Genomic DNA, 56,489 nt, shown 5'->3' with positions numbered 1-56,489 from the left:
ATCCACCAGCCGTTCGAGGATTACGACGGCCTGCGTCCGCATCAGCTGGCCGCCTGGATCAAAAAAGGCGAATCCGCCCAGTAAGCGGTATCGAAAGGGAGCTTCGGCTCCCTTTTTCAATCCAAGAATAACAACATGACCCAAGACTTCTTTCAGACCTTCATCCTGCTGGTGCTGGTGACCGACCCTTTCGGTAACGTGCCGCTGTTTGCCAGCGTGCTCAACCCGGTGCCGGTGGCGCGCCGGCCGCGCATCGTGATCCGCGAGTGCGCGATCGCCTTCGGCCTGCTGCTGATCTTCATGTTCTTCGGCCGTCACTTCCTGGCCGCACTGCACCTGTCCGAGGTGGCGCTGCGCATCGGCGGCGCCCTGATCCTGCTGCTGATCTCGATCCGCATGATCTTCCCCCATCCCGATGGCGTACTGGGCCGTACTGACGGCGCCGAACCGTTCATCGTGCCGCTGGCCATTCCGGCGCTGGCCGGGCCGTCGGCGCTGGCGACGGTGCTGCTGTTCTCGAGCGACAGCACGGGCGAGGTGCTGACCCACGTGGCAGCGCTGGCGGCCGTGGCAGTCGTGTGGCTGGCCGTGTTCCTGTCGGCCGAACGCCTGCAGAAGGTGCTCGGTCCGCAAGTGATGACGGCCTTCGAACGGCTGATGGGGCTGATCCTGACGGCGATGTCGGTCGAGATGCTGCTGAGCGGAATCCGCGAATTCGTCAGGACGCTGTAGAGCAGGGACGGCGTCCCGGTTGAAAAAAAGACTGTACAGTGCGCAGAGAACGGCGCTACAGTGACTGAATCGACAATGTAAAACGATTTACATCGAATTGTCATTGTGTTGCGCCACCCGCCGCCGCCTCTGCCGCCGGCGCGGCGCCAGCCTCACCACTGTCAGCATAGCCGGCGTTCGCTGCAACGCCATGCCTGGTGATTTTTCGACCTACAAAACCAGGAGCATCCATGAAGAGCCTTGCCCGGCCCACCCCTGCCTGTCGCCCGTCCGCGCACGCAGCGTCCTTATTTGCGTCATCATCGGTACCGGTATCGGCACCGGTATCGGCACCAGTCTCGGCCGTACTGGCCGCCGCAGTCTCGGCCATCTTTGCAACCGGCCTGCTGCTGGCGCCCGCCGCGCACGCCCAGCTCAGCACCGCCACCATCCAGGGCCAGGTGGCCAGCGGCGCCGCTCCGTCGGCCGGCGCTGCCGTCTCGGCCACCAATGAACTCAACGGTTACAAGTACCAGACCACCACCCGCGCCGATGGCAGCTATGTGCTGACCGGCGTCGCGCCCGGCACCTACCGCCTGCGCGTCGGCGAACAGCAGGCCGAGCTGGTAACAGTCGCGGTCGGCCAGATCAGCCAGGTCAACCTGCAGGTGCAAGGCGGGGTGCAGCAGGTGGTCATCACCGGCTCGGCGTCGCGCCGCGATGTGACCGGCTCGGAAGTGGGCACGTCGGTGTCGCGCCAGCAGATCGAGAAGCTGCCGCAGGTGACGCGCAATTTCCTGTCGTTTGCCGACCTGGCGCCCGGCGTGCGTTTCGACGTGGACACGGCCGGCAACGTCAAGATGCAAAGCGGTGCCCAGGGCCGCGACAACGTCAACGTGTTCATCGACGGCGTCAGCCAGAAGAACAACATCCTGCGCGGCGGCGTGTCCGGGCTCGATTCGAGCCGGGGCAATCCGTTCCCGTAGTCGGCGGTGGCCGAGTACAAGGCGCCACCTATACCTACAGCCGCGGCGAGACCACGAACAAGGAGTGGACCGACGATGTCTTCAACTGGACGTACGGCCGCTACGCCCAGGCCTGGAATCCGTCGACCAATGTCGAGAAGCACCGGCTGGTGGTGGCCGGGGTGGCGGACGGCGTGCTGCCGTTCGGCCTGATGTTGTCGGGGAAGGTGACCGTCGGTTCCGGCCTGCCGTACCGGATCACCGACTGCTCGCAGGGCTTCGACAGCTGCGTCTCCGCCAAAGGCCAGAGCGGCAACTTCCGCCAGGTGGACGTGGGCCTGGCCAAGGAAGTCAAGTTCGCCTTCGGCGCCCTGTCGCTGCGCGCGGACGTGCTCAACCTGTTCAACAGCATCAACTACGGCGGCTACGACGGCTGGGCCGGCGGGCCGGGCAACCCGAGCAACCGCTTCGGCGGCGACAACGCCAACCTCGGCGTGCCCAATGCGATGGGCGGCCCGATGCGCACCATGAAATTCAGCGCGCGCTACGCGTTCTGATCCTGCTGCGGCTGGCGGTTCGGCGGCATCCGGCATGCCACCGGCGCGCGCGTGAAGGCGCCCGCGCTCCCTGGCTTATGCGGCGCCGCGCCAGGCCCCATGCGGGGTAAGCTGTGGGTGCTGGCTGTCAGCCTGTCAGCTCGTCAGCCTGTGAGTCTTTAGACCGGAGAATCCGATGCGTTGCCTGCTCGCCGTGCCCCTGTTGCTGTTTTGTGCGGTGGTCCGCGCCGTGGTGCCGGCTGCGGATTTCGTCACGCGCGAGGTGACGCTCGATGTCGGCGGCGGCACGCTGCGTGGTACCGAACTGGCGCCCGCCGCAGTGGCGGCGGCAGGGAAGGAATTGGCAAGGGTGCCGGTGGTGGTGCTGCATCCGGGCTCCGGTCCCACCGACCGCAACGGCAACAGCGTCGCGCTGCCGGGCGCCAATGACAGCCTGAAGATGCTGGCCGAAGGACTCGCTGCGCGCGGCATCGCGTCGGTGCGGTACGACAAGCGGCTGATCGCGGCCAGCGTCTCGCCGCAGTGGACCGAGGCCGACGTGCGCTTCGACGACTACATCAACGATGCGGTGGCCTGGATCCGCCAGCTCAAAACCGATCCGCGCTTTTCAAAGGTGGTGATGGTCGGCCACAGCGAAGGCGCGCAGATTGCGGCGGGCGCCTGCCGGCGCGGCGCCACCGACGGCTGCGTGGAGATTGCCGGCATCGGGCGCAGTGTCGACCAGGTGCTCGACGAGCAGCTCAAGCCCCATCTGAGTCCCGAGCTGTTCGCGCAGCACCGTCGCATCGTGACGTCGCTCAAGGAAGGCAAGCTGGCCGACGCGGTGCCGCCCGAGCTGATGATGTTGTACCGGCCTTCGGTGCAGCCGTACCTGATTTCGTCGCTGCGCCATGATCCGCTGGCGGCGATCGCCGCCCTGACGATGCCGGTGCTGATCGTGCAGGGCACGTCCGACCTGCAGGTGAAAGTGGCCGACGCCCAAGCGCTGGCCAGGGCGCAGCCGTCCGCCAGGCTGGTGATCGTCGACGGCATGAACCATCTGCTGAAAATGGTCGGCGACGACCAGGCGCTGCAGGTCGCGTCGTACCGCAGCAATGCGCTGCCGGTGGCGCCGCAGCTGCTCGACGCGGTCGCCGGCTTCGTGCAGGGACTGTAGACCCGCAGCTCAGCGGTCTCTGCGCTCCACGCGGCCATCGACGTGGCGCGCAAAGCGGGTGGGGTCGTCGCCGTGGACCGGCATCGGATCGGGCCATGGCCAGCCGCCGAAACCGGTGCGCTGGTAGTCGGCGTGGGCCTGCCGGATTTCCTGCTCGCTGTTCATCACGAACGGGCCGGCCTGCACCACGCGCTCGCCGATCGGACGGCCTTGCAGCACTAAAAACTGCGCCGGCCTGGCGCCGTTTTTCAGCAGCAGCGGCACGTCGGTGCGCAGGTCGTTGGCGCTGCGGGCAGCCAGCGCCTCGCCACCGACGGTGGCGCCGTCGCCGTCGAAGTAGTACAGCGCGCGCTTGGTCCGGGCGCCCTGGGTGGGCGGCAGCGTCCATGCGGCGCCCGGTTCCATCGTGATGACCCAGATCGCCACGTCGCTTTCGTCAGCGGCCGCCCACGAATCGGGCGGCGGCGCCAGCGGCGTGACGCCGGCCAGCTTGCCGGCCACGCACATGATCTCGGTGCGCGCGCCGGCGGCATCGGCCACCACCTGGCGCGGCACGTCTTCGGACCACAGCATGGTGAAGTGCGGCTCGACCAGCTTGCTGCGGGCGGGCAGGTTGAGCCAGATCTGGAACAGCTCGAGCGGATTGTCGGCGTCGGTCTTGAGCAGCGGGAACATCTCGGAATGGACCACGCCGCGACCGGCCGTCAGCCACTGCACGTCGCCGGCGCCGAAGCGCGCAGCCGCGCCCAGCGAGTCGGCATGATCGATCAGGCCCCGGCGCACGATGGTGACGGTCTCGAAGCCGCGGTGCGGGTGGCCGGGAAAGCCCGGCACCTGCTCGCCGTGGTACATATTCCAGCCATCGACGCTGGCGAAATCCTGGCCGATCTGGCGCCCCGACAGCGCCGCTGCCGGACCGAACTTGCCGTTACCCTTGGGGTAGCCGTCGACATGGTGGACGCAGAACAGGAAGGGGTCCATGGTGGCCCAGGGCATGCCCAGTGGGGCGCTACCTAAAATTACTTGCATGGTGTTGACCTTTATGACGGCAGCGTATCGGCACCGGGCGCGCCGAACAGCTGCTTTTTGAGCCCGTGGAGCTGGTCGCGCACTTGCGCGGCTTTTTCGAATTCGAGATTCTTGGCGTGATCGACCATGGCTTTTTCGAGGCGCTTGATCTCCTTGGCGATCTGCTTTTCGCTCATCGACTCGTACTTGGCCGAGTCCTGCGCCACCGCCAGTTCTTCCTTGGCCTCGGACGTGCTGTACACGCCGTCGATCATGTCCTTGATCTTCTTGTTGACGCCGCGCGGCACGATGCCGTTGGCGGTGTTGAAGGCGATCTGCTTGGCGCGCCGGCGCTCGGTTTCGCCGATGGCGCGTTCCATCGACTCGGTCATGCGGTCCGCGTACAGCAGCGCCACGCCGTTCAGGTTACGCGCGGCGCGGCCGATGGTCTGGATCAGCGAGCGCTCGGAGCGCAGGAAGCCTTCCTTGTCGGCGTCGAGAATCGCCACCAGCGACACCTCGGGCAAGTCCAGGCCCTCGCGCAGCAGGTTGATCCCGACCAGCACGTCGAAGGTGCCCAGGCGCAGGTCGCGCAGCAGCTCGACCCGCTCCACCGTTTCGATATCGCTGTGCAGGTAACGGACCTTGACGCCATGGTCGCTCAGGTATTCGGTCAGCTGCTCGGACATGCGCTTGGTCAGCGTGGTCACCAGCACCCGCTCGTTCTTGGCCACGCGGTCGGTGATTTCGGACATCAGGTCGTCCACCTGCGAGCTGGCCGGACGCACGATGATCTGCGGGTCCACCAGCCCGGTGGGGCGCACCACCTGCTCGACCACCTGGTCGGCGTGGGCCGTTTCGTACTCGGCCGGGGTGGCCGAGACGAACACGGTCTGGCGCATCTTCTGCTCGAATTCCTCGAATTTCAGCGGCCGGTTGTCGAGCGCCGACGGCAGGCGGAAGCCGTAATCGACCAGGTTGGTCTTGCGCGAACGGTCGCCGTTGTACATGGCGCTCAGCTGGCCGATCAGCACGTGCGACTCGTCCATGAACATCAGCGCATCCTTGGGCAGGTAATCGACCAGGGTCGGCGGCGGTTCGCCGGGCATGGCGCCGCTCAGGTGGCGCGAGTAGTTCTCGATGCCCTTGGTAAAACCGATTTCCTGCATCATCTCGAGGTCGAAGCGGGTGCGCTGCTCCAGGCGCTGTTCCTCGATCAGCTTGCTTTCGTTGCGGAAGAATTCGAGGCGGTCGCGCAGTTCGAGCTTGATCGATTCGATCGCGCGCAGCACGGTCGAACGCGGCGTGACGTAGTGCGAGCCCGGATAGACGGTGAAGCGCGGGATCTTCTGCTTGACGCGGCCCGTGAGCGGATCGAACAGCTGGATCGATTCGAGCTGGTCGTCGAACAGGTCGAGGCGCACGGCCAGGTCGGCATTCTCGGCCGGGAAGATGTCGAGCGTATCGCCGCGCACGCGGAAGGTGCCGCGCCCGAAATCGACCTCGTTGCGCGTGTACTGCATCTGGATCAGGCGCGCGATGATGTCGCGCTGCGAGACGCGGTCCTTGGCGCGCAGCGTCAGAATCATCTGGTGGTATTCGTTCGGATTACCGATACCGTAGATGGCCGAGACGGTGGCGACGATCACCACGTCGCGCCGCTCCATCAGCGACTTGGTGCACGACAGGCGCATCTGCTCGATATGCTCGTTGATCGACGAGTCCTTTTCGATGAACAGGTCGCGCTGCGGCACGTAGGCTTCCGGCTGGTAGTAATCGTAGTACGAGACGAAGTATTCGACCGCGTTTTCGGGGAAGAACTCCTTGAACTCCGAGTACAGCTGCGCGGCCAGCGTCTTGTTGGGCGCGAACACGATGGCGGGACGGCCCTGGCGCGCGATCACGTTGGCCATGGTGTAGGTCTTGCCGGAACCGGTCACGCCGAGCAGGGTCTGGAAGAACAGGCCGTCGTTGATGCCCTCGCACAGCTCGTCGATCGCGGTGGGCTGGTCGCCGGCCGGCGGGAACGGCTGGTGCAGCTTGTAGGGCGAGTCGGGGAAGGTGACCACGGTTGCGGTGGAAGTCTCTACTACGGGTAATTCAGCCATCTTGTACCGACCTTTGCTAAAATGACGGCCTGCCAGCGGCCTAATATTCGGATACTAGTAAGGGGCGCTGTCAAAATTTTCCACTGCGAACCGCTCTCAATCGAATCCAATCTTATCATGACGAATACTAGCTTGTTCAGTGCCATCGACATGGCGCCACGCGACCCGATCCTGGGCATCACCGAAGCGTTCAACGCCGACCAGAACCCAGCCAAGATCAATCTCGGCGTCGGCGTTTACTATGACGACAATGGCAAGGTGCCGCTGTTGGCTTGCGTACAAAAAGCGGAGGAAATCCTGATCGCCGCACCGGCGCCGCGCACCTACCTGCCCATCGAAGGCCTGGCTGCCTACGACAAGGCGGTGCAAGAGCTGGTATTTGGCGCCGACAGCGCGGTAATTCAAGAGAAGCGTGCGATCACCGTGCAAGCCATCGGCGGCACCGGCGCCCTGAAGATCGGTGCCGACTTCCTCAAGCGCTTCGCCCCGGACGCGCAGGTCTATATCAGCGATCCGAGCTGGGAAAACCACCGCGCGCTGTTCGAGAGCGCCGGCTTCACCGTCAACAACTACCGCTACTACGACCCGGCCACGCACGGCGTCGATTTCGCCGGCATGCTGGCCGACCTCCAGGCCATGCCGGCCGGTTCCATCGTGCTGCTGCACGCGTGCTGCCACAACCCGACCGGCGCCGACCTGACGTCCGCCCAGTGGGATGACGTGATCGCAGCCGTCACCAAGCGCGGCCTGGTGCCGTTTCTCGACATGGCCTACCAGGGCTTCGGCGCCGGCATCGCCGAAGACGGCGCCGTGGTGCGCCGCTTTGCCGACGCCGGCGGTCCGCTGCTGGTGTCGAACTCGTTCTCGAAATCGTTCTCGCTGTACGGCGAGCGGGTGGGCGCACTGAGCGTGGTGGCCGCCAGCGGCGACGAAGCGGCGCGCCTGATGTCGCAACTCAAGCGCGTGGTGCGCACCAACTATTCGAACCCGCCGGTCCATGGCGGCAAGGTGGTGGCCACCGTGCTGACCACGCCGGAACTGCGCCAGTTGTGGGAAGACGAACTGGCCGGCATGCGCGTGCGCATCAAGCAGATGCGCGAAGCGTTCGTCGCCAAGCTCAAGGCCAAGGCGCCGGCGCACGACTTCGACTTCGTGCGCGACCAGGTCGGCATGTTCTCGTACTCGGGCCTGACCAAGGGCCAGGTCGGCAAGCTGCGCGAACAATCGATTTACGCCGTGGACACGGGCCGCATTTGCGTGGCTGCGCTCAATTCGCGCAACATCGATACCGTTATTGACGCCATCGCCAAAGTACTCTAAACTCTTGCTTCTTCGGATCGCGCCAGCGTGATTCGAAAGGGCAACAGGACATACCACCAAGAATTGCGCTAAAAGAAATCTTTCTTGAAAGCGCGAACTAAACAGTATAAAATGTTGCCTCTTTTCCCTGATAGCTCAGTCGGTAGAGCGACGGACTGTTAATCCGCAGGTCCCTGGTTCGAGTCCAGGTCGGGGAGCCAGAATTTCGATGCCTGCACAGTCGCAGCAGGCACCGGCAGTACCGAGCGACGCAATTCCCTGATAGCTCAGTCGGTAGAGCGACGGACTGTTAATCCGCAGGTCCCTGGTTCGAGTCCAGGTCGGGGAGCCAGAATACAAGAAGGCCACGTTGAAAAACGTGGCCTTTTTTCGTTTACCTGACGCTCAGACTCTGACAGTGGAGCTCGAGTGCAGTCGGATCGGTGTCCGTTAATTTGCCTAAAGACGGTACCGGGAGTTAGATGACGTTTGAAAATCAAACCCGGTGCCGAGCGATGGACCGAGGTTCACAGACTTTGCATTTCGGCACAAATGTTTCGTGAAAACGCAGGTATCGGTGGACGTAAATCTTGCATCTGGTTATTCTGCGTACATGCTGATTGCGCGGAGCGCAGACGTGACAAGCTTTAACATTGAAAAGGTCAACAGAGGTTCACCATGAGTTTTGATAAAGAAACGGTTGTGTACGGCACCGAGGATGTGCTGAAAAGCTTGTGCGATTCCGTGTCGCGCGTGATCAACGTGGCCACGCAGAGCAAAGTGAATTACTCGGGCATGGTGCAGCGTATTACCAAGATCGGCCTGAAGCCCGACATCGGCTGTTTCGTGCTGTTCGACGGCGGTTTCACCGGCCTGGTCGTGCTCAATTTCAGCGCCGCCACCGCCATGGAAATCTACGAACGCTACATGCTGACCATGGGTATGCCGAAGTCGGAACTGGCCACCGCGCACACCTCGGACGAAGTATCGAACATCATGGGCGAGCTGATGAACCAGATCGTCGGCGACTTCACCGGCAAGGTGCGCCGCGAGCTGCAAACCAACATCACCCAGAACCAGCCGAAGATGCTGGTGCTCAACAAGCAGGTGATGCTCAATGTCGATACCCCGCTGGACCGCCCGGAAATCCGCCGCGTCACGTTCTACACCGAGAAAAACAACATCTTCTACCTCGAGCTGGCGATCGACCGCACCGAGTTCATCCGTCTGCACGACTTCGACGCCAACGAGGACATGGATGCCGATGCGCTGATGGCGGCCGAGCAGGCCAAGGGCGGCAAACCGGCGCCGGCGCAGGAAGACGACGCCGACGACAACTCCGACCTGTTGCGTTCGCTGGGCATGTAAGGCGGACAGCAAGCGCGCCAGCTGTTGTGTTTTCCACACAATCGATGCGCGTTGCACAAAAAAAGTCGCACCCAATCGACTGCCGATGATCGTATAAACAATATTATTTTTAACGCCAACAGGCGCCCCGCTGCAGAGCCGGGCGCCTTTTTGTCGTCTGCGCACACCCGATGTGTACCGAATATCTAACACTTCGGTCTCCCGGTCATATATTCGGCTTGCAATACCACCTATCAATGAAAGAAAATACCGCCTTTCTTAAAGCCGGTGCATTCTAGACATCTTCAAGATGCGTTGCCCGCTTGAACCGGCATGGTCGCGACAGATGAACAGCCGGATGCCAGACCACCAAAGAGAAGACAGGAGACACTGTTTTGCACTCTTTTTGCACTCTTTTGCTAGCCAATTAAACCGGGAACTCGAATGATCAAACTGTCCAAGATGCACAAACGCCTGCTGGCGCTGAGCGCTGTCATGCCGATCGGCGCCGCCGTGGCGCAGACCGCTACCGAACCACAACTGGAAACCGTCGTGGTGACCGCTCAGCGCCGTGCTGAAAACATCAAGGACGTGCCGGTCTCGGTGACCATGCTCAAGGACGAGCGCCTCGACGTGATGCTGTCGGGCGGCCAGGACATCCGCGTGCTGGCCAGCAAAGTGCCATCGCTGAACATCGAATCGTCGAACGGCCGCACCTTCCCGCGCTTCTACATCCGCGGTTACGGCAATACCGACTTCAACGCCTTCGCCTCGCAGCCGGTGTCGCTCGTGTACGACGACGTGGTCCAGGAAAACGGCATCCTGAAAGGTTTCCCGATGTTCGACCTGGCCGGCGTGGAAGTCCTGCGCGGTCCGCAAGGCACGCTGTTCGGCCGCAACACGCCAGCCGGCGTGGTCAAGTTCGAGTCGGCCAAGCCGAACCTGGACAAGGTCGAAGGGTATTACAGCCTGTCCGCCGCCACCCACAACACCATCAACGTCGAAGCAGCCGCCAACGTGCCGCTGTCGAACGAATGGGCCATGCGCGTGTCGACCCTGCGCCAGCACCGCGACGACTTCGTCGACAACACCTTCACCGGTGACAAGGATTCGCTGGAAGGCTACAACGAACACGCCGAGCGCGTGCAGTTCCTGTACAAGCCGAGCACTACCTTCAACGCGCTGTTCAACGTGCACTCGCGCTCGACCACCGGCAGCGCGCGCCTGTTCCGTGCCAACCTGATCAAGAAGGGCACCAACGACTTCGCCGACGGCTACGACTTCACCAAGATCGGTACCGATACCCCGAACGGCCAGCACCTGCGCACCAACGGCGGCAATGTGCGCCTGACCTGGGACCTCGGCGCGGTCAAGCTGTTCTCGATCACCGGCTACGAAGGCGTGGACGATTACCTGAGCCGTGGCGACATCGACGGCGGCCACGTCGGCGATCCGGCCATCCCGTTCCCGGTCGCTACTGCCGGCGGCCTGAGCTACCTGAAGCAGTACACCCAGGAATTCCGCGTCGAATCGAAAAACGCCGGCCCGCTCAACTGGCAGACCGGTGTGTACTGGTTCAAGGAAAGTGCCGAAGGCCTGACCGACAACTACGACACTGCAGGCGTGCGTACCTCGCACCTGGTGAGCCACCAGAACAATACCGCCAAGGCCATCTTCGGTTCCGTCACCTACGACCTGAGCAGCGACCTGGTGCTGCGTGGCGGCGTGCGCTACACGAACGACAAGAAAGACTTCCGCACCGTTACCAACATCAATGTGCAGCAAGTCGGGCCGAGCACGGCAGAGGCCGACAAGAGCAAGGCCAACTGGGACGCCAGCCTGACCTACAAGGTCAACCCGGACGTCAACACCTACGTGCGCGTGGCCACCGGCTTCCGTGCGCCGAGTATCGCCGCAGCATCGGCTGCCGTGCCGATCACCGTGGCCGATGCGGAAACCATCACCTCGTACGAAGCCGGTGTCAAGGCCGACCTGTTCAACCGCCGCGCCCGCGCCAACTTCAGCGTGTACAACTACGAAGTCAAGAACCAGCAGCTGACCGTGGTCGGCGGCCAGTCCAATGCCAACCAGCTGATCAATGCAGCCAAGACCAGCGGCCGCGGCGTGGAAGCGGACTTCGAAGCCTTCATCACCCCGGCGTTCAAGGTCACGGCAGGCGGTTCGTACAACTTCACCGAGATCAAGGACCCGTCGCTGCGCGTGGCGCCTTGCCGGTCGTGCACCGTGACCAACCCGCTGGACGGCAAGAACGTCATCATCAACGGCAACCCGCTGCCGCAGGCGCCGAAGTACACGGTCAACGCCACCGCCCGCTATAACTGGGCGCTGGAAAACGGCAACCTGTTCGTGCTGACCGACTGGGCCTACCGCAGCAAGATCAACTTCTTCCTGTACGAGTCGAAAGAGTTCACCGGCAAGGCGATGGTCGAAGGCGGCCTGCGCGTCGGCTACAACTGGGATGGCGGCAAGTATGAAGTGGCAGCATTCGGCCGCAACATCACCAACACCGAGCGCATCATCGGCGGCATCGACTTCAACAACCTGACCGGTTTCGTGAACGAGCCGCGCCAGTTCGGCGTCCAGTTCCGCGGCAATTTCTAAAATTCGCCGCTCGGCATAGACAGCCGATCCTGGGCCGTATATAATGCGGCCTCTTTTCCCTGATAGCTCAGTCGGTAGAGCGACGGACTGTTAATCCGCAGGTCCCTGGTTCGAGTCCAGGTCGGGGAGCCAGAACATGCAGCACCTGAAAAAGCCCAGCCCTTAGCGGTTGGGCTTTTTGTTTGGCGCACCGCTGTCCAGCGGCGGTTGCCGCCAACCCAGCACGGCAGCGAGCAGCAGCGCGCCTGCCGACGCCATCAAGCCGCGCTCGAGTCCTGCCGGCCCGTCGGCAATCCAGCCGATCATGCTCGGCCCGACAATTTGTCCCAGTGCGAAGGCAGTGGTAAACGCGCTGATGCCAGCCGGCCACGCCGCCTGCGGCAGGTTGTGCCGCACCAGCGCGGTGGTGGACGCCACCACCGACAGAAACACGCCGCCGAACACCAGCCCCGACACGAAGACCACCGGCGCTGCACTGGTGAGCGCCGGCAAGATCGTCACGACGCCGAGCAGGGCGTTGAGGATGGCCAGCGATTCGCCGCCCCGGAACCGGTCGAGCATGCGCGCCCAGATGCGCGACGAGGCCACCACGGCCAGCCCCAGCAGCGCATAGAAGACGGTGATGAGCCCGGCCTGCATGCCTTGCTGCTTCAACAGCGCCACCACGAAAGTCATGTAACCGATATAGCCGACGCCGAACATGCAATAGCTGCCGAGGCCGAAAGCAAGATCGCGTACCGCAAACGGACGCGCACCGGCAGGCGCTGGCGCAGCGGCGTCGATGGCGGCGACCGGGCGCGCCATGATGACGGTGGCCAGCAGGCACACCACCGCCATCGCCCACCATGCCCATTGCCACAGGTGGGGCGCCTGCTGCTGGCGCGCCAGCGCCATCGCGGCCGGTACCAGCAGGGCCGACAGCGCGATGCCGATGCCGGTGCCGCCGTAATACAGTCCGATGATCAGGCCGGCGCGGTTGCCGTGCCGCGCCCCCAGCCGCGCCGCCAGCAGGCCGCCGGCGATGAAGATGACGGCACTGGCGATGCCTGCCGCCAGGCGCTGGACCGCGAGCAGCGTGGCGTCGGTGGTGCAGCCTGCCGCCAGCATCACCAGGCTGGCGGCAACGGCGCCCGCCATCAGCAGATGCCAGGCGCCGGCCCGTCGCAGCAGCGCCGGCGCGCACAGGGCGCCGATGAAGTAGCCGAGCGCGTTAAAGGTATTCATCGACCCGGCCAGCAAATACGACCAACCGAGATCGTCGCGCATCGGCGGCAGCAACAGGCCGTACGAGAACCGGCTCAAGCCCAGCGCAATCGCCGCGCCCAGCGAGAGGGCGGCGGCGGTCAGCAGCGGCGAGCGGGGCGTGGAAGTGCTGGGTTGATCCGGGGGCATGGGCGTGGCCTTTCAACGGGCTGGCGACAGGCGCGAAGTGCGCGCTGTACAAGCTGCCTCATTGTGCCACCGCGCCGGGCAAGACGACCAGCAGCGGCGGTTGCGGCGCCGCGTGATCGAACAGGCAGGTGTCATCACACCATGTCCTTGATAGTTGCGTAACCGCAATTTTCACAAAGTTGCCTTGAGGAATAATGGGTGCCTGTCCCACCGTTTGGCAAAGGAGAATGCGATGCGCCCGACCACCAACCGCTTGCCCGTTTTACCGTTCACGACGCTGACCCTGATCGGCGCCTTTACCGGCCTGGTGCTGGTGTCAGCCTGCGCCAACGATGGCGAAAAAGTGCGGCCCGAGCCGCCCAAGGTGGCGCCGCTGAGCGCCGTGCTGTCCGACGCCAGCGTGGCGCTCAAGGCAGGGCAGGCCGACAAGGCGCAGGCGCTGCTCAGGCAAGCCGCCACCAGCTATCCGGCCGACAAGGCGCCGTGGCTGCAGCTGGCGCAGATCAAGTTCGACCGCGCCAGCTACGGCGAAGCCATTACCAATGCCCAGGAAGCGCTGCGCCGCGATCCGGCCGACAAGCTGGCCTACAGCATCGCCGCCGCCAGCGGCCTGCGTGTATCGGCCACGGCGCTGTCGCAGCTCGGCGCGCAGAACGATCTCGCAGGGCCGCTGCGCAGCGAGGCGCAGGAAATGGCCAGGCTGCTGCGCACCACGCTGCGCGACGAGCCGCCGGCGCCCGGCGCCGCGCTGCCGGGACGCGTCAAGGGCGGCGCGGCCGCGCGCAAGGGGGCGGCAAAAAACCAGCCGAACGACAGCGATCCTTTCGACAGCCTGAAATAGGTCCGCGGCCAGCACGCGCCACGGCAGCGCAAGTCCCATCCGAGTCCAATCCCCGCTACAGGAGCATGGCATGGCAATCGACGTCTATCTGCAAATCGATGGTATCAAGGGCGAGTCGGGCGACGACCGTCACAGGGAATGGATCGAGTGTCAGGCGGTCAGCTTCGGGGTCGATCAGCCGCGTTCCGCGACTGCGTCCACCGCCGGCGGCCACACGGCCGAACGCTGCGAGCACCGCGACATCGTGTTCTCCAAGCTGGCCGATTTGTCCTCGCCCGTGCTGCTGCAAACCTGCGCCGCCGGCCGCACCATCGCCAAGGCCAAGTTCGAGTTCATGCGTGCCGATGCACAGGGAGAGCGCGTGAAGTATTACGAGATCGAGATCGAAAACGTGCTGATCGGCGCGGTCCATCCGAGCGTGGTGCAGGGCGACATCCTGACCGAGCAGGTGTCGCTCAAATTCTCCAAGATCAAGTGGCGTTATACCCAACAAAAAACCGGCGGCGGCGCCGGCGGCAACAGCTCGGGCGGCTGGGATCTGGCGGCCAACCGGATCGTGTAGATGGCGGGCTCGGCAAGGGCGCGGCCTGCGCGGCGCGGCCACGCCGGCCCTGTCATCCCACGTCTGATCACTCACCGTTACAACAGTGCTGCATCGCACGATCGAATTTCTCTTTCCTTCTTGTAACATTTTTGCCGAACGGTGCTAGCATGGACTCGACTGTTTTCCGAAGGAGTCCACCATGAAAAATCTGAACATCGGCACGCGTCTCGGATGTGGTTTTGCGCTGGTCCTGGTGCTGCTCACGGCGATGACCGTGATCGGCATCCTGCGCCTGAGCGCGGCCAGCGCGCTGACCGATCACATGATCGACGTGAAAATCCGCGACCAGCGCCTGATCGCCGAGTGGACCCAGATCGTCGAAGTCAACGCCGCCCGCACTATGGGGGCCTGGATGGTGGCCGACGCTGGCGACCAGAAAATGATCGAAGGCCTGATGTCCGCCTCATCGGCGCGCGCCACCGCGATCCAGGACCGCATCGGCGCTGCCATCAGCGACGAGGAACTGCGGCCGCTGTTCCAGGCGGTGGTCGATACCCGCAAGGCCTACACCGCCTCGCGCAAGGCAGTCTTTGCGGCCAAGGCGGCCGGCGACCTGGCGCTGGGCAAGCAGATTTTCGACGGCAAGATGGCGCAGGACCGCACGGCCTACCTGGGCGCGCTCGACAACTTCGGCAGGCAGCAGGGGGCGCTGCTCGACGCCACCGCCACCGTGATCCGCGAGCAGTACGCCAGCGGCCGCACGCTGCTGGTGCTGCTCGGCCTGGCCGCCATCGTGCTGGGCGTGACCGCCGCATGGTGGATCACGCGCACCATCACGCAGCCGATCAATGCGGCGCTGCGGGTTGCGGAAACCGTGTCGGCGGGCGATCTCACCAGCGAGATCCACGTCACCAGTACCGATGAAACGGGGCAGCTGATGAATGCCCTGAAGGTCATGAATACCAACCTGGTGGACATCGTGGCCCAGGTGCGCACCGGCACCGACCTGATCGCCACCGCGTCCACCGAGATCGCCGCCGGCAACCAGGACCTGTCCTCGCGCACCGAGCAGCAGGCCAGCTCGCTCGAGGAAACCGCGTCGTCGATGGAGGAGCTGACCTCGACCGTCAAATTCAATGCCGAGAATGCGCGCCAGGCCAACGAGCTGGCGATCAGCGCTTCGCACATCGCCAGCCGCGGCGGCGCGGTGGTGGGCGAGGTGGTCGACACCATGGGCTCGATCAACGATTCGTCGCGCAAGATCGTCGAGATCATCGCCGTCATCGACGGCATCGCTTTCCAGACCAATATCCTGGCGCTCAATGCGGCGGTGGAGGCGGCGCGCGCCGGCGAACAGGGACGCGGCTTTGCCGTGGTGGCCTCGGAAGTGCGCAACCTGGCGCAGCGCTCGGCAGCGGCGGCCAAGGATATCAAGGACCTCATCGACGACTCGGTGCAAAAAGTGGCGCAGGGCTCGGCGCTGGTGGACAAGGCCGGCCAGACCATGGCCGAAATCGTCACCAGCATCGGCCGCGTGACGCAGATCATGACCCAGATCAGCAACGCCAGCGACGAGCAAAGCGCAGGCATCGCCCAGGTGAATGACGCGATCACCCAGATGGACCAGGTGACCCAGCAGAACGCCGCGCTGGTCGAGCAGGCGGCAGCGGCGGCCGAGTCGATGCAGCAGCAGTCGGCCAAGCTGGCCGACGTGGTAGGGGTGTTCAAGCTCGGTGGCGCTGCCGCTGTCGCCACCCCTGTGGCGCTGCATGCTGCTGGCGCCGGGCGGCGCACCGAAGCCCGCGTGCCCGCGCTTCGGTACAATGCCGGTCCATGACCACCCGTACCCGCAGCACTGCTAGCACCGATTCCGCCACCGCATCGTCCGCCACCGCATCGTCTATCAACACGTCGTCCGCCCGGCAGCAATGCCAGGCGTGCCTGCGTCCGCAGCGCACCTGCATCTGCCGCTGGGTGACAACGCTGGCGCCGCAGGTGGAAGTGCTGGTGCTGCAGCATCCGATGGAGGTGGCCAACGCCAAGGGCAGTGCGCGGCTGCTGCATCTGTGCTTGGCCGGCAGCCGGCTGGAAACGGGCGAAGCGTTCGAACCCGGCCGGCTGCACGCCTTGCTGGCGGGCGAGCGCCGCAACGTGCTACTGTACCCGGAGACGGCAGAAGAGAAATCGCTTGGTGTTGCCACGCCGCCACCGTTCGACCGCGCCTGGCTGGCAACCCCGCAGCAGCTGCGGCTGGTGGTGCTCGACGGCACCTGGCGCAAGAGCCGCAAGATGCTGTATCTGAATCCGCTGCTGCAGGCGCTGCCCCGTCTGCCGTTGACCGGCACGCCGCCTTCGCACTATTTGATCCGCAAGGCCCACCTGCCGGACCAGCTCTCGACGCTGGAGGCGACCGCCTATGCGCTGGCGCAGCTCGAAGGCGCGCCGGAACGCTACGCGCCGCTGATCGCCGCCTTCGACGGCTTCGTGGCGCAGCAGGCAGCTTATTTGCCCGCCAGTTTGTCTGCTAATTTGCCTGCCAGTTTCTCTGCCAATTCGCCCGCCTGAGTGCAGGCATCAATGCCGGCTTGCTGTGGGCCGAACCGGCCGCTCAGCTGCTTCTCAACTGCCTCTCAACATTCCCCGCAACGGCCCCCGTAACTGCCGACGAAACTGTCGACGAAACTGCCAACGAAACCGCCGATCAGGCCAGCAGCTTCAAGCCCGGCGGCAGCGCCTCGCCCAGCATGCGCTGGGCGTCGGCGTGATCTAGTTGCACCACCTCGCGCACCATGGCGCTCCAGTTGGCGGGTGCGCCCACGGCGGCCAGCCGGCGCAAGATCTCGGCGCGCAGCGGGTCGTCGATATCGCGCGTGCGGTCGCCCGTCCTGCGCGCCAGGTGGGCAGCGGCAAAGCCGGCCGGCTCCACCTTTTTCCAGTCCAGCGCCAGGATCGCCGCCAGCCATTGCGCCACCGTGCTGGCGTCCACCACGTCGTGCGCGCTGCCGTGAAACGGCTGGCGCGCCCCCACCCGCGACAGCCCCCACAGGAAGCGCGCCTGGGTGGCTTCGGCCTTGCCGCCGTTGGCGGCGCCGGCGCGGGTCTTGTTGAGCGCGGCCTTGGCGGCGGCGCGCGTGGCAGCGTCGAGCCGGTCCAGCATCCAGGCGCCGATTTCCGCCTTGTAGTTGCCGGGAATGCGTTCGAGCGAAGCGCCCAGGCGCAGCATGTCTTCCTCGCTGCCGTCCACCAGCGTGTGCGGCCGGCGGCCCCGTTCTTGGGCGTCGGCCTGCACATTGAAAGCGAAATCGTCGAGCACGCGCAGTTGCGCAGCGACTGGCAGGCCGCCGGCCACGCGGCGCCACAGCGTCCACCACTCGGTGCGGACCTGGCCGTCGCCGTGATGCTGCACACCGGTGTCGTAGCAGGTCCAGAGCTGCTCGATGCGCCAGTCGTCGAGCGGATGGCCGAAGCCGGGACGCAGGCTGTAGCCGGCCAGGTTCAGCCACGCGCGTTCGTGCGCTGACGAGCGGCGCCGGCCGCGCGCCCGTTCGAGCAGCGCGTCGAACAGGCGCCGCAACACGGGCGTGGTCCAGCTCTCGCGGCTGCCCAGCAGGTGTTCGAGCTGGCTGCGCAGCTGCTTCACTTCCTTCGGATCGACCTGCAGCGCGCGGCTGCCGAAGATGCGGTCGATTTTTTCCAGCGCTGCCGGCAGACCGGCCGGCAGCGCCGACATTGCTGCATCAGCGGACGGCGCGCCGCCGATGGCGGCAATGTCGTCGTCTTCGGTCACGGCTGCCTCGCCGCGCAGCTGGAATTCCAGTTGCCAGCGCTGGGCGTCGTCGGTGGCCACGCAGTGCACGTTCAGCGTCCCCACCTCGCTCAGCATGGCGGCCAGCCGCACCGGCAGCTCCTTGCGGCTGTTGCTGGCCTGGCTGTCGCGCAGCACGGTGGCGATCGGCGGCAGCTGCACGTAGTCGTCCGGCTGCAGGTCCACCAGCTCGCCCGCCTGCGGCGTGACGGCGTCGGACGTGGACGAGGCGATATGGAAGCGCACCGGACGGCCCAGGCGCAGGGCGAACGTGCGGTCGGCCAGCAGCAGTTCGCGGTTTTCGGCGCTGCCGCGCGGCAGCAGGCAGATCGCGCGGCGCGGTTTGTCGGGCGGCGCGTCATCGAGCAGCAGGAAGTAGCTGCGCGGCGAACCGCCGCCGATCACCGGCGCCTGGCCGCACTGGCCCAGCGCATAGGCCACGCCGCCGCGCGCCACCGCCACGTCGGGATTATCGTTGTGCAGCACGCGCAGCGGCGCGCCGCGCCACCGGGCCAGCACCTGCTCCAGGCGCTGGCCCAGCGCGTCGGCACGGAATACGCCGCCGTTGAGCAGCAGCGTGTCCGGCACCGGGACGGCGGGATCGTTGGGCGACATGCCCAGCGCCGCGCGGGCCGCTGGCGCATGCTGGCGCAGGAAGCCGGCCAGGTGACGCGTGATGGCGGCGTCGCTGGCATACGGCAGGCCGAATTCGATGATGGCGCCGCGGCCCCGGCGCGCCGGTTCGCGCTCTTCGTTGAGCGGAAAAAAGCCGTCGATCACCAGCTGCGCCACCTCGTCGCGGGCGAGGTCGGCCGAGCGCGCGCCGCCGATCAGTTTCGATCCTGCGCCGAGCAGGGTGACGGTGGTTTTCTCCGGGGCATTGGCGGCCAGCAGCTGCTCCTTGGCGGCGCGGCAGCGCTCCGTCAACTGCGCCAGCCGGCCGGCCGACAGCCGCGCCGGCGCGGTACCGGCTGTGGGCAGGCGCGACTCCACCAGGTGCGCCAGCGCCAGGTCCATATTGTCGCCGCCGAGGATCAGGTGGTTGCCCACGCCGATGCGGGCGAGCTGCGGCGCGCCATCCGTCACGGTGACCTGGATCAGCGAAAAGTCGGTGGTGCCGCCGCCGACGTCGCACACCAGCGCCAGCCGGGTATGCGCCAGGTCGGCGGCCAGCGTCGCGCGCTGGCGGTACAGCCAGTCGTAAAACGCAGCCTGCGGCTCTTCCAGCAGCCGCAGTGCCGGCAATCCCGCCTGCCGCGCCGCCTGCAGGGTGAGGGCGCGCGCACCCTCGTCGAACGAGGCGGGGATCGTCAGCACCAACTGCTGCTGTTCGAGCGGATGGTCGGGGAAGCGGGTATTCCAGGCCGCGCGCAGGTGGGCCAGGTACGAGGCGCTGGCCGCCACCGGCGACACCTTGGCGACGTCGGCCTCGGCGCCCCAGGGCAGGATCGGGGCGGTGCGATCGACGCCGGGGTGCGACAGCCAGCTCTTGGCGCTGGCGACCAGGCGCCCCGGCACCTGCGCGCCCAGCTTGCGGGCCAGGCGGCCGATGACCACCTGCGTCAGACCGGCGCTGTCCGGGTCGCGCCACGGCAGCTGCAGCTCGCCGGCGGCGAACTCGCCCTCGGCCGGGTGGTAGCGCACCGATGGCAGCAGCGTGGCGGCGCCGATCTCACCGGGGGCGACGAGCTGCTCGATGGCGAACAGTTCGATGGTGGCGCTGTCCGGCGCCGCATAGGCGAGCACCGTGTTGGTGGTGCCAAGGTCGATGCTGACGAGGTACTGGCCCATGGCGCTGCTAGGCGGTGCGCACGTCGAATTCCACCTTCCAGCGCTGGCCGTCGCTGGCCACGGCCAGCAGTTCGAGCGTGCCGGCTTCGGTGGCCATCGCATGCAGGCGTACCTGCACCACGTCGCCGGACTGGCGGCCTTCGGGCGACAGCGTGGCCTGGATCTCGTTCATCTCGACCAGTTCGTCCGGACCCCAGAAGTCGAGCAGGTCGCCGATCTGGTCTTGCCGGCGCACCGAGGAACCGAAGAAGCGGAACTGCACCGGCTCGCCGACCACCAGGCCGAATTCCTGGTGCGGCAGTGCGATTTCGCTGCCTTCCTCCATGCCGAACGGCGCCACGCACAGCGCCTGGATCGGCGGCTCCATGCCGGGAATGGCCGGCATCGCCGATTCGATCGCGACGTAGTAGGAACGCGCCGTGCCGCCGCGGATGCGCACGCCGGCGCCGCGCCGCACGTAGCTGTAATAGGCGGCGCCGCGCGCCACCGCCAGGTCGAGGTCGGCGCCGTCCAGCATGCGCGCCGGTTCAGCACCTTCCATGTACAGCCAGTCGTTGAGGGTGGCCATGACGCGCTGGGCCAGCAGCTCGGACTTGAACACGCCGCCGTTGAACAGCACGGCCGTCGGGTGCAGGAAGGTGGCGTCCGGCGTTTGCCGGCCGCTGTAACCGGCCAGCTCGCTGGTGGCGCCCACCTGGCGCGCCAGGAAGGCGGCCAGGTGGCGGGTGATGCCGGCGTCCTGCGCATACGGCAGGCCGAGTTGTGTCAGGCCTGCGCGCTGGCGCACGGCCGGGCGGCTCGACGCCTCCACGGCCGGGAAGAAGCCGTCGAGGATGAAGGTGGTCACCTCAAGCCGCGTGAGTTCGGTGCGGATCGAGCCGCCGATCAGTTTGGAGCCGCGGCTCGGCACCACGATCGGCCAGGTGTCGATGCTGGCGTCGGCCAGCAGCTTTTCCTTGGCCGTGCGGCTGCCGTAGGTCAGCGCGCGCATCTGCCAGGCGTCGAGCTGGGTGCCGTTGGCGGCCAGCTTGCGCGCCACCAGGTGCGCCAGCGCCAGGTCCATATTGTCGCCGCCGAGCAGGATATGGTCGCCCACCGCGATGCGGTGCGGTTCCAGCACGCCGTCGCGTTCGAGCACGGCGATCAGCGAAAAGTCGCTGGTGCCGCCGCCCACGTCCACCACCAGGATGATGTCGCCCGGCTTGACGTCCTTGCGCCAGCGGCCTTCGCTGCCCTGGATCCAGCTGTACAGCGCTGCCTGCGGTTCCTCGAGCAGCGTCAGGTTCTGGTAACCGGCAGCGCGCGCCGCTTCGGCCGTCAGTTCGCGCGCGCCCGGATCGAACGAGGCGGGAATGGTGACGGTGATGGCCTGTTGGTCGAACGGCGCTTCCGGGTGCGCCTGCTCCCAGGCCTGGCGCAGGTGCGCCAGGTAGCGGGTCGATGCCTGCAGCGGCGACACGCGCGTGACTTCTTCCGGCGCGTCGGCCGGCAGCAGGGCCGAGCGGCGGTCCACGCCCGGGTGACTCAGCCAGCTCTTGGCGCTCGACACCAGGCGGATCGGCACGGTGGCGCCGCGGCTGCGCGCCATCTCGCCAGCGACTGCGCCCTGTTCGGCCTCGCTCTGCTGCCATGGCAGCTTGTTCTCGCCCGGCGCCAGCTCGTCGGCGTGCGGCAGGTACAGGAACGAGGGCAGCAGCGGCAGGTCTTCCACCGTGCCCGGTGCGGTCAGCTGGGGAATTGCCAGCACGCCATGGGCGGTCTGTTCGCCGTCGCTGGCCTGCAGGTCGACATACGAGAGGGCGCTGTGGGTGGTGCCGAGGTCGATGCCGATGGCGTAACGGGGATCGCTCACAGTTCCACCTCCGCCGGGGCCAGGATGGCGGCGTCGTGCGCTTCGGCCAGTTTCGGCAGGCGCACGTCGGTCGAGCGCCAGCCGCGATGGCTGAGCGTGCCGCGGAACGGCGCCTGGCCGACCACGTTGCCGGTCAGGCGCACGGCAGCGGCGTCGAAGCCCTGTTCCAGCACCACGCGGCTGCCTTCGGCTTCGCTGCGCACCGCCTCGATGGTGAAGTGCTCGCGCAGCACCTTGCTGCACCCCTCATGCACTACGCGTGCGGCGGCGCCGATGTCGGCGTCCGAGTAGGCGGCCAGGTTTTCCTGGGTGAAGTCGATCAGGCGCGCTTCGCGCTGGAACAGACCCAGCAGCTGCAAGGCGGCGTCGGGCGTGGCCACGCGCAGGGTGACTGGCGCCGGCGCCGGTGCGCTGACCGGCACCGGCGTCGGTACCGGCACGGGCGTGGGCACCGGTACCGGGGTGGGCACGGGCAGCGGTGTCGGCACGGGCACCGGCACCGGGGTGGGAACCGGTACCGGCGTCGGCGCGGCGACCGGCGCGGGTGCAGCGTCCATGCGGGTCAGCCGGGCGGCGTATTCAGCGTCGGAAATGGCGCGGAAGAAGGCGCCGATGGCGATCGAAATGCGGCTGAAAAAAGACGGCAGCGGTGGGTTTGGTGTGGTCATCAAATGCTCGCGTTGAATATGCCGGTGCGCTGCATCTCGCGGCGTTCCGGCGTGTATCGGTGTTGTGTATCGGTGTTATTGGTTGCAGTCGCGCACGGCGCGCGGGGGCCTGGCCTCCGGAAGCCCTGCATGATACCAGTTCGTACCGGGCCACCAAAGCCGCAGCCGCGCACACGGCTGATTTAGCGCTTGAATTGGCTGGGCTCTGCATCTAGAATACTGTTCATATATACAGTAAATCGAGTCCGCTCATGCAACCGCTGCATCGCATACCTACCCACCAGTACGACGAAAACGACCAGTCCCAAGTCATGCTGCCGCCGTTGTCGCTCAAGGCTGCCAAGGGGCGCGGCGCCGTGTCCAACCTGCAGGGCCGCTTCGAGGTCCATGGCCGCGAAGCCTATGACGACGGCTGGCAACGCGAAGAGGAGGGCAGCGCACCATGGAAAACCGAGGTCGTCGACGAGGTCTGCAAGTCCATCCTCAGCCGCAATGCCTCGCCGGACCTGCCGTTCGGCGTCTCGCTCAATCCCTATCGCGGGTGCGAGCATGGCTGCATCTACTGTTATGCGCGGCCCACGCACAGCTACCTGGGATTGTCGCCTGGCATGGATTTCGAGAGCAGGATTTTCGCCAAGGTCAACGCACCCGAGATGCTGCGCCGCGAGCTAGCCAAGCCCGCCTACGTGCCGGCGTCGATCGCGCTTGGTGTCAATACCGATGCCTACCAGCCGTGCGAGCGCGAGCGCAGGCTGACGCGCCGCGTGCTCGAGGTGCTGCAGGAATGCCGGCATCCGGTGGGCTTGATCACCAAATCGTCGCTGATCGAGCGCGACATCGACATCCTGGCGCCGATGGCTGCGCAGCGCCTGGCCGGCGTGGCGATCACGCTCACCACGCTCGATCCGGCCATTGCGCGCACGCTGGAGCCGCGCGCGGCCGCCCCGGCGCGCCGCCTGCGCACCATCCGCACGCTGACCGACGCCGGCATCCCCGTGGCCGTGAGCATCGCACCGATCATCCCGTTCGTGACGGAACCGGAGATCGAGCGCCTGCTGGCGGCGGTCAAGGACGCCGGCGCCGTGTCGGCCCACTACACGGTGCTGCGCCTGCCGTGGGAGGTGGCGCCGCTGTTCCACCAATGGCTGGAAACGCATTTTCCCGACCGCGCCAGGCGCGTGATGAACCGCGTGCGCGATATGCGCGGCGGCAAGGACTACGACAGCAACTTTGCCACCCGCATGAAGGGCGACGGCGTGTGGGCCGACCTGATCCGGCAACGCTTCACCATCGCTGCCAAGCGGCTGGGACTCACGGGGAAGGGCAGCCGCTTCCATACCATGGACACAGCGCAGTTCGTGCGGCCCAGCGTGGCGCCTGCGCCGGCAGCGCGCGCCGGCATGGCCAACAACGCTCAGCTCGATTTGTTCTGAACAGATTCAGCGTTGCACTGCGCGGCCGTTCAGTGCGGCAAGGTGGCGTTCGATCTCGAACACATGGGCGTCTTCGTGACCCAGTTCGCGCAGCGCGTGCGCCAGCTGGTTCAGGTAGTCGCTATTCGGGCCGCTGGGGCCAGCCGCGCCGGCAATGTGTTCCGCGATCTCGCGCTCGGACGCCGCACCGAGAAACGCGGCATTGTCCGGTGTGGCGATATACACCAGTCCCATGACGCTGCTGTACGCTGCGCTGCCGCTGCCGCTGCCGCTGCCGCTGCCGCTGCCGCTGCCGGTGGCCGGTCCCTGCTCGCCATGCCGCCCGCCATCCGGCGCGTCATTGTCGAACCGGATCGCCGTCGCCAGCCGCAAATAGCCGTCCTTCTCGCGGTGGTCGAGGTGGGCGAACACTTCCGGCGTGACCAGGTAGGCCATGCCGTGGCAGATGGCGCCCGGCGCCTCGATCAGGGTCACCACGCGGCCCGGCGCCTCGGGCGTGCCGCGGTGGTCGTGCGAGCCTTGCCAGAAGCGCCGGGTCCAGTTGGCGATGCTGGCCGGGCGCCGCTGCAGGTAGGGGAAGTCGGCCTTGTAGATCAGGGAGCCGTAACCGAACAGCCAGACGCTGTGGTGGTGATCGAACTGTGCCATCTTCCGGTTGATGGCGGTGGTGTCTGCTGTCATGGCGGTGATGGCGTACCTGATGAGGTGTAATGCATGGGCCGCCATTGTCGCATAACGGTGCAGGCGGTACCGGGCTGCCCTCGACGGCCGGCATTTGTTAAAACTCGTTTGCATGAAAGCCGGGCTTGGCGTCTAATGGCGGTGCAAACTCTGGAGGCCACATGACTATAACAATCGAGACAAACCCTTTCCACCCGCCGCGGCGCGAGGCCGGACAATCGGGAGCATGCGCATGAAGCTTGCCACCCTCAAGGACGGCAGCCGCGACGGCCGCCTGGTCGTCGTCAGCCGCGACCTGTCGCTGTGCCAGCCGGTGCCCGAGATCGCCGCCACGCTCCAGCATGCGCTCGACAACTGGGACCTGGTGGCGCAGCGTCTGCAGGCCGTGTACGCCGCCCTCAATCGCGGCGATGCCGCCGATACCGTGCCGTTAGACCAGCGCGCCTGTCATTCGCCGCTGCCGCGCGCCTACCAGTGGGCGGACGGCTCGGCCTATATCAACCACGTGGAACTGGTGCGCAAGGCGCGCAACGCCGAGGTGCCGGCGTCGTTCTACACCGATCCGTTGATGTACCAGGGCGGTTCCGACAGCTTTATCGGTCCCAATGACCCGATCTTTGCGCTGAGCGAGGACTGGGGCATCGACCTCGAGGCAGAAGTGGCCGTGATCACCGGCGACGTGGCGATGGGCGTGACGGTCGATGCGGCCGCTGCCGCGATCCGCCTGGTGATGCTGGTCAACGATGTCTCGCTGCGCAACCTGATTCCGAACGAGCTGGCCAAGGGCTTCGGCTTCTTCCAGTCCAAGGCGGCCAGCGCGTTTTCGCCGGTGGCAGTCACCCCCGACGAACTGGGCGAGCACTGGCGCGACAGCAAGCTGCACCTGCCGCTGGTGGTGGAGCTGAACGGCCAGCCGTTCGGCCAGCCCAATGCCGGCGAAGACATGACCTTCAACTTTGCCCGGCTGGTGGCGCACGCTGCCGCCACCCGCGAACTGGCGGCCGGCACCATCATCGGCTCCGGCACCGTCTCCAACAAGCAGGGCAACCTGCATGGTTCGAGCATCGCCAACGGCGGGGTCGGCTATTGCTGCCTGGCGGAAGTGCGCATGTACGAAACCATCGAGACCGGCAAGCCGCAAACGCCGTTCCTCAAGTTCGGCGACCGGGTGCGCATCGAGATGCCCGACGCCACCGGCGCCAGCATCTTCGGCGCCATCGACCAGACCGTCGTCCATTACGGCGAAAAAAGCCGATGAAGCTGTACACCTATTTCCGCAGCTCGGCCGCCTACCGCGTGCGCATCGCGCTGGCGCTCAAGGGCATCGCGTATGAGGCAGTGCCCGTGCACCTGCTGCGCGATGGCGGCGAACAGCTGGGCGACAATTACCGCGCCGTCAACCCGTCGGCGCTGCTGCCCACGCTGGAGGACGACAACGGCGTGGTGATCGGCCAGTCGCTGGCCATCCTCGAATACCTGGAGGAGACGCGCCCGACGCCGCCGCTGCTGCCGCCCGACGCGGCGGGCCGCGCGCGCGTGCGCGCGCTGGCCTTGACGCTGGTGGCCGACTCGCACCCGCTGAGCAATCTGCGCGTGCTGAAGTACGTGAAGGGCGAACTGGGGCAGGGCGAGGACGCCAAGCTGGCCTGGCAGCGGCACTGGCTGCACGAAGGGCTGGCCACCTTCGAGGCGCTGCTGACGCGCGACGCCGGCACCGGCCGGTACTGCCACGGTGCGACCCCCACGCTGGCCGACTGCTGCCTGGTGCCGCAACTGTTCAACGCCCGCCGCTTCGGCCTCGACCTGACAGGTTTTCCCACCCTGGTCCGGATCGACGCGGCCTGCGCCGAGCTGCCGGCATTCCAGGCCGCGCAGCCAGCGCGCCAGCCCGATGCCGAGTAGCGATGCTCGGTTCGCCAGCTGACCGGCGCGCCGGCATGCGGCAGCGCCGTGCAGACACCGTTCCCGACCCTGGCACAGATCGAAGCGGCCTGCGCCGCGCTGCCGGCATGCCAGGCCGCGCAGCCAGCGCGCCAGCCCGATGCCGAGTAGCGACGCTCGGTTCGCCAGCTGACCGGCGCGCCGGCATGCGGCAGCGCCGTGCAGACACCGTTCCCGGCCCTGGTGCAGATCGACGAGGCCTGCGCCGCGCTGCCGGCATGCCAGGCCGCGCAGCCAGCGCGCCAGCCCGACGTCGGATAGCGACAGCCGGTACGCCAGCTGACCGGCCCGCCAGCGTGCGGCAGATTCGTGACGGCGCCGCGCCCGACCCGGGTCCGGATCGATGCAACCTGCACCGCGCTGCCGGCATTCCAGGAGCGAAGCCAGCGCACCAGCCCGATGCCGGTAACGCCCGCCCGCCTGCCGGCTGAGCGGTATGCAGCTGATCCGTGCGATGGCTGACATACCGGCAGGCGCCAACATGCAAAGATGTCATCTTTTGATATTGTTGCCTGAATATGCGCAGTAATCCCCGCAGTAATCCCCGCAGTAATCCCTCATCTGAGCCAGCCGACGCCGAGCGCGAACTGCTCACCGCGCTGCAGCGCGCATCGTTCGACTACTTTGTTACCGAGGTCAATCCCGCCAACGGCCTGGTGCGCGATAAAACGGCCGGTGCCGGCTGGCCGGCCAGCATTGCCGCTACCGGGATGGCGCTGACCTGCTACCCGATTGCAGTCGAACGCGGGTTCATGCCGCGCGCCGAGGCGCTGGCCCGTACACTGGCGACGCTGCGCTTCTTTGCCGCCAGCGAACAGAGCGAATCGCCGACCGCGACCGGCTACAAGGGTTTTTACTATCACTTCCTCGACATGGGCACCGGCGCGCGCGCGCGCGACTGCGAACTGTCCAGCATCGACACGGCGCTGCTGATCGCCGGCGTGCTGGTGGCAGTTGCCTATTTCACCGGCGACAGCGACGACGAGCAGGAGATCCGCACGCTGGGCGACCTGCTGTACCGCCGCGTGGACTGGCAGTGGATGCGGCGCCGCAAGCGCCTGCTGTGTCATGGCTGGAAGCCGGGCAAGGGTTTCCTGCGCTGGCACTGGGAAGGCTATGACGAAGCGCTGATCCTGTACCTGCTGGCGCTCGGCTCGCCGACCTATCCGATCGAGCGCGACAGTTACGACGCCTGGGCCGCCAGCTACGAGTGGAAGACCATCTACGGCATCGAGTACCTGTACGCGGGGCCGCTGTTCATTCACCAGATGTCGCACGTCTGGCTCGACACGCGCGGCATCCGCGACCAGGCCATGCGCGCGCACGACCTCGATTATTTCGAGAACAGCCGCCGCGCCACGCTGGTCCAGCAGCGCTATGCGATCGAAAATCCGCTCGGCTTTCCCGACTACGACGCGCTGCACTGGGGCATTTCCGCCTGCGACGGCCCCGGCCCCGGCACGCGCAAGATCGGCGGCGTGCAGCGCAAGTTCTACGATTACATCGCGCGCGGCGTGCCGTACGGCCCCGACGACGGCACGCTGGCGCCGTGGGCGGTGGCGGCCTCGCTGCCGTTCGCGCCCGAGATCGTGCTGCCCACCATCGCCCACCATCAGGCGATGGACCTGCACGAAGACCGCGCCTGCGGCTTCAAGCCGTCGTACTCGACCGTGTTCCACCGGGGGCGCGGCGGCGTGCGCTGGGTCTCGCCTTACCACTTCGGCATCGACAAGGGCCCGGCCATCATCATGGCCGACAACTACCTGCACGACTTCGTCTGGCGCCTGATGCGTGGCAACGCTTATCTGCGCACGGGCCTGCAGCGGGCCGGCTTCGACGGGGGCTGGCTGCAGTCGCCATAATGGCGCAGGGCCGTTACAATCGCGCCTTTCCGACCAGCCTAGCCGCCATGACGCTCCCCGTTCTTCCCGATTCGATCCTTGCCGCCCTCGATGGCGCCCACGCTTCCTGGCGTCCCTTGCTGATCGAGGGGCTGCACGCAGTGATGGCTGCCAACCCCGACTACCTGTCGCAGCTGGCGACCGATGAATACCTGCCCACCGGAGGCCGCCTGTTTGCCGCCTTTGCCCTGCCGCTGGACCAGGTGCGCTACGTGCTGGTGGGCGAGGGGCCGTACCCGCGCGCTGCCAGCGCCACCGGCGTGTGTTTCATGGATGGTGCGGTGGGCAGCCTGTGGTCGGACGAGGACGGCGGCGGCCTGTCGAAGGCGGTCAACAAGGCCACGTCGCTGCGCAACTTCATGAAGATGCTGCTGGTGGCCGACGGACAACTGCAGGCCGACCAGACGTCCGGCGATGCCATGGCAGCCGTGTCGGCGCGCGCGCGCAGCGGCGCCGGCAGCCATATCCAGACCCTGCGCCAGCTGCAGGACCAGCTGACCGCGCACGGTTTCCTGCTGCTCAACGCGTCGCTGGTGTTCCGCAGCCACGTGGCGCCAGCCAGGGACGCCAAGGCCTGGCTGCCGTTTTTCGCGACCGTGATGGCCGGCCTGGCAGCACAGGCGGCCAGCACGCCGACCATGGTTTTGTGGGGAAAGATCGCCGAACTGCTGAGGAAATTGCCGGTGATGGACGCGTTTCCGCAGATCGTGGCCGAGCATCCGTACAACCTGAGCTTCATCGGCAATGGCGCGATGCAGGCGCTGTTTGGACCGATGCAACTATTGAAACCGTAGTCGCAGGCAGGATCGGGCGGCGGACCGGCAAGCTTCGGCAAAATTTGGTATACTTGACTAATTCGATCAACTACTCGGCTGGTAGCGGTTAGCGCGGCAGGGCAGGAAGGGTCGATATTTTAACCGAACCGAGGTAGTGATGCGTCTGACCACCAAAGGCCGTTTTGCTGTGACTGCGATGATCGACCTGGCTTTGCGCCAAGGCAAGGGCCCGGTCACGCTCTCGGGCATCAGCCAGCGCCAGGCCATCTCGCTGTCGTACCTCGAGCAGCTGTTCGGCAAGCTGCGCCGCCACGAGATCGTCGAATCGATCCGCGGTCCGGGCGGTGGTTACAGCCTGGCCCGGCGCGCGGACAAGGTGACGGTGGCCGACATCATCATCGCTGTTGACGAGCCGCTCGACGCCACCCAATGCGGCGGCAAGGAAAACTGCCACGGCGCCGATGCGGCCAGTGGCGTGCGCTGCATGACCCACGAGCTGTGGGCCACGCTGAACGAAAAAATGGTTGATTACCTCGATTCCGTGTCCTTGCAGGATCTGGTCGATCAACAGAAGCAAAAGCATGCCGACCAGAGCGTGGTAGTCATGCACCGCAATGAAAACCAGGCTGCAGTGGGTTGAGCGCTGTGCTCGCCAGACCAAACAAAGATGAACGGAGTTTCCCGATGAACGCCCCAGAAAAAAATCTCGCCGCCGTAAAGTTCCAGACCGCGCCGCATTTTCCTATCTATATGGATTATTCGGCCACCACGCCGATCGACCCGCGCGTGGCCGATGCCATGATTCCGTACCTGCGCGAGCAGTTCGGCAACCCGGCGTCGCGCAGCCACATGTACGGCTGGACCGCGGAAAAAGCGGTGGAAGAGGCGCGTGCCAACGTGGCCGCCCTGGTCAATGCCGACCCGCGCGAAATCATCTGGACCTCGGGCGCCACCGAGTCGAACAACCTGGCCATCAAGGGCGCGGCGCACTTCTACAAGACCAAAGGCAAGCACATCATCACGGTCAAGACCGAGCACAAGGCCGTGCTTGACACCGTGCGCGAACTGGAACGCCAGGGCTTCGAAGCGACCTACCTGGAGCCGCAGGATAACGGCCTGATCACGATCGAGCAGCTGACCGCCGCCATCCGCCCGGACACCATCCTGGTCTCGGTCATGCTGGTCAACAACGAGATCGGCGTGATCCAGCCTATCGACGAGATCGGCGCCCTGTGCCGCTCGAAAGGCATCATCTTCCACTGCGACGCCGCGCAAGCGACCGGTAAAGTGGTGATCGACCTGCAAAAGACCAAGGTCGACCTGATGACCTTTACCGCCCACAAGACCTATGGCCCGAAAGGCGTGGGCGCGCTGTACGTCTGCCGCAAGCCGCGCGTGCGCATCGAGGCGCAGATGCACGGTGGCGGTCACGAGCGCGGCCTGCGGTCGGGCACGCTGCCGACCCACCAGATCGTCGGCATGGGCGAGGCATTCCGCCTGGCCAAGGTCGAGATGGACACCGAGATCGCCCGCATCAAGGCGCTGCGCGACCGCCTGGCCAAGGGCCTGCAGGAAATCGAGGAAACCTATATCAACGGCGACATGGACCACCGCGTGCCGCACAACCTCAACGTCAGCTTCAACTACGTCGAGGGCGAGTCGCTGATCATGGCGGTCAAGGACCTGGCCGTGTCGTCCGGTTCGGCCTGCACTTCGGCCAGCCTGGAACCGTCGTACGTGCTGCGCGCCCTGGGCCGCAGCGACGAACTGGCGCACAGCTCGATCCGCTTTACCATCGGCCGCTTCACGACCGAAGAAGACATCGACTTCGCCATCGAGCTGATGAAGTCGAAAGTCGGCAAACTGCGTGAACTGTCGCCGCTGTGGGACATGTTCAAGGAAGGGGTCGACATCAACTCGATCCAGTGGGCCGCGCACTAAGGCTGTTACTGCGCGCACGAATCAAACATAGACAAGATCAGGAGCACTACCATGGCTTACTCGGAAAAAGTACTGGACCACTACGAAAACCCCCGCAATGTCGGCGCTTTCGACAAGGGCGATGAAAGCATCGGCACCGGCATGGTCGGCGCGCCGGCCTGCGGCGACGTGATGAAACTGCAGATCAAGGTCGGCGCCGACGGCCTGATCGAAGACGCCAAGTTCAAGACCTATGGCTGCGGTTCGGCCATCGCCTCGAGCTCGCTGGTTACGGAATGGGTCAAAGGCAAGACCCTGGACCAGGCCCTGGCCATCAAGAACACCCAGATCGCCGAAGAACTGGCGCTGCCACCGGTCAAGATCCACTGCTCGATCCTGGCTGAAGACGCGATCAAGGCTGCGGTGCAGGATTACCAAGCCAAGCACCCTGCGGTCGCATAAAGTTGTTGAAATGCGACCGTGGCGTCGTTGCGGCGGCTTGCCGTACTAGCGTACTGTCTTCGCCGCCGCGCCTAGCCACAATCGCATTGCAACAACTTTGGTTTTGTATGAAGTTGTTGACATGCAACCGTGGCGTCGTTGCGGTGGCGCATTTTTTTACTGTACTAACGTGCTGTCTTCGCCGCTGCGCCTAGCCACAATCGCATTGCAACAACTTTGGTTTTACATAGGCCGGCTGTCGCCGGCACGGAGAATGACATGGCAATTACCCTGACCGAAAAAGCAGCCAAGCACATCAATCGCTACATCGAACGCCGCGGCAAGGGCGTCGGGCTGCGGTTCGGCGTGCGCACGACCGGCTGCTCGGGCCTGGCGTACAAGCTCGAGTATGTCGATGAAATCGCCGACGAGGACAGCGTGTTCGAGTCGCACGGCGTCAAAGTGTTCGTCGATCCGAAAAGCCTGCCGTACATCGACGGCACCGAACTGGACTTCGCGCGCGAAGGCTTGAACGAAGGCTTCAAGTTCCACAACCCGAACGAAAAAGACGCTTGCGGTTGCGGCGAGAGCTTCCGTATCTGACTGCGCAGCCGAGCTTATGCAAAATCACTTCGAGCTGTTCCAGTTGCCGCAGCGGTTCGCCGTCGATGCCGGCGCGCTTGACAGCGCCTACCGCGACGTCCAGAGCCGGGTCCACCCGGACAAGTTCGTCAACGCGACCGACGCTGAAAAGCGCGTCGCCATGCAATGGGCCACGCGCGCCAATGAAGCGTACCAGACGCTGAAGAACCCGCAAAAGCGCGCGCAGTACCTGTGCGAGCTGCACGGCGTGGACCTGCAGACGGAATCGAATACGGCCATGCCGGTGGCCTTTCTGATGCAGCAGATGGAATGGCGCGAGGCGCTGGGCGACGCCCGCGCCGCGAAAGACAGCGACGCACTGGACGCGCTCGACCGTGACCTGCGCGCAGCCCGCAAGGCGCAGCTGGCCGAGATCGAACGCCAGCTCGACGCTGCCGATTACGCCGCTGCCGCGCAAGGCGTGCGTGCATTGATGTTCCTCGAAAAATTCGGCGAAGAAGTCCGCTTCGCCTTCGAAGCAATCGACGCCTGACGCTGACGCAGCGGGGCCGGCCCCGGCCCGCTGAGCACCCAGGCAAACCCACAAGAATACAGGCTCCACCGATGGCACTTCTGCAAATCTCCGAACCAGGCATGTCCACCGCACCGCACCAGCACCGGCTGGCGGTCGGGATCGATCTTGGCACCACCAACTCGCTCGTCGCCACCGTGCGCAACAGCATTCCGGAAGTGCTGAACGACGAGGATGGCCGGCCGCTGTTGCCGTCGGTGGTGCGCTACCTGCCCAACGGCCACGCCAACATCGGCTACAAGGCCCAGCAGGCGCACGCGCTCGATCCGAAAAACACCATCGTTTCGGTCAAGCGCTTCATGGGACGCGGCCTGGCCGACATTGCCTACGTGGAGAACATGCCGTACGACTTCCAGGACGCGCCCGGCATGGTGCAGCTGCGCACCGTGGCCGGCGTGAAAAGCCCGGTCGAAGTGTCGGCGCAAATCCTGGCGACCTTGCGCCAGCGCGCCGAGGATTCGCTCGGCGACGACCTGGTGGGCGCGGTGATCACGGTGCCTGCCTACTTCGACGACGCCCAGCGCCAGGCCACCAAGGATGCGGCCCAGCTGGCCGGCCTGAACGTGCTGCGCCTGCTCTCGGAACCGACTGCAGCGGCAATCGCCTATGGCCTCGACAACGGCTCGGAAGGCATCTATGCCGTGTACGATCTTGGCGGCGGCACCTTCGACATCTCGATCCTGCGCCTGTCGAAAGGCGTGTTCGAGGTGCTGGCCACCGGCGGCGATTCGGCCCTCGGCGGCGACGACTTCGACCACCGCCTGTTCTGCTACATCCACCAGCAGGAAAAGCTGGCGCCGCTGTCCGACGAGGACACGGCCACGCTGATGATCAAGGCGCGCGAAGCAAAAGAGCTGCTGTCGACCAAGGCCGAAGTGACGGTCGATGCGGCGCTCAGGTCGGGCGAGGAAGTCCACCTGCGCATCAGCGCCGAGACCTTCCACGAGATCACCAAACACCTGGTCGCCAAGACCATGAACGCGATCAAAAAGGCGCTGCGCGACGCCAATGTCGATGCCGACGATGTCGACGGCGTGGTCATGGTCGGCGGCGCCACGCGCATGCCGCACGTGCAGCGCGCAGTCGGCGAGTATTTCCACACCACGCCGCACGCCAATATCGACCCCGACAAGGTGGTGGCGCTCGGTGCGGCCGTGCAGGCCAATCTGCTGGCCGGCAACCGCGCCGCCGGCGACGACTGGCTGCTGCTGGACGTGATCCCGCTGTCGCTCGGTATCGAGACCATGGGCGGGCTGGTGGAAAAAATCATCCCGCGCAATTCCACGATTCCGTGCGCGCGCGCGCAAGAGTTCACCACCTTCAAGGATGGCCAGACCGCGCTGGCCGTGCACGTGCTGCAGGGCGAGCGCGAGCTGGTGACCGATTGCCGCTCGCTGGCGCGCTTCGAGCTGCGCGGCATTCCGCCGATGGCGGCCGGCGCGGCGCGCATCCGCATCACGTACCAGGTCGATGCGGACGGCCTGCTGTCGGTGTCGGCGCGCGAACTGCGCTCGGGCGTGGAAGCGTCGATCAGCGTCAAGCCGGCCTATGGGTTAGGGGACGACGACGTCGCGCGCATGCTGCAGGAATCGTACAAGTCGGCCGAAGTGGACATGGTGGCCCGTGCGCTGCGCGAAGAGCAGGTCGAGGCCGAACGCATCCTGCTGGCCACGCAGGCGGCGCTGGACGAAGACGCGGCGCTGCTGTCGGGCGAAGAGCGGGCGGCAGTCGATGCGCTGCTGGCCGCCACCCGCCAGGTGCTGGCCGACTCGCAGACCGGCGCTGCCGACCACGGCGCCGTGAAAGCGGTGGTAGAAGCCCTGGCCCACGGCACCGAGGAATTCGCGTCGCGCCGGATGGACCGCAGCGTGCGCAGCGCGCTGGCGGGCAAGGCGCTGAACCAGGTAGTGTAAATCGTCGCCGTGAGCGGCGATATGGTCATTCCCGCGCAGGCGGGAATCCAATTTCGCCAGCGGACCGGCAGCGCATAACAATGAGATTTCCGCCTGCGCGGGAATGACGGCTTCGCGGTCGCAAAGCCATAAAACCATAGAGGTATCAAGTGCCACAAATCGTATTCCTGCCCCACGCCAAGCTGTGCCCGGACGGCGCCGTCGTCGAAGCCAAGCCGGGCCAGACCCTGTGCGACATCATGCTCGAGAACGACATCAACATCGAGCACGCGTGCGAAAAGTCGTGCGCCTGCACCACCTGCCACGTGCTGGTGCGCGAGGGCATCGAGTCGCTGAATGAAGCGAGCGAAACCGAAGAAGACATGCTGGACAAGGCCTGGGGCCTGGAAGCCGTATCGCGCCTGTCGTGCCAGGCCGTGGTGGCCGACGAAGACATGGTGATCGAGATACCGAAATACACGATCAACCACGCCAGCGAAGGCAGCCACTGAGATGGCGTCTGCCAAATCCGGCGCCCACAAGCTGACCGGCAAGCCGGTGGCGCCGAAGATCGGCGCCACCGTGACCGCCGCCGACAACATGCCCGAAATCCGCGCCGGCCAGACCGTGGCCCTGCTGCAGGAACTGCACATCCTCACGCGCGACGGCAAGATGAACCAGGACAGCCGCCGCAAGCTCAAGCAGGTGTATCACCTGTACCAGTTCATCGAGCCGCTGCTCAAGGACGTGCTGGCCGAGAAGGGCGCGGTGTCGCTGGTCGATCATGGCGCCGGCAAGTCCTACCTCGGCTTCATCATCTACGACCTGTTCTTCAAGACGCTCGCAGCCGGTTCTCACATCTACGGCATCGAGACGCGCGAAGAACTGGTGGCGCGCTCGCAGCAGCTGGCCGCGCAGTTCGATTTCCCCGGCATGTCGTTCCTGCCGCTGTCGGTGGCCGAGTCCACCGCCTCGACGCTGCTGCCGCCGCAGATCGACATCGTCACCGCGCTGCACGCCTGCAACACGGCCACCGACGACGCCATCGATTTCGCCCTGAAGAAAAAGGCGCAACACCTGGTGCTGGTACCGTGCTGCCAGGCCGAAGTGGCGTCGGTGCTGAAGAAGAACAAGGGTCAGTCGCTGGGCAAGTCGGCGCTGTCCGAGATCTGGCGTCACCCGATCCATACGCGCGAATTCGGCAGCCAGATCACCAATGTGCTGCGCTGTTTGCAACTGGAAGCGCATGGCTACCAGGTCACGGTGACCGAGCTGGTAGGCTGGGAGCACTCGATGAAGAACGAGCTGATCATTGCGACCTACAAGAACCTGCCGCGCCAGCGGCCGACCGAGCGCCTGAAGGAAGTGCTCGACACGGTGGGCCTGCAGGAACTGGAACAGCGCTTCTTTACCGCACCACACCAACAGTGAAGGGACAGGGCACGATGGCCGAGCAACACGCGGGTAATCAAGACGACGGCTGGCTCGATTTGCGCAGCGACACCGTAACCCGCCCCGGCGCGGCCATGCGCGCTGCCATGCATGCGGCCGACGTCGGCGACGATGTGTACGGCGACGACCCGAGCGTCAACCGGCTGCAGGAATACGCGGCCGACCTGTTCGGCTACGAGGACGCGCTGTTCGCGCCATCGGGCACGCAGAGCAACCTGCTGGCGCTGCTGGCCCACTGCGGCCGCGGCGACGAATACCTGGTCGGCCAGGAAGCCCATACCTACAAGTACGAAGGGGGCGGGGCGGCCGTGCTCGGCAGCATCCAGCCGCAGCCGATCGTCAACCAGCCCGACGGCGCCATTGCGCTGGGCGACATCGCCGCGTACATCAAGCCTGACGATTTCCACTATGCGCGCACGCGCCTGCTGGCGCTGGAAAACACCATCGGCGGCCGCGTGCTGGGACTCGACTACACGCGCCAGGCCACCGCGCTGGCCCACGACAAGGGCCTGGCCACCCACCTCGATGGCGCGCGCCTGTGCAATGCGGCCGTCAAGCTCGGCGTCAGCCCGCGCGCGGCGCTGGCCGGTTTCGACAGCGCCTCGATCTGCCTGTCGAAAGGGCTCGGGGCGCCGGTCGGCTCCATCCTGTGCGGCAGCCGACCCCTGATCAAGGAAGCCAAGCGCTGGCGCAAGATGCTCGGCGGCGGCATGCGCCAGGCCGGCATGCTGGCCGCCGCCGGCCTGTACGCGCTCGAGCACCATATCGACCGCCTGGCCGACGATCACGCCAACGCCGCCTACTTTGCCGGCGAACTGGCCAAGATGAAGCACATCACGGTCAGCACGCCGCAGACCAATATCTTTTTCGTCGACATGCCCGCCTTCGTCTGCCAGGGCCTGAGCGACGTGCTGCAACTGACCCGCATCCGCGTGTCGATGGCGCCCCGGCTGCGCATCGTCACGCACATGGATGCCTCGCGCGACGACATCGAGCGCGCGATTACCGTATTTGGAGATTTTTTCGGATGAACACCGCTGACCGTGACAACACCGTGCGCCTGGCCAAGCGCCTGGCCGAAGAGCGCCCGTGCTCGCGCCGCGAGGCCGAGGTGTATATCGAGGGCGGTTATGTCAGCGTCGATGGCGTGGTGGTGGAAGATGCCGGCGCCCGCGTGACGCCGGCCCAGCAGATCGCGGTGTCTGCCGACGCCACCCTGCTCGAAATCGTGCCGGTCACGCTGCTGCTGCACAAGCCGGCCGGCGTCAACGGCGGTATCGGCAAGGACGGCCAGCAGGCGCTGCACCTGCTCAAACCGGAGACCCTGACCCGTACCGCGCCGGCCCAGCGCGTGTTAAAGCGCCACTTTGCCAACCTGACCCTGACCACTCCGCTGGAGACGACGGCCAGCGGCTTGCTGATCTTCACCCAGGACTTCCGCGTCACGCGCAAGCTGGTCGATGACGCCGGCAAGATCGAAGAGGAAATCATCGTCGAGGTGGCCGGCCAGATCCGCGACAACGGCCTGGCCTTGTTGAATCATGGCCTGCCGTTCAACGGCAAGCCGCTGCCGCCGATCAAGGTCAGCTGGCAAAACGAAAACCGCCTGCGCTTTGCCGTCAAGGCGCCCAGGCCGGGCCAGATCGCGCACATGTGCAAGATGGTGGGGCTGGAAGTGGTGTCGATGAAGCGCATCCGCGTCGGCCGCATCGCCATGGCCAGCCTGCCGGCGGGCGAGTGGCGCTACCTGCAGGACCACGAGCGCTTCTAACGGGGCGTGTCCGCGGCTGCGGACCGCGTTTTTTTGGGCGGCGCCGGCAGCTGCACCAGCCGGGTGCCGGCCAGCCGGTCGTGCAGGAACTGGCGGTCCCTGTCCAGCAATGCCGTCAGCGACCACAGCAACACGCCGGCGCCGACGGCGCCCAGCGCCTGCCAGTGCTGCAGGCCGAACACGCCGCAGACGACCAGGGCCGGCAACACCCACAACCAGCACAGCAGGTAGCGCAGCGCGGCCACGCGCGGCGCCACGCGGTCGTGGCCCGGATGGATCAGCTGCAGGCGCCAGGTGCGCATGGCCAGGGTCTGGCCGGTACGCGTCCACTGGTGGATGAAATAAATGCCGAGCACGACGAAGGCCAGCACCTGGCGCAGGTGTTCGATGGCGGACGTATGGCCGGCGCCGGTGGCCATCTCGAAGATCAGGAACGGCAGGAACAGGACCGCAAACGCCAGCAACAATTCATACACCATCGCCACCAGGCGGCGCCTGATGGTGGGGAAAACGGTGGCGTTATTTGGCGGCATCGGGGGCGACCGGCGCCGGCGTCGCTGGCGGCTGCGCTGCAGCGGAAGGTGCGGCCGGCGCAGCTGCGGGGGCAGCGGGTACCGGCGCGATATTCGAGGCGTTCGGCCAGGCCTGGCCGGTGGCCGGATCGATCCACGGCGCCGCAGGCGCGGCCACGGCGGCGGCGGCTGCTGCGGGCGGCACGGCCGCATGCGGCTTGATCGGCGGTGGCAGCTGCTGCTTGCTCTGGGTGGGCGTGGGCAGGTTGGCCAGCTGCTTCCTGCTGGCGGCGCTGGCGGCCCGCGCGGCCAGCTGCTGCTTCTGCGTCTCGGACAACTGCTGGTAGCTTTCCCACTGCGTGGATTTTTTCGACGGATCGACCTTTTGCGCACGGGCGAAGTTTTCGCGGACCTGGCGCCGCTCTTCCGGCGTCATGCGCACCCACTCGCGCATCCGCTCCTGCACGCGCAGCTGCTCGTCCGGTTTCATGGCGGTGTAGCGCTTGGCGATGGCCAGCCATTTCTGCTTGCGGATCGGCTCGACCCGGTCCCACTCGGCAGCGAGCGGCTCGAGCGCGACTTGTTGCGCCGGCGTCAGGTCTTTCCACAGGATTTTTTCAGGCGCCACCGGCGCGCCGATCGGATTCAGGCTGACGGCCGTCAGCGCCGACGGCGCGTTCGCACTCGGACCGACCCACGCTGCACCACCTGCTGCTACCGCCAGCACCGCCAATGCGGCAATGCCCATCCCGGCCGAACCACTGACCGCCATTATCGCTCGCTCTGTGCCAGGTAGGCGTTGAAGCCATGGTCGAGGTAGGCCGTGGGCGGCAGCTCGTCGGACAGCACGGCCGCATCCATCTCGGCCAGGTCGGCGATGCGCTGCTGCTCTTCGAAGTGGTAGATGCCGGTCAGGCCGCCGACCAGCAGCAGCAGGGGCAGCGCCACGCCCATGCGGCCGAGCCAGCCGAAGCCCTGCGACAGGACGCCGCCTTCGCCACCGTCGCCTGCCGCAGCGAGCCGGGTCTGGCGCATGGCAAGGGGCGCGGCCATGTGGGCTTTTTTGCGCGCCATGGCCAGCTTGCGCGCCTGCGCCAGGCGGTCGGTGGTGGAAGCGGGCAGGTCGTCGAGCCGCTCGTTGAGCGCGTGGCGCACCTTGTACGCGAAATTGAGATCGTCGGTGTTCATAATTTAATTCCCAAGGCTTTGAGCGAGGCGGCCAGTGCGTGAGTAGCGCGTGAGCAATGCGTCTTCACGCTCCCTTCGGAACATCCCATTGCTTCGGCTGTTTCAGCCACATCCATGTCCTGCCAATAACGCATCAGGAACGCTTCCCGTTGACGCTCCGGAAGCTTTTGTACCTCGTTATCGATCAATTCCAGCATCTGCTGGCGCTCGACCTTGTCGGCGGACGATTCGGCAGCTTCGGAACCTTCCTCAGCGAAAGATTCCAGTATATCAAAGTCCTCCTCGCCATCTTTCGACGACCCCATGCCGGAAAACAGCGTGACCCAGGTATTGCGGACCTTTTCGCGCCTGAAGTAATCGAGGATGGTGGTCTGCAGGATGCGCTGGAACAGCATGGGCAGCTCGGCAGCCGGCTTGTCGCCGTATTTTTCGGCGAGCTTGATCATCGCGTCCTGCACGATGTCCAGGGCCGATTCGTCCTTGCGCACCGCGTAGACCGCTTGCTTGAAGGCGCGCCGTTCGACGTTCTCGAGGAAGTCGGAGAGTTCTTTGTCTGTGGCCATGCTGGAGGTAGTGGAAAACTGAGCGCATCCTAGCAAAAATCCCACGTTTTTGCATGGTTTTACGTCTTTCCACCCACTTTATGCACCGGCAAGCAGCCTTTTTCTACTTTGTTCTTGCTCAACATGGTGCAGTGGGTGTACCGTATGGGACGCTTTGAACACCCCGAAGCTGTATGGTCATGTCGCCGCAGGCACACAACGCCGCCCTCGGCATGACGCGCTTTCATATGTAGGCAGTTTGTTCTGACCCGCGCCACAAGCGCGAGAGGTAGGCACAACCGCTACAGAATTCCGGCGAAACGATTAGATGCGTTTTAGCGCCATTTTGCCCGTCACTACGGTTGGCGGAAGAGGTGGGCGTGACCGCATGAGCAAGGGACGTCGGGCAAGCTGTAGGGGTAGGCGTATTTCGCGAGGGAAGAACATCCGATCAATCTCCAATGGACCTTGAAAGGAATGTTTCATGAACACCGAAGCATCTTCGCAATCTGGTAATCAATTCACTGGCGCCGAAATACTGGTGCGCTGCCTCGCGGAAGAGGGCGTCGAGCACGTCTTCGGCTATCCCGGCGGCGCCGTGCTGTACATCTACGACGCCATCTTCAAGCAAGATAAATTTCAACACGTTCTGGTACGCCACGAGCAGGCCGCGATCCACGCTGCCGACGCCTATTCGCGCAGCTCGAACAAGGTCGGCGTGGCGCTGGTCACGTCCGGTCCCGGTGTCACCAATGCCGTCACCGGTCTGTCCACCGCCTACATGGATTCGATCCCGATGGTGGTGATCTCGGGCCAGGTGCCGAGCCACGCGATCGGCCAGGATGCGTTCCAGGAGTGCGACACGGTCGGCATCACGCGCCCCGTGGTCAAGCATAATTTCCTGGTCAAGGACGTCAAGGACCTGGCGGAAACCGTCAAGAAAGCCTTCTTCATCGCCTGTACCGGCCGTCCCGGTCCCGTGCTGGTCGATATTCCGAAGGATATCTCGATGCACAAGACCACGTTCTCGTACCCGAAAGAGGTCGAGATGCGCTCGTACAAGCCGGTGGACAAGGGCCACGCGGGCCAGATCCGCAAGGCGGTGCAGCTGCTGCTGCAAGCGGAACGGCCGATGATCTATACCGGCGGCGGCGTCATCCTGGCCAATGCGTCGTCCGAGCTGAACAAGCTGGTCGACAAGCTCGGCTTCCCGGTCACCAACACGCTGATGGGGCTGGGCGCCTACCGCGCCTCGAGCGAGCACTTCCTCGGCATGCCCGGCATGCACGGCACCTACGAAGCGAACATGGCCATGCAGCACTGCGACGTCCTGATCGCCATCGGCGCCCGCTTCGACGACCGCGTGATCGGCAACCCGAAACACTTCGCATCCCATCCGCGCAAGATCATCCACGTCGATATCGACCCGTCGTCGATTTCCAAGCGCGTCAAGGTGGACATACCGATCGTCGGCAACGTCAAGGACGTGCTGATCGAATTCCTGGCCCAGCTCGACGCCACCGAGGCCAAACCCAATGCCCCCGCGCTCAAGAGCTGGTGGCAGCAGATCGCCGAATGGCGCGGCAAGGAGTGCCTGAAGTTCGCCGGGTCCGACCTCGTCATCAAGCCGCAGTCGGTGGTGCAAAAAGTGTGGGAAGTGACCCGCGGCGACGCCTTTATCACGTCCGACGTCGGCCAGCACCAGATGTGGGCGGCGCAGTACTACCCGTTCGACAAGCCGCGCCGCTGGATCAACTCGGGCGGCCTCGGCACCATGGGCGTGGGCCTGCCGTACGCAATGGGCGTGCAGATGGCCAACCCGGATGCGACAGTTGCCTGCATCACCGGCGAAGGCTCGATCCAGATGTGCATCCAGGAACTCGCCACCTGCAAGCAGTACCACCTGACGCCGAAGATCATCATGCTCAACAACCGCTTCCTGGGCATGGTCCGCCAGTGGCAGCAGATCGATTACGGTTCGCGCTATTCCGAGTCGTACATGGATTCGCTGCCCAACTTCGAGAAGCTGGCCGAGGCCTATGGCCACGTCGGCATGCGCATCGAAAAGCCGGGCGATGTCGATGGCGCACTGCGCGATGCCTTCGCCATGAAGGACAAGCTGGTGTTCATGAACTTCATCACCGACCAGTCGGAGAACGTGTGGCCGATGGTCAAGGCAGGCAAGGGCCTCTCCGAAATGCTGCTCGGCTCGGAGGACTTATAACATGCGACACATTATTTCTGTCTTGCTGGAAAACGAAGCGGGCGCCTTGTCGCGCGTGGTTGGCCTGTTCTCGGCCCGCGGCTACAACATCGAAACCCTGACCGTGGCGCCGACCGAAGACGCGACGCTGTCGCGCATGACCATCGTCACCAGCGGCTCGGACGACATCATCGAGCAGATCACCAAGCACCTGAACCGCCTGATCGAAGTGGTGAAGGTGGTGGACCTGACCGAAGGCCAGCACATCGAACGCGAGCTCATGCTCATCAAGGTGCGCGCCGTGGGCAAGGAGCGCGAGGAAATGAAGCGCACGGCGGACATCTTCCGCGGCCGCATCATCGACGTCACCGAAAAGTCCTACACGATCGAACTGACCGGCGCCAAGAGCAAGCTCGACGCCTTCATCGACTCGATCGACCGCGCGTCCATCCTGGAGACGGTCCGCACCGGCGGCTCCGGCATCGGGCGCGGCGAACGCATCCTCAAAGTTTAATTCGGGTACGGCCTGCGGCACGTACCAGTTCACCATACAAAATATATAGGAATGATCATGAAAGTTTTCTACGACAAAGACGCCGACCTCTCCCTGATCAAAGGTAAAAATGTGGCCATCATCGGTTACGGCTCGCAAGGCCACGCCCACGCGCAAAACCTGACCGAATCGGGCGTCAACGTTACCGTCGGCCTGCGCAAGGGCGGCGCTTCGTGGAACAAGGTCGAGCAGGCCGGCCTGAAAGTGGCGGAAGTCAACGACGCGGTCAAGGCAGCCGATGTCATCATGATCCTGCTGCCGGACGAGAACATCGCTCAGGTGTACGCCGAAAACGTCGCCCCGCACGCCAAGCAGGGCGCCGTGCTGGCCTTCGCCCACGGCTTCAACGTCCATTACGGCCAGGTGGTGCCGCGCGCCGACCTCGACGTGATCATGGTCGCGCCGAAAGCACCGGGCCACACCGTGCGCGCCACCTACACGCAGGGCGGCGGCGTGCCGCACCTGATCGCCGTGTACCAGGACAAGTCCGGCACTGCCCGCGACATTGCGCTGTCGTATGCATCGGCCAACGGCGGCGGCCGTGCCGGCATCATCGAAACCAACTTCCGCGAAGAGACCGAAACCGATTTGTTCGGCGAACAGGCCGTGCTGTGCGGCGGCGCCGTCGAGCTGATCAAGGCCGGTTTCGAAACCCTGACAGAAGCCGGCTATGCGCCGGAAATGGCCTACTTCGAGTGCCTGCACGAGCTGAAACTGATCGTCGACCTGATCTATGAAGGCGGCATCGCCAACATGAACTACTCGATCTCGAACAACGCCGAATACGGCGAGTACGTGACCGGCCCGAAAGTAGTGACCTCGGCCACCAAGGATGCAATGCGCCAGTGCCTGAAGGACATCCAGACCGGCGAATACGCCAAGTCCTTCATCCTGGAAAACAAGGCCGGCGCACCGACGCTGATCTCGCGCCGCCGCCTGAACGCGGAGCACCAGATCGAAGAAGTCGGCGCCAAGCTGCGCGCGATGATGCCGTGGATCGCCAAGAACAAGATGGTGGACCAGTCGAAGAACTGAGGCGCTTCGCGCGATCCAAAAAAAAGCCGGCATCTGCCGGTTTTTTTTTCGCCATCGCCCGGGCAATGCGTGACTGCCGCCGGGCCTTTCCGCTAGCGCATCGACAGGTAGGCGATCAGGGCCACGATCGCCACCAGCACCAGGCCGCCGAACATGGCGGCCGTATCGCTGATGCGGTGCGCGCCATTGAATGCCCCCGCTCGGCCACGGCCGAGCGACAACAGCGGCACCAGGAAGCGTCCAACGGCGGACAGCCCGACTTGAAACACCAGCTCGAAGATCAGCCCCATGGTGCAGTACCCTGTATCGAATGAAGTGAGCGGATGTTATCAGAGTGCGGTTCCGGAAGCCATCGGTGCGCTCTGTTACAAACACTCACCATGTCTTACGGTTGCGCCAGGTAAATTCCGGTAAAGTTGGTCTTGTCTTAAACTTAACCGGAGCTTGCAATGACCGTCATCAAACATCTCGCCGCAGCTGCTGCTGTCACCCTCGCCGTGAGCGGCGCTGCCCACGCTGCCGATGCGCTGCCGACCACCGGCGCGCTGGTGGTGGTGCCGGCGTTCGGCGAAGTCAAACACGCCAATGACCAGGCCGTTGCCACGTTTGGCATCGAAGAGCAGGACAAGGACAAGGCGGCGGCCGCTTCGCGCGTCAACCAGAAAATGAAGCAGGGCCTCGAGATCCTGAAAAAGGCCGACCCGCAAGCGAGCCTGAAGACCCAGGGCTATTACACCTACCCGGTGTATCCCGAAGATCGCCCGATGGCCAACGGCCAGCCGGCCAAACCGCGCGTGCCGACTGCCTGGCGCGTCGGCCAGTACGTGGAACTGACCACCACCAACCTCGACGCGCTGCCGAAAACCGCCGCTGCCGCGCAAAAGCTGCTGACCCTGAACAATCTGCACTTCGGCCTGGCGCCGGAAACCACCAAGAAGCTCGACGAGCAGCGCATTGCCGCCACCTACAAGAATCTGAACGAGCGCATCAACTCGATTGCGACCGCCATGGGCCGCAAGGTCGGCGACGCCGTGCTTGAGACTGTCGACTTCGAAGGGTCGGGCAACTATGCGCAGGAAAGCGTGCGCGCCCCGGCACCGATGATGATGCGCGCCAAGGTCGCCGACAGCGGGGACGTGACGGAGCCGAGCTTCGAGCCCGGCGAGACCACGCTCGACATGCGCCTGGTGGGCAAGGTGCGTTTCAAGTAAAGCGCCACCTGGCGAGCAAGGAGAGGGGACGGACACCGTCCCCTTTTTTGCGTTCGGCTCCACTATAATGATGACGTAAAAAGAACATTCACCGAACTGGAACCCTATGCCGAACTTCCCGCGTCGCCGCGCCAAGAACGCCGCTGCCAAAGCCAAACTGCCCAAGACGTCGCGTTTCAGCCGTTTTGCACGCAGGGCCAGGGGAGAAGACCTCGACCGTCCCCGTCCGCGCGGTATCTATCTGCTGCCCAACGCGTTCACCACTGCTGCGCTGTTCTGCGGTTTTTACGCCATCGTGATGGCGATGAACCAGAAGTTCGAATACTCGGCCTGGGCGATCTTCATCGCCATGGTGCTCGACGGTCTCGACGGCCGGGTGGCGCGCCTGACCAATACCCAGAGCGAATTCGGCGCCCAGTACGACAGCCTGGCCGACATGGTTTCGTTCGGCGCCGCCCCGGCGCTGGTGATCTACGAGTGGTCGCTGCGCGGCCTGGGCAAGCTGGGCTGGATTGCCGCGTTCGTCTATTGCGCCGGCGCCGCACTGCGCCTGGCCCGCTTCAACACCAATATCGAAGTGGTCGACAAGCGCTTCTTCCAGGGACTGCCGTCGCCGTCGGCCGCCGCGCTGGTGGCCGGTTTCGTGCTGCTGATGGTGGACCAGGAAGTGTCCGGCCTGGACCTGGACTGGGTGTCGTGGGGCATTGCCGTGTTTGCCGGGCTGACCATGGTCACCAATGTGCCGTTCTACAGCTTCAAGGACGTCAACTTCCGCAAGTCGGTGCCGTTCATCACCGTGTTCCTGATCGCGCTGTTCTTTGCCCTGATCTCGATCGCCCCGCCGAAAGTGATGTTCCCGCTGTTCGTCGCGTACGGCCTGTCCGGCTATGCGGTGATGGTCTGGCGCATGGCCAAGGGCAAGCGGGTCAGCCTGATTCAGACCGAGATCGAAGACGAAGGTCCACGCCGCTGAAGCGCTTGCGCAGCCGCCGCGCCATGCGGGCGCGCTGCCGGTTTGCGCGCCCGGGGCGCTGCGCAGCCGACCGCCGCTAGCCCATCGACCGACGACCTAGCGGCCTTGCGTGCCCGATTGCTGGCGGCTGCGTTCGTCGCTGGTACTGCTGCGGTGGGACTTGTCTTTCGAACTGCGGCTTTTGTGTTTGGTCTGCGGGTCGGTGCTGCTGCCGCTGGTCCCGCTGGCGCTGTTGTCACTGCTATTGCTGCTCATCGACGGGTTGCCGCTGGTGCCGCTGCCGCTGGTGCTGCCGGCGCCGCTACCTGTGCTGCCGCTGCCGGTGGCGCCGGAGCTGCCGCTGCCGGTGGCGCCGGAGCTGCCGCTGCCGGTGGTGCCGGCACTGCCGCTGCCCATGCTGCCTGAGCTGCCGCTTCCTGTTGTGCCCGTGCTGCCCGAGCTGCCACTGCCCGTACTACCGGCGCTGCCGCTTTGCCCCGAGCTGCCCGACTGCCCGGTTCCGCCGCTGGCACCGGCCGTACCGCTCTGATCGCTGCCGGTACTGCTATGGCTGCCTGTGCCTCGGGTGCCGCTCTGACCGCTGCCGGTGCTGCCGCCCGAACCCGTCTGTCCGCTGCCGCTGCTGCTACCGGCGCCGCTGCCCGAGCCACCTGTTTGCGCCACCGCGCTGGTACTCATCAGTATCGCTGCGATCCATGCTGTCAGTTTGGTGTTCATGTTAGCTCCTTCGTCAGGTGTGGGATGGAGCAGCCATTCTTCCACCGTGCCTGATCATGCCGAGTAGGAGCGCGACGCGGGGTGGGGTCGGACAATCCCGGCGCCTGACCGCCTGTTCCGGGTTGCCGGACTGGAGCCTGGTTGCAGCGCGCCGCATAACAATGGGCGGGTGCAATCGCGCCGGGCGGCAGGCCGCCACAGGCAGGCTGGCGCTGAGCGACTGCGCGCAAGAGCGAGGAAAGGGGGGAGGACGATGGACGAAAAACGGGCAACGGGCGGCAGGGCCGCGCGTTGCCAGATCGGACAGTGACGGAACCGAAAACTTAGAAGCGCACTTTGACGTAAGCGGCCGGGCCGTTCAGGCGCACGTTGACGGCCGTGTCGTCGCGGTCTCGGTGCAGGCTGATCTTCGAGGCCGTGTATTCGGCCACCACGCCCACCATCGGCGTCACATACCATTCGAGACCGGCCGAGCCGCCGTAGATGTGGCCATTGACGTTGCCGCCGTTTTTCTTGATGCCGTTGGCGTTCAGGTAAAAGCGCGCCTGCGGCGAGAACTGGTGGCGGTAGCCCAGTTCCAGCAACGGCGCCCAGGCGCTTTCGCTTTCCTTGTATTTGGCATTGCCGGCAACGCCGTTCAGGGTGCCGTTGGCCGTGCCTTCGATGCTGGCGCGGTAGTAGGAGCCGCCCAGGCCGATGCCGAACACGTCGCTACCCTGGCCCAGCCACCATTTATAGGCGATGCTGGCCAGGTCCAGGCGCAGCTTGGCGTTGAGCTGGCCATTACCGGTCAGCGGCTGGCCGTTGAAATTGGTCGTGCCCGACAGGCCAGGGTTGTAGTCCTTGTCGTAACGGTAGTAGTCGAAGTCGAAGCCATGCGAGTCGCCGAGCAGGAACGAGGCCTTGGCGCGCGGCAGCGTGGTCTTTTTGGCTTTATAGGTGCCGGTGTCGATGCGGCCGTACTCGGTATCGCCTTCCGCCTTGATGCGTGGTTCGGTGTAGAACGCGCCCACCGACAGGCTGGCGCGGTCCAGCGCAGGCGATGGCTCGGCAAACGCCAGCGCGGAGACGGTGGACAGGGCCAGCAGCGAGGCGGTGTAGAGGGCGGTGCGGGCGGAAGGGGTGCGGAAAGACATGACTGCTCCAGATAAAAAGAATTGCACAAAAGTATGAAGAAATCATAGCAAGCGCGTAAGGCAACGCGCGTCGGTGCACGTCCAAGCTGCACGTCGGACTGTTCCTACCCAAAAGTCGCTGGGCGGCCGCTACCGGGAATCGCGCGCGCGCCTGCAGAATTATCGCGATCGCTGCATACAGCACATCCTTTTTCCGCTATACTTGCGGGTCTGGTCTTTCCGGACCAGTTTTTTGAAATCACGGTGGGCAGGGTTCAGACTCCGCGCACCGCATGTTAAAGGTAAATATCATGACCGTAGAAAACATCAACAAAGCCGCGATCATCGCGGACAACGCCCGTGGCCAAAAAGACACCGGCTCGCCAGAAGTGCAAGTGGCACTGCTGACCGCCCGCATCAACGAACTGAACGGTCACTTCAAGGCCCACACCAAGGATCACCACTCGCGTCGCGGCCTGATCATGATGGTCAACCGTCGTAAAAGCCTGTTGTCGTACCTGAAGAACAAGGATGCGACCCGTTACCGCGATCTGATCGCCAAACTGGGTCTGCGTAAGTAATTTTATTGCGCCCTTCGCTTCAAAAGAAATGCCTGCGCCAGTTTGCTGTCGCAGGCATTTTGTCATTGGTACCAACGAAAAAATTGCCAGTTCGCATAATGTTTTTGCAAGCTGGCATGTTGTAAAGCGTAGCAAAGGCGGCAGCCACAGATGCCGCCCGTGGTGAGGTGAACGACAGCGCCTGAAAATCTGTCGGCAAATAGAAAGGGATTACCCATGTTTAACAAAGTTACGAAAACCTTCCAGTACGGCCAACATACGGTCACGCTGGAAACCGGCGAAATCGCTCGCCAGGCCTCTGGCGCAGTGATGGTGTCGATCGAAGACACCGTGGTGCTGGCCACCGTGGTGGCGCGCAAGGATGCCAAGCCGGGCCAGGACTTCTTCCCGCTGACCGTCGATTATCTTGAAAAGACCTATGCAGCCGGCAAGATTCCCGGTGGTTTCTTCAAACGTGAAGGCCGCCCTTCGGAAAAAGAAACCCTGACCTCGCGTCTGATCGACCGTCCTATCCGTCCGCTGTTCCCGGAAGGGTATATGAACGAAGTGCAGGTGATCATTCACGTGCTGTCGGTCAACCCTGAAATCGATCCCGACATCGCTTCGATGATCGGCGCCTCGGCCGCGCTGTGCGTGTCGGGCGTGCCGTTCAACGGCCCGATCGGCGCTGCCCGCGTGGGTTACGCCAACGGCCAGTACATCCTGAACCCGACCGTCGAGCAGCTGAAAACCTCGCAGATGGACCTGGTCGTTGCCGGTACCGAAACGGCCGTGCTGATGGTCGAATCGGAAGCCAAGCAGCTGTCCGAAGAAATCATGCTGGGCGCCGTGGTGTTCGGCCACACCCAGATGAAGGCCGTCATCGACGCCATCCACGACCTGGTGCGCGACGGCGGCAAGCCCGAGCAGGTCTGGACCCCGCCAGCCAAGAACGAAGCGCTGATCGGCCGCGTGACCCACTTCGCCGAAGCGAAAATCCGCGAAGCCTACCAGACCCGCGACAAGCAGGCCCGTACCGACAAGCTGCGCTCGATGCACGCGGAAGTCGTGGCCGACCTCGGCGCCGAAGCTGCCGCTGCCGGCGCTGCCGCACCGGACGGCGTTGAAGTTGGCAACATCCTGTTCGACATGGAAGCCAAGGTCGTGCGTTCGCAGATCCTCGACGGCGAACCGCGCATCGACGGCCGCGACACCCGTACCGTGCGTCCGATCTCGATCCGCACCTCGGTCCTGCCGCGCACCCACGGTTCGGCCCTGTTTACCCGCGGCGAAACGCAAGCGCTGGTCGTCGCCACCCTGGGCACGGCCCGCGATTCGCAGAAGATCGATGCGCTGATGGGCGAGTTCACCGACTCCTTCATGCTGCACTACAACATGCCACCGTTCGCCACCGGCGAAACCGGCCGCGTCGGTACGCCGAAACGCCGCGAAGTGGGCCACGGCCGCCTGGCCAAGCGCGCGCTGGTCGCTGCGCTGCCTGCCGAAGACGAGTTCAGCTACGCTGTGCGCCTGGTCTCGGAAATCACCGAATCGAACGGTTCGTCGTCGATGGCCTCGGTCTGCGGCGGCTGCCTGGCGCTGATGGATGCCGGCGTGCCGATGAAAGAGCACGTGGCCGGTATCGCCATGGGCCTGATCAAGGACGGCGGCAAGTTCGCTGTGCTGTCGGACATCCTCGGTGACGAAGATCACCTGGGCGACATGGACTTCAAGGTGGCCGGTACCCGCAACGGTATCACCGCGCTGCAGATGGACATCAAGATCCAGGGCATCACCAAGGAAATCATGCAGGTGGCGCTGGCGCAAGCCAAGGAAGGCCGCGAGCACATCCTGGGCGAAATGCAGAAGGCCATGCCGACCGTGAAGACGGAACTGTCCGACTTCGCGCCACGCCTGATCACCATCAAGATCAATCCGGAAAAAATCCGTGACGTGATCGGCAAGGGCGGCGCCGTCATCCGCGCGCTGACCGAAGAAACCGGCACCCAGATCGACATCAGCGACGAAGGCGTGGTCACCATCGCTTCGGTCGACGCTGCTGCCGGCCAGGAAGCCAAGCGCCGCATCGAAGAACTGACCGCGTCGGTCGAAGTGGGCAAGAGCTACGACGGCACCGTGCTGAAACTGCTGGACTTCGGCGCCATCGTGCAGGTGATGCCAGGCAAAGACGGCCTGCTGCACATCTCGCAGATCGCCAACGAGCGCGTCAACGCCGTTGCCGACTACCTGAAAGAAGGCCAGCAAGTGCGCGTCAAGGTGCTGGAAACCGATGACCGCGGCCGCCTGAAGCTGTCGATGAAAGCTGCTGCCGAAGAAGCGGCTGCCGCTGCCCAGTAATACCGGCATCGTTTCGTTGAAAGCCGCCGAGCGCATCCGCGCCGGCGGCTTTTTTTATCTCGGCTATACTTTTCGGTATGCCGCCATTTAACCTGTTCAACCGCGTCTCCAAGGCGCCGACCAATCCCCGCACGCCGCCGAAGCCGCGACAGTTCGACGTGGCCGACCTGTACCAGGGCCCGCTCGCCACCGGCCAGGCGCCCGACCAGGCGGCGCCTGCGCTCGACGAAAAGCTGCGCCAGGCCTATTTTTGGATCGTCAACACGGCCATCATCAGCCCGCACTACGACATCGAGTACAACCACGGTCCGGCGCAAACCTATGCCGTCGGCGACACGCGCCGCACGCTCAACCTGCCGTCCGCGCAAAGCTATTCGAGCTTCGTGCTGCTGCCGCTGCTGACCTTTGCCACGCGCCGCAAATGCCTGTTCGTCGGTGGTCCCGGGCGCGGCAAGACGGCCAGCGCGATCCTGATGGGCGTGCTGTCGGGCGCGTCGGTCAAGGACGTCAAGCGGGCCATGCAGCATGGCCATCCGCAGATGACCATTGCCGACCTGCTCGGTAACCCGCTGCCGGCCGACCTGGTCAATGCCCAGAGCATGGACGCGATCCGCATCGCCTGGCGCGCCTGGCTCGGCATGCGCGTGAAAATCATCGACGAATACAACCGCATTCCGCCGCGCACCCAGAGCGCGCTGCTCACGCTGATGGGCGACAACTACGCCGAAGTGCTCAACCACATCTACGAGTGCCCGGAGTCGGCCTGGTACCTGACCGCCAACGACGACCAGGGCGGCGGCACCTACGAGGTGATCGAGGCGCTGCGCGACCGCATCGACGTGGTGGTGCAGGCGCTGGCGTTCAATCCGCGCTTTCTCGGCGAACTGCTGGTGCGCATCGAGGAAAACCTCAAGCCCGAAGAGCTGGTGCCGCCCGAGATCGTGTTCACGGCGGCCGAGGTGGACCGGATCGGCGAGGAAATCCGCGCGGTGGCCGTGCCAGAACCGATCCGGCGCCGGCTGGAATTCTTCACCAGCCAGTTCGAGCTGATGGCCGCTGCCGGCGACCAGTTCGAGTACATGACCAAGGACACGGCCCGCCTGTCCGGCTTCGACTGGAGCGCGGTGATCGCTGCCGATAGCGGCCGCGATCGCCTCAAGGACCTCGGCTGCCAGACCGTCAATGGCCTGTCGGTGCGCAACCTGATGACCTTGCTCATCTATGCCAAGGCGCTGGCTTATTTCCGCGGCAACGCCGAGGTCGAACTGGACGACGTGCGCCAGGTGCTGCCGTTCGTGCTGCACGACAAGCTGCGGCCGGACCTCGACGCACCGTTCTTCGGCCTGCCCGAAAACGCCGCCTTGCGCACCGACCAGATCAGCTGGCTGCGGCGCCTGTTCGACCTGTCCGGCGCCGAGTACGACCGGCTCGATCTCGACCGCAACGACCCGGTCGGCGAGATGGGCGCGCAGTTCGAGCAGGGCCTGGACGGCCTGAGCGAGCGCGACGTGCTCAAGCGCCTGCACCGCATCGAGCAGCACGTCGGCGAGCAGATCCGCGGGCGCAAGCTGTACGGCCACCTGTACGACGACCTGCTCAAGCTGAAGTACCTGCATCAGCGCTACACCAACTACCTGGTGTGGCTGCGCTCACAAACATGATTTCCCCGGCATTTGCCCGGCTGCTGGCAGCCGCCCGCCCGGAGCTCAACCGCCGGATGGCCGAGGCGCGCCGCCGTCACAGCGGTTTCGATACCGCAGCGTTCGGGGCGTTCCTGGCCGCAGCTGCCGATCCCGTTGTCTGCGCGGCAGCTGCCCATGCGCCGGAGCGCGCGGGCGCGGTGGCGCTGGCGGCGTTCGATGCCGCGCTGGCGCTGACGGCGCAGGGCCACGCGCGCACGCAGATCATGCAGCCGGCGGCAGGCGCAGCGCAGCTGCGACCGGCCGACGCGGCGGCCGCCAACGCGGCTGCGCCGCCAGCGGGCACCCCTGCCAATACTGGCACTGGCGCCGACTTGCCGGCCAGCGTCTGGCGCGCGCTGGCGCCGCTGTATGTTGCGCCGCTGTGCGCGCAGCCGGCTGCCGTACTCGGCATGCTGACCAATGCCGCCTTGCATGTGCAGCGCCAGCGCGGCGCACGCGTGGCGCAGTGGCAGGCCATCATGGCGCAGCTGTCGCCGCAGCTCGCACCGCAGTGGTGGCATGCGCAGCCAAACGCGACGCCAGCGCAGACAGGGCAGGGGCCGCAGCCCGGCGAGATCGCGCAGCTGTCTGCTGTCGGGCAGATTGCTGCGTGGCGCGCCGGCATGGCGCATTTCCGGTCCGGCGCCATCGCGGTCGCCGACAGCTTGCCAGAGCCATTGGCCGTGGCCGCTTTCGGCGCCGCCGCCGCGGAGTGGTCGTGGCCGGCGTTGCGCGCCGCGCTGCTGGCCGATCCCTGGTGGGCGCCCGACACCGCGCAGCGCGAGCGCCTGCAGGCAGGCATCGAGATCGGCAGCTTTACCGGCCTCGGTGGCGAGTTTCCCGAACCGCCGCAGGTACGCGCCGCGCCGCACGGCTTCTGGGTGCGCAGCGGCGAACGCCACGCGCTGCTGATCGCCGACGCCTGCGGCGCGGTGCTCCATCCCGCCAGCGCCGACGAATACGACCAGGCCGAAGACAGCTTCCCCGCGCAGGTCGCGGTGCGGGAGGGGACGCTTGCGATCAACGGCCGCGAAGTGGCGCTGGCGCTGCCGGCCGAGCGGCTCGCGGTCGTATGCAACCGCTACGCGGCAGCGGTCACGTCGCCGTACACCCACGCCATCCGCGTGCTGCCGCTGTGACCGACGACGCACTGCTCGAGCAATGGCGCGCCGCCTGGCCGGCGGCGCTGGCCGCGTGGAGCCGGTACACGCGCCTGCGCGACGCCCGCCTGTGCCGGACGTCGGTGGAAGCGGCAGGCGAGGGGCTGCACGGCAGCTTTGCGATGATACGGCTGCTCGACCAGAGCGTGGTGATCGACCTGCAGGGCGTGCGCGAACAGGGGCTGCAGGGCTACGCGGTGGAGATCCTGGCGCACGAAATCGGCCACCACGTGCTGGCGCCTGCCACGGCCGCCGACCAGTTCCGGCTGCTGGCGCGCCTGCGCCGCGCGCTGCCCACCCTGGAAGCGCACGCCCCCATGGTCGCCAACCTGTACACCGACCTGGTGATCAACGACCGCCTGCAACGCCAGGCCGGCCTGCGCATCGACCACGTCTACCGCCTGCTGGAGCAGGCGCGCCCGTCGCCTGCCAGCAGCAAGTTGTGGACGCTGTACGTGCGCATCTACGAGCAGCTGTGGCAGCTGCCCAAGGGCGACCTCGGTGGCGGCGCCGCCGACGAGGCCACCGACACCGATGCCTGGCTGGGCGCGCGCCTGATCCGCGTGTACGCGCGCGACTGGATGGACGCCGCTGGCAGGTTCGCCACGCTGCTGCTGCCGTACCTGGCAGGGCAGCAGCAACAGGTCACGGAGTTTTACCGCCTGGCCGACACGCGCGACGCGGCGGCCGGCTGCGACCCCGCAGGCGCCCAGCAGATCGAAGCGGGCGAGCGCGAAACGCCCGTGCATCCGGTGGACGACCCGCGCATCTCCGGCCTGGACCAGGCCCCCGGCGCGCGTGCCGCCAGCGACGAGCGCCCACCCGACGGCGGCCAGGCCCGCGAGCCGTTCGACTACGGCGAGCTCCTCAAGGCGGCCGGCATCACGCTCAGCGACGAGCAGATCGCGGTACGCTACTACCGCGAACGCGCCTTGCCGCACCTGGTGTCGTTTCCGAAAATGCCGGCGCCGTTGTCGGCCGAGCTGCAGCCGGAAGGGCTGGAACCGTGGCAGACCGGCGACCCGCTCGAGGAAATCGACTGGCTGGCCAGCGTGGTTCAGAGTCCCCGCCCGGTGCCAGGAGTGACCACCGTGCAGCGCCAGTACGGCCGTGAAGCCGCACGCCCGCCGAAACCGCTGCCGGTGGACCTGGACCTGTACGTTGACAGCTCGGGCTCCATGCCCGATCCGCGCACCCGCACGTCGTTCCTGGCGCTGGCCGGCGCCATCGTCGCCTTGTCGGCGCTGCGCACCGGATCGCGGGTGCAGGTCACGCTGTGGAGCGGCAAGAACGAGGTGATCGTCACACCCGGTTTCGTGCGCGACGAAGACCAGGTGCTCGGCGTGCTGACCGGTTTTTTCGGCGGCAGCACCTGCTTCCCGATCCACCGCCTGCGCCAGACCTTTGCCGCGCCGCGCGACCGGCTCACGCACATCCTGATGATTTCCGACGACGGCATCTCCACCATGTTCGACAACGACGAGCAGGGCAACAGCGGCTGGGCGGTGGCCGCGCGCGCGCTGGCCAATGGCGGCGCCGGCGGCACCATGGCGCTCGACCTGCGCCAGGACTGGGACAGCGGGCAGCATACGGGCTGGCTGCAGCAGCCGTACCGCGACATCGCGCGCGCCCGCGACGAGCAGGGCTGGGAGATCCACGCCATCGCCCAGGCCGAAAGCTTGGTAGACTTCGCCCGCGCCTTCAGCCGCCGCCATTACACCAATCCGCACGTCCAGTCCCATGCAAAACACCGGTCCCGCCCTTGAAGTCCTGATCCACCGGCTGGCCGAGACGCCGGCCGAACTGCTGGCGGCGCCGCGCATCGGCAATACCGGCGCGGTCCACGTGGCGGCGCTGGTCAACGACGTGCTGGCGCTGCACGGCGCACGCGCCACGCTCGCGGAGCTGGCGCCGTTCATGGCCGGCAAAGCCGGGCAGCGCCGCCAGCAAGGTCACCAAGGTCACCAAGGTCAGCAAGGTCAACGCCTTGCGCTGGTGATGATCGTGGCCTGGCTGCTGGCCGACGAGTGGCTGATCGCCGCCCCGATCCCGCAGGCCGACCTGCTGCGGGTGCTCGACCGCACCGTGGACGAGCTGGCGCAGTCAGCGGCCGCGCACCGCTACGTGGACGATCCGGAACGGCGCGAGGAGCTGGCGCGCATCGTGCTCGCGCGCCTCGGCTATCGCCCGGCCGGCGAGTCGGTGTCCGAAGCGACCGACCGCCTGTCGGCCGTGAGCGGCGCCGAACGCCGGCGCCTGCTCGAGGCCAGCCGCGCCGCCGAGCAGCGGGCGGCCGACATCCGCGCTGCGCTTGCGCGCAAGGCGGCCGAGGAATCGGCCGACAAGTGGTCGCGCGAATGAACAGCCGCGCAAACCTGCGGGACGACGAACACGAGCGCTTTCCCACGCTGACTGCCGCCGGGCGCGCCATGCTCGATTTTCTGCAGGAGCATCCGGCTGCACCGACCTACCGCAACCACAGCGGCAACAAGCTGCTGGCGCACGAAGTGGAGCAGGTGCGGCGCTTCGAGCAGCAGGTGGCCGATGCCGACGTCGGCTGGCCGGCCGGCGGCAGGCCCGCGTGGCTCGACGACTTCGTGCGCGCCACGTACGCCAGCGTGCCGCACTACCG

The 56,489-nt window shown here is 65.5% G+C and carries 53 protein-coding genes and 3 tRNA genes (2 of these 56 cut by a window edge); 42 read left to right on the top strand and 14 right to left on the bottom strand.

Annotated elements, in window-relative coordinates:
* From ASF61_RS20825 to ASF61_RS20805, 5 genes are all read left to right on the top strand, one after another.
* Positions 1-84, top strand: partial view of a phosphoribosyltransferase gene (locus tag ASF61_RS20825; RefSeq protein ID WP_056160488.1) — the 3' end only. Its footprint begins 462 nt before the window's first position; 84 of the gene's 546 nt are visible here — the last part of the coding sequence; its start codon lies beyond the left edge, outside the window; it ends in the stop codon at positions 82-84.
* Positions 85-135: 51 nt separating this feature from the next.
* The gene (locus tag ASF61_RS20820) at positions 136-732 is read left to right on the top strand and encodes a MarC family protein (protein ID WP_056160486.1); all 597 of its coding nucleotides are present in this window, start codon (positions 136-138) and stop codon (positions 730-732) included.
* Positions 733-962: 230 nt separating this feature from the next.
* The gene (locus tag ASF61_RS20815; RefSeq protein ID WP_056160484.1) at positions 963-1,697 is read left to right on the top strand and encodes a carboxypeptidase-like regulatory domain-containing protein; all 735 of its coding nucleotides are present in this window, start codon (positions 963-965) and stop codon (positions 1,695-1,697) included.
* A gap of 149 nt (positions 1,698-1,846) precedes the next feature.
* Entirely contained in the window at positions 1,847-2,233 is a 387-nt protein-coding gene (locus tag ASF61_RS20810) for a hypothetical protein (RefSeq protein WP_056160482.1), read from the top strand.
* A 175-nt stretch (positions 2,234-2,408) separates the two neighbouring features.
* Positions 2,409-3,389 carry an alpha/beta hydrolase gene (locus ASF61_RS20805; protein ID WP_056160480.1) on the top strand — a complete coding sequence of 327 codons (981 nt, stop codon included), beginning with the start codon at positions 2,409-2,411 and terminating at the stop codon, positions 3,387-3,389.
* Positions 3,390-3,398: 9 nt separating this feature from the next.
* Here the strand turns inward: ASF61_RS20805 and ASF61_RS20800 are convergent, their stop codons facing one another.
* Both ASF61_RS20800 and uvrB read right to left on the bottom strand, forming a co-directional pair.
* Positions 3,399-4,418, bottom strand: coding sequence for a pirin family protein (locus ASF61_RS20800; protein ID WP_056160478.1), 1,020 nt, complete (start codon positions 4,416-4,418; stop codon positions 3,399-3,401).
* An 11-nt stretch (positions 4,419-4,429) separates the two neighbouring features.
* Complete coding sequence (uvrB, locus tag ASF61_RS20795) at positions 4,430-6,505, bottom strand: excinuclease ABC subunit UvrB (RefSeq protein ID WP_056160475.1); 2,076 nt, start codon at positions 6,503-6,505, stop codon at positions 4,430-4,432.
* Between the two features lie 117 nt (positions 6,506-6,622).
* On the opposite strand from uvrB, the gene ASF61_RS20790 reads away from it, so the two are divergent.
* From ASF61_RS20790 to ASF61_RS20765, 6 genes are all read left to right on the top strand, one after another.
* On the top strand, positions 6,623-7,825 hold the full coding sequence (locus tag ASF61_RS20790) for an amino acid aminotransferase (protein ID WP_200919920.1): 1,203 nt from the start codon (positions 6,623-6,625) through the stop codon (positions 7,823-7,825).
* Between the two features lie 124 nt (positions 7,826-7,949).
* A tRNA-Asn gene (locus tag ASF61_RS20785) sits at positions 7,950-8,025 on the top strand.
* Positions 8,026-8,080: 55 nt separating this feature from the next.
* Positions 8,081-8,156: transfer RNA gene (locus ASF61_RS20780), tRNA-Asn, on the top strand.
* Between the two features lie 326 nt (positions 8,157-8,482).
* Positions 8,483-9,172, top strand: coding sequence for a DUF3334 family protein (locus tag ASF61_RS20775; RefSeq protein ID WP_056160471.1), 690 nt, complete (start codon positions 8,483-8,485; stop codon positions 9,170-9,172).
* Between the two features lie 423 nt (positions 9,173-9,595).
* Complete coding sequence (locus ASF61_RS20770) at positions 9,596-11,773, top strand: TonB-dependent receptor (protein WP_056160469.1); 2,178 nt, start codon at positions 9,596-9,598, stop codon at positions 11,771-11,773.
* A gap of 56 nt (positions 11,774-11,829) precedes the next feature.
* A tRNA-Asn gene (locus ASF61_RS20765) sits at positions 11,830-11,905 on the top strand.
* 30 nt (positions 11,906-11,935) lie between these two features.
* Here the strand turns inward: ASF61_RS20765 and ASF61_RS20760 are convergent.
* Complete coding sequence (locus ASF61_RS20760; RefSeq protein WP_056160467.1) at positions 11,936-13,165, bottom strand: YbfB/YjiJ family MFS transporter; 1,230 nt, start codon at positions 13,163-13,165, stop codon at positions 11,936-11,938.
* A gap of 232 nt (positions 13,166-13,397) precedes the next feature.
* Between ASF61_RS20760 and ASF61_RS20755 the strand changes: the two genes are divergently transcribed.
* From ASF61_RS20755 to ASF61_RS20740, 4 genes are all read left to right on the top strand, one after another.
* A complete protein-coding gene (locus tag ASF61_RS20755) occupies positions 13,398-14,006 on the top strand; it encodes a M48 family metallopeptidase (protein ID WP_229205956.1) in 609 nt (202 codons plus the stop codon).
* Between the two features lie 70 nt (positions 14,007-14,076).
* A complete protein-coding gene (locus tag ASF61_RS20750) occupies positions 14,077-14,568 on the top strand; it encodes a type VI secretion system tube protein Hcp (protein ID WP_056160465.1) in 492 nt (163 codons plus the stop codon).
* Positions 14,569-14,749: 181 nt separating this feature from the next.
* Positions 14,750-16,387: a methyl-accepting chemotaxis protein gene (locus tag ASF61_RS20745; protein WP_229205955.1), complete on the top strand. Its 1,638-nt coding sequence runs from the start codon at positions 14,750-14,752 to the stop codon at positions 16,385-16,387.
* Positions 16,384-17,115 carry a tRNA-uridine aminocarboxypropyltransferase gene (locus ASF61_RS20740; protein ID WP_082491861.1) on the top strand — a complete coding sequence of 244 codons (732 nt, stop codon included), beginning with the start codon at positions 16,384-16,386 and terminating at the stop codon, positions 17,113-17,115. Before ASF61_RS20745 ends, ASF61_RS20740 begins: the two co-directional genes overlap by 4 nt.
* A 136-nt stretch (positions 17,116-17,251) precedes the next feature.
* Here ASF61_RS20740 and ASF61_RS20735 read toward each other — a convergent pair whose 3' ends face one another.
* From ASF61_RS20735 to ASF61_RS20725, 3 genes are read right to left on the bottom strand one after another with little or no spacing between them, the layout of a single operon-like run.
* Positions 17,252-20,146 (bottom strand): Hsp70 family protein, encoded by a 2,895-nt coding sequence (locus ASF61_RS20735; protein ID WP_056160462.1) that lies wholly within the window; start codon positions 20,144-20,146, stop codon positions 17,252-17,254.
* A gap of 7 nt (positions 20,147-20,153) precedes the next feature.
* Complete coding sequence (locus tag ASF61_RS20730) at positions 20,154-21,998, bottom strand: Hsp70 family protein (RefSeq protein ID WP_056160460.1); 1,845 nt, start codon at positions 21,996-21,998, stop codon at positions 20,154-20,156.
* Complete coding sequence (locus tag ASF61_RS20725; RefSeq protein ID WP_056160458.1) at positions 21,995-22,666, bottom strand: DUF2760 domain-containing protein; 672 nt, start codon at positions 22,664-22,666, stop codon at positions 21,995-21,997. The genes ASF61_RS20730 and ASF61_RS20725 overlap by 4 nt, the downstream gene beginning before the upstream one ends.
* Before the next feature lie 311 nt (positions 22,667-22,977).
* On the opposite strand from ASF61_RS20725, the gene ASF61_RS20720 reads away from it, so the two are divergent.
* Positions 22,978-24,099, top strand: a complete 1,122-nt coding sequence (locus tag ASF61_RS20720; RefSeq protein ID WP_056160732.1) for a PA0069 family radical SAM protein — start codon at positions 22,978-22,980, stop codon at positions 24,097-24,099.
* Positions 24,100-24,105: 6 nt separating this feature from the next.
* On the opposite strand, the gene ASF61_RS20715 is transcribed toward ASF61_RS20720, so the two are convergent.
* A complete protein-coding gene (locus ASF61_RS20715) occupies positions 24,106-24,780 on the bottom strand; it encodes a gamma-glutamylcyclotransferase (protein WP_056160730.1) in 675 nt (224 codons plus the stop codon).
* Between the two features lie 232 nt (positions 24,781-25,012).
* Here ASF61_RS20715 and ASF61_RS20710 point away from each other — a divergent pair, with 232 nt between their 5' ends.
* The 14 genes from ASF61_RS20710 to ASF61_RS20645 all read left to right on the top strand — a co-directional run bounded on the left by ASF61_RS20710 (position 25,013) and on the right by ASF61_RS20645 (position 38,048).
* On the top strand, positions 25,013-26,038 hold the full coding sequence (locus ASF61_RS20710) for a fumarylacetoacetate hydrolase family protein (protein ID WP_056160456.1): 1,026 nt from the start codon (positions 25,013-25,015) through the stop codon (positions 26,036-26,038).
* The gene (gene maiA, locus ASF61_RS20705) at positions 26,035-26,682 is read left to right on the top strand and encodes a maleylacetoacetate isomerase (RefSeq protein WP_056160454.1); all 648 of its coding nucleotides are present in this window, start codon (positions 26,035-26,037) and stop codon (positions 26,680-26,682) included. The genes ASF61_RS20710 and maiA overlap by 4 nt, the downstream gene beginning before the upstream one ends.
* Positions 26,683-27,239: 557 nt before the next feature.
* On the top strand, positions 27,240-28,583 hold the full coding sequence (locus tag ASF61_RS20700; protein WP_056160452.1) for a glucoamylase family protein: 1,344 nt from the start codon (positions 27,240-27,242) through the stop codon (positions 28,581-28,583).
* A 47-nt stretch (positions 28,584-28,630) separates the two neighbouring features.
* Positions 28,631-29,416 (top strand): hypothetical protein, encoded by a 786-nt coding sequence (locus tag ASF61_RS20695; RefSeq protein WP_056160728.1) that lies wholly within the window; start codon positions 28,631-28,633, stop codon positions 29,414-29,416.
* A 139-nt stretch (positions 29,417-29,555) separates the two neighbouring features.
* Positions 29,556-30,038, top strand: a complete 483-nt coding sequence (gene iscR / locus ASF61_RS20690) for a Fe-S cluster assembly transcriptional regulator IscR (protein ID WP_056160450.1) — start codon at positions 29,556-29,558, stop codon at positions 30,036-30,038.
* Between the two features lie 44 nt (positions 30,039-30,082).
* On the top strand, positions 30,083-31,339 hold the full coding sequence (locus ASF61_RS20685) for an IscS subfamily cysteine desulfurase (RefSeq protein WP_056160448.1): 1,257 nt from the start codon (positions 30,083-30,085) through the stop codon (positions 31,337-31,339).
* Positions 31,340-31,390: 51 nt separating this feature from the next.
* Positions 31,391-31,780 carry a Fe-S cluster assembly scaffold IscU gene (gene iscU / locus ASF61_RS20680; protein ID WP_056160443.1) on the top strand — a complete coding sequence of 130 codons (390 nt, stop codon included), beginning with the start codon at positions 31,391-31,393 and terminating at the stop codon, positions 31,778-31,780.
* A gap of 258 nt (positions 31,781-32,038) precedes the next feature.
* Positions 32,039-32,362 carry an iron-sulfur cluster assembly protein IscA gene (gene iscA, locus ASF61_RS20675; RefSeq protein ID WP_056160441.1) on the top strand — a complete coding sequence of 108 codons (324 nt, stop codon included), beginning with the start codon at positions 32,039-32,041 and terminating at the stop codon, positions 32,360-32,362.
* Positions 32,363-32,378: 16 nt separating this feature from the next.
* Complete coding sequence (hscB, locus tag ASF61_RS20670) at positions 32,379-32,894, top strand: Fe-S protein assembly co-chaperone HscB (RefSeq protein ID WP_056160439.1); 516 nt, start codon at positions 32,379-32,381, stop codon at positions 32,892-32,894.
* A gap of 71 nt (positions 32,895-32,965) precedes the next feature.
* Complete coding sequence (hscA, locus tag ASF61_RS20665; RefSeq protein ID WP_056160438.1) at positions 32,966-34,846, top strand: Fe-S protein assembly chaperone HscA; 1,881 nt, start codon at positions 32,966-32,968, stop codon at positions 34,844-34,846.
* Between the two features lie 149 nt (positions 34,847-34,995).
* Positions 34,996-35,337 (top strand): ISC system 2Fe-2S type ferredoxin, encoded by a 342-nt coding sequence (fdx, locus tag ASF61_RS20660; protein ID WP_056143563.1) that lies wholly within the window; start codon positions 34,996-34,998, stop codon positions 35,335-35,337.
* A gap of 1 nt (position 35,338) precedes the next feature.
* Positions 35,339-36,256, top strand: coding sequence for an SAM-dependent methyltransferase (locus ASF61_RS20655; RefSeq protein ID WP_082491860.1), 918 nt, complete (start codon positions 35,339-35,341; stop codon positions 36,254-36,256).
* 14 nt (positions 36,257-36,270) lie between these two features.
* On the top strand, positions 36,271-37,308 hold the full coding sequence (ltaE, locus tag ASF61_RS20650; protein WP_056160724.1) for a low-specificity L-threonine aldolase: 1,038 nt from the start codon (positions 36,271-36,273) through the stop codon (positions 37,306-37,308).
* Positions 37,305-38,048, top strand: a complete 744-nt coding sequence (locus ASF61_RS20645; protein WP_056160437.1) for an rRNA pseudouridine synthase — start codon at positions 37,305-37,307, stop codon at positions 38,046-38,048. The genes ltaE and ASF61_RS20645 overlap by 4 nt, the downstream gene beginning before the upstream one ends.
* On the opposite strand, the gene ASF61_RS20640 is transcribed toward ASF61_RS20645, so the two are convergent.
* The 4 genes from ASF61_RS20640 to ASF61_RS20625 are packed head-to-tail and all read right to left on the bottom strand — an operon-like array spanning position 38,045 to position 40,311.
* Positions 38,045-38,581 carry an RDD family protein gene (locus ASF61_RS20640; protein ID WP_056160435.1) on the bottom strand — a complete coding sequence of 179 codons (537 nt, stop codon included), beginning with the start codon at positions 38,579-38,581 and terminating at the stop codon, positions 38,045-38,047. The two genes, ASF61_RS20645 and ASF61_RS20640, sit on opposite strands and share 4 nt — an antisense overlap.
* Positions 38,568-39,332, bottom strand: coding sequence for a DUF3106 domain-containing protein (locus tag ASF61_RS20635; protein WP_056160433.1), 765 nt, complete (start codon positions 39,330-39,332; stop codon positions 38,568-38,570). The genes ASF61_RS20640 and ASF61_RS20635 overlap by 14 nt, the downstream gene beginning before the upstream one ends.
* On the bottom strand, positions 39,332-39,748 hold the full coding sequence (locus ASF61_RS20630; RefSeq protein WP_056160431.1) for a DUF3619 family protein: 417 nt from the start codon (positions 39,746-39,748) through the stop codon (positions 39,332-39,334). The genes ASF61_RS20635 and ASF61_RS20630 overlap by 1 nt, the downstream gene beginning before the upstream one ends.
* Positions 39,745-40,311 carry an RNA polymerase sigma factor gene (locus ASF61_RS20625; protein ID WP_056160429.1) on the bottom strand — a complete coding sequence of 189 codons (567 nt, stop codon included), beginning with the start codon at positions 40,309-40,311 and terminating at the stop codon, positions 39,745-39,747. Before ASF61_RS20625 ends, ASF61_RS20630 begins: the two co-directional genes overlap by 4 nt.
* Positions 40,312-40,774: 463 nt before the next feature.
* On the opposite strand from ASF61_RS20625, the gene ASF61_RS20620 reads away from it, so the two are divergent.
* Genes ASF61_RS20620 through ilvC form a run of 3 tightly spaced genes read left to right on the top strand, consistent with a single transcriptional unit; the run spans position 40,775 to position 44,081 of the window.
* Positions 40,775-42,514 (top strand): acetolactate synthase 3 catalytic subunit, encoded by a 1,740-nt coding sequence (locus tag ASF61_RS20620; protein WP_056160427.1) that lies wholly within the window; start codon positions 40,775-40,777, stop codon positions 42,512-42,514.
* Between the two features lies 1 nt (position 42,515).
* Positions 42,516-43,007, top strand: coding sequence for an acetolactate synthase small subunit (gene ilvN, locus ASF61_RS20615; RefSeq protein WP_026637011.1), 492 nt, complete (start codon positions 42,516-42,518; stop codon positions 43,005-43,007).
* A gap of 57 nt (positions 43,008-43,064) precedes the next feature.
* Entirely contained in the window at positions 43,065-44,081 is a 1,017-nt protein-coding gene (gene ilvC, locus ASF61_RS20610; protein WP_056160722.1) for a ketol-acid reductoisomerase, read from the top strand.
* A gap of 92 nt (positions 44,082-44,173) precedes the next feature.
* On the opposite strand, the gene ASF61_RS20605 is transcribed toward ilvC, so the two are convergent.
* Complete coding sequence (locus ASF61_RS20605) at positions 44,174-44,371, bottom strand: hypothetical protein (RefSeq protein WP_056160425.1); 198 nt, start codon at positions 44,369-44,371, stop codon at positions 44,174-44,176.
* 159 nt (positions 44,372-44,530) lie between these two features.
* On the opposite strand from ASF61_RS20605, the gene ASF61_RS20600 reads away from it, so the two are divergent.
* Both ASF61_RS20600 and pssA read left to right on the top strand, forming a co-directional pair.
* Positions 44,531-45,292 carry an SIMPL domain-containing protein gene (locus ASF61_RS20600; RefSeq protein WP_056160423.1) on the top strand — a complete coding sequence of 254 codons (762 nt, stop codon included), beginning with the start codon at positions 44,531-44,533 and terminating at the stop codon, positions 45,290-45,292.
* Between the two features lie 106 nt (positions 45,293-45,398).
* Entirely contained in the window at positions 45,399-46,265 is an 867-nt protein-coding gene (gene pssA, locus ASF61_RS20595) for a CDP-diacylglycerol--serine O-phosphatidyltransferase (protein WP_056160420.1), read from the top strand.
* Between the two features lie 96 nt (positions 46,266-46,361).
* Here pssA and ASF61_RS23510 read toward each other — a convergent pair whose 3' ends face one another.
* Positions 46,362-46,982 carry a hypothetical protein gene (locus ASF61_RS23510; protein ID WP_156369671.1) on the bottom strand — a complete coding sequence of 207 codons (621 nt, stop codon included), beginning with the start codon at positions 46,980-46,982 and terminating at the stop codon, positions 46,362-46,364.
* Between the two features lie 323 nt (positions 46,983-47,305).
* Positions 47,306-48,118, bottom strand: coding sequence for an autotransporter outer membrane beta-barrel domain-containing protein (locus ASF61_RS20585; protein WP_056160416.1), 813 nt, complete (start codon positions 48,116-48,118; stop codon positions 47,306-47,308).
* Between the two features lie 290 nt (positions 48,119-48,408).
* On the opposite strand from ASF61_RS20585, the gene rpsO reads away from it, so the two are divergent.
* The 7 genes from rpsO to ASF61_RS20550 all read left to right on the top strand — a co-directional run.
* Positions 48,409-48,678: a 30S ribosomal protein S15 gene (gene rpsO, locus ASF61_RS20580; protein ID WP_056160720.1), complete on the top strand. Its 270-nt coding sequence runs from the start codon at positions 48,409-48,411 to the stop codon at positions 48,676-48,678.
* 216 nt (positions 48,679-48,894) lie between these two features.
* Entirely contained in the window at positions 48,895-51,015 is a 2,121-nt protein-coding gene (gene pnp / locus ASF61_RS20575) for a polyribonucleotide nucleotidyltransferase (RefSeq protein WP_056160414.1), read from the top strand.
* 77 nt (positions 51,016-51,092) lie between these two features.
* A complete protein-coding gene (locus ASF61_RS20570) occupies positions 51,093-52,676 on the top strand; it encodes an AAA family ATPase (protein ID WP_056160412.1) in 1,584 nt (527 codons plus the stop codon).
* Positions 52,673-53,836 (top strand): hypothetical protein, encoded by a 1,164-nt coding sequence (locus tag ASF61_RS20565; RefSeq protein WP_056160410.1) that lies wholly within the window; start codon positions 52,673-52,675, stop codon positions 53,834-53,836. The genes ASF61_RS20570 and ASF61_RS20565 overlap by 4 nt, the downstream gene beginning before the upstream one ends.
* A complete protein-coding gene (locus tag ASF61_RS20560) occupies positions 53,770-55,623 on the top strand; it encodes a VWA domain-containing protein (protein WP_229205954.1) in 1,854 nt (617 codons plus the stop codon). The genes ASF61_RS20565 and ASF61_RS20560 overlap by 67 nt, the downstream gene beginning before the upstream one ends.
* Positions 55,598-56,218, top strand: a complete 621-nt coding sequence (locus ASF61_RS20555) for a hypothetical protein (RefSeq protein ID WP_056160406.1) — start codon at positions 55,598-55,600, stop codon at positions 56,216-56,218. The genes ASF61_RS20560 and ASF61_RS20555 overlap by 26 nt, the downstream gene beginning before the upstream one ends.
* A protein-coding gene (locus tag ASF61_RS20550) for an AMP-binding protein (protein WP_056160404.1) crosses the window boundary here: on the top strand, positions 56,215-56,489 show its 5' end (the start). 1,096 nt of this gene lie beyond the right edge of the window; only the first 275 of its 1,371 coding nucleotides appear in the window; its start codon is at positions 56,215-56,217; its stop codon lies off the right edge, out of view. Before ASF61_RS20555 ends, ASF61_RS20550 begins: the two co-directional genes overlap by 4 nt.

This window comes from Duganella sp. Leaf126, assembly GCF_001423125.1.
Classification (GTDB): domain Bacteria; phylum Pseudomonadota; class Gammaproteobacteria; order Burkholderiales; family Burkholderiaceae_D; genus Rugamonas.
Note: the sequence above shows the minus strand (reverse complement) of the source record. Positions and strands in the feature narration are given on the sequence as shown.

Bases quoted from the DNA above. Each gene is read 5' to 3' on its own strand.
- ASF61_RS20820 (WP_056160486.1), top strand. From the start codon at position 136: ATGACCCAAGACTTCTTTCAGACCTTCATCCTGCTGGTGCTGGTGACC.
- ASF61_RS20815 (WP_056160484.1), top strand. From the start codon at position 963: ATGAAGAGCCTTGCCCGGCCCACCCCTGCCTGTCGCCCGTCCGCGCAC.
- ASF61_RS20805 (WP_056160480.1), top strand. From the start codon at position 2,409: ATGCGTTGCCTGCTCGCCGTGCCCCTGTTGCTGTTTTGTGCGGTGGTC.
- ASF61_RS20800 (WP_056160478.1), bottom strand. From the start codon at position 4,418: ATGCAAGTAATTTTAGGTAGCGCCCCACTGGGCATGCCCTGGGCCACC.
- uvrB (WP_056160475.1), bottom strand. From the start codon at position 6,505: ATGGCTGAATTACCCGTAGTAGAGACTTCCACCGCAACCGTGGTCACC.
- ASF61_RS20790 (WP_200919920.1), top strand. From the start codon at position 6,623: ATGACGAATACTAGCTTGTTCAGTGCCATCGACATGGCGCCACGCGAC.
- ASF61_RS20775 (WP_056160471.1), top strand. From the start codon at position 8,483: ATGAGTTTTGATAAAGAAACGGTTGTGTACGGCACCGAGGATGTGCTG.
- ASF61_RS20770 (WP_056160469.1), top strand. From the start codon at position 9,596: ATGATCAAACTGTCCAAGATGCACAAACGCCTGCTGGCGCTGAGCGCT.
- ASF61_RS20760 (WP_056160467.1), bottom strand. From the start codon at position 13,165: ATGCCCCCGGATCAACCCAGCACTTCCACGCCCCGCTCGCCGCTGCTG.
- ASF61_RS20755 (WP_229205956.1), top strand. From the start codon at position 13,398: ATGCGCCCGACCACCAACCGCTTGCCCGTTTTACCGTTCACGACGCTG.
- ASF61_RS20750 (WP_056160465.1), top strand. From the start codon at position 14,077: ATGGCAATCGACGTCTATCTGCAAATCGATGGTATCAAGGGCGAGTCG.
- ASF61_RS20745 (WP_229205955.1), top strand. From the start codon at position 14,750: ATGAAAAATCTGAACATCGGCACGCGTCTCGGATGTGGTTTTGCGCTG.
- ASF61_RS20740 (WP_082491861.1), top strand. From the start codon at position 16,384: ATGACCACCCGTACCCGCAGCACTGCTAGCACCGATTCCGCCACCGCA.
- ASF61_RS20735 (WP_056160462.1), bottom strand. From the start codon at position 20,146: ATGGGCCAGTACCTCGTCAGCATCGACCTTGGCACCACCAACACGGTG.
- ASF61_RS20725 (WP_056160458.1), bottom strand. From the start codon at position 22,666: ATGACCACACCAAACCCACCGCTGCCGTCTTTTTTCAGCCGCATTTCG.
- ASF61_RS20720 (WP_056160732.1), top strand. From the start codon at position 22,978: ATGCTGCCGCCGTTGTCGCTCAAGGCTGCCAAGGGGCGCGGCGCCGTG.
- ASF61_RS20715 (WP_056160730.1), bottom strand. From the start codon at position 24,780: ATGACAGCAGACACCACCGCCATCAACCGGAAGATGGCACAGTTCGAT.
- ASF61_RS20710 (WP_056160456.1), top strand. From the start codon at position 25,013: ATGAAGCTTGCCACCCTCAAGGACGGCAGCCGCGACGGCCGCCTGGTC.
- maiA (WP_056160454.1), top strand. From the start codon at position 26,035: ATGAAGCTGTACACCTATTTCCGCAGCTCGGCCGCCTACCGCGTGCGC.
- ASF61_RS20700 (WP_056160452.1), top strand. From the start codon at position 27,240: ATGCGCAGTAATCCCCGCAGTAATCCCCGCAGTAATCCCTCATCTGAG.
- ASF61_RS20695 (WP_056160728.1), top strand. From the start codon at position 28,631: ATGACGCTCCCCGTTCTTCCCGATTCGATCCTTGCCGCCCTCGATGGC.
- iscR (WP_056160450.1), top strand. From the start codon at position 29,556: ATGCGTCTGACCACCAAAGGCCGTTTTGCTGTGACTGCGATGATCGAC.
- ASF61_RS20685 (WP_056160448.1), top strand. From the start codon at position 30,083: ATGAACGCCCCAGAAAAAAATCTCGCCGCCGTAAAGTTCCAGACCGCG.
- iscU (WP_056160443.1), top strand. From the start codon at position 31,391: ATGGCTTACTCGGAAAAAGTACTGGACCACTACGAAAACCCCCGCAAT.
- iscA (WP_056160441.1), top strand. From the start codon at position 32,039: ATGGCAATTACCCTGACCGAAAAAGCAGCCAAGCACATCAATCGCTAC.
- hscB (WP_056160439.1), top strand. From the start codon at position 32,379: ATGCAAAATCACTTCGAGCTGTTCCAGTTGCCGCAGCGGTTCGCCGTC.
- hscA (WP_056160438.1), top strand. From the start codon at position 32,966: ATGGCACTTCTGCAAATCTCCGAACCAGGCATGTCCACCGCACCGCAC.
- ASF61_RS20655 (WP_082491860.1), top strand. From the start codon at position 35,339: ATGGCGTCTGCCAAATCCGGCGCCCACAAGCTGACCGGCAAGCCGGTG.
- ltaE (WP_056160724.1), top strand. From the start codon at position 36,271: ATGGCCGAGCAACACGCGGGTAATCAAGACGACGGCTGGCTCGATTTG.
- ASF61_RS20645 (WP_056160437.1), top strand. From the start codon at position 37,305: ATGAACACCGCTGACCGTGACAACACCGTGCGCCTGGCCAAGCGCCTG.
- ASF61_RS20640 (WP_056160435.1), bottom strand. From the start codon at position 38,581: ATGCCGCCAAATAACGCCACCGTTTTCCCCACCATCAGGCGCCGCCTG.
- ASF61_RS20635 (WP_056160433.1), bottom strand. From the start codon at position 39,332: ATGGCGGTCAGTGGTTCGGCCGGGATGGGCATTGCCGCATTGGCGGTG.
- ASF61_RS20630 (WP_056160431.1), bottom strand. From the start codon at position 39,748: ATGAACACCGACGATCTCAATTTCGCGTACAAGGTGCGCCACGCGCTC.
- ASF61_RS20625 (WP_056160429.1), bottom strand. From the start codon at position 40,311: ATGGCCACAGACAAAGAACTCTCCGACTTCCTCGAGAACGTCGAACGG.
- ASF61_RS20620 (WP_056160427.1), top strand. From the start codon at position 40,775: ATGAACACCGAAGCATCTTCGCAATCTGGTAATCAATTCACTGGCGCC.
- ilvN (WP_026637011.1), top strand. From the start codon at position 42,516: ATGCGACACATTATTTCTGTCTTGCTGGAAAACGAAGCGGGCGCCTTG.
- ilvC (WP_056160722.1), top strand. From the start codon at position 43,065: ATGAAAGTTTTCTACGACAAAGACGCCGACCTCTCCCTGATCAAAGGT.
- ASF61_RS20605 (WP_056160425.1), bottom strand. From the start codon at position 44,371: ATGGGGCTGATCTTCGAGCTGGTGTTTCAAGTCGGGCTGTCCGCCGTT.
- ASF61_RS20600 (WP_056160423.1), top strand. From the start codon at position 44,531: ATGACCGTCATCAAACATCTCGCCGCAGCTGCTGCTGTCACCCTCGCC.
- pssA (WP_056160420.1), top strand. From the start codon at position 45,399: ATGCCGAACTTCCCGCGTCGCCGCGCCAAGAACGCCGCTGCCAAAGCC.
- ASF61_RS23510 (WP_156369671.1), bottom strand. From the start codon at position 46,982: ATGAACACCAAACTGACAGCATGGATCGCAGCGATACTGATGAGTACC.
- ASF61_RS20585 (WP_056160416.1), bottom strand. From the start codon at position 48,118: ATGTCTTTCCGCACCCCTTCCGCCCGCACCGCCCTCTACACCGCCTCG.
- rpsO (WP_056160720.1), top strand. From the start codon at position 48,409: ATGACCGTAGAAAACATCAACAAAGCCGCGATCATCGCGGACAACGCC.
- pnp (WP_056160414.1), top strand. From the start codon at position 48,895: ATGTTTAACAAAGTTACGAAAACCTTCCAGTACGGCCAACATACGGTC.
- ASF61_RS20570 (WP_056160412.1), top strand. From the start codon at position 51,093: ATGCCGCCATTTAACCTGTTCAACCGCGTCTCCAAGGCGCCGACCAAT.
- ASF61_RS20565 (WP_056160410.1), top strand. From the start codon at position 52,673: ATGATTTCCCCGGCATTTGCCCGGCTGCTGGCAGCCGCCCGCCCGGAG.
- ASF61_RS20560 (WP_229205954.1), top strand. From the start codon at position 53,770: ATGCAACCGCTACGCGGCAGCGGTCACGTCGCCGTACACCCACGCCAT.
- ASF61_RS20555 (WP_056160406.1), top strand. From the start codon at position 55,598: ATGCAAAACACCGGTCCCGCCCTTGAAGTCCTGATCCACCGGCTGGCC.